50 protein-coding genes and 1 pseudogene (1 of these 51 cut by a window edge) are annotated in these 56,527 nt (G+C 73.2%); 26 read left to right on the forward strand and 25 right to left on the reverse strand.

Annotated features, from left to right (window positions below; translation table 11 throughout):
* The coding region (locus ABD811_RS42970) for a DUF8129 domain-containing protein (protein ID WP_344959413.1) at positions 1-472 on the forward strand (472 nt) is incomplete at its 5' end.
* Between the two features lie 64 nt (positions 473-536).
* Here ABD811_RS42970 and ABD811_RS42975 read toward each other — a convergent pair.
* Complete coding sequence (locus tag ABD811_RS42975; protein WP_344959415.1) at positions 537-1,787, reverse strand: MFS transporter; 1,251 nt, start codon at positions 1,785-1,787, stop codon at positions 537-539.
* A 10-nt stretch (positions 1,788-1,797) separates the two neighbouring features.
* Positions 1,798-2,322 (reverse strand): MarR family winged helix-turn-helix transcriptional regulator, encoded by a 525-nt coding sequence (locus ABD811_RS42980; RefSeq protein WP_344959417.1) that lies wholly within the window; start codon positions 2,320-2,322, stop codon positions 1,798-1,800.
* Positions 2,323-2,444: 122 nt separating this feature from the next.
* On the opposite strand from ABD811_RS42980, the gene xseA reads away from it, so the two are divergent.
* Together xseA and ABD811_RS42990 are read left to right on the forward strand one after the other, a co-directional pair.
* Entirely contained in the window at positions 2,445-3,653 is a 1,209-nt protein-coding gene (gene xseA / locus ABD811_RS42985) for an exodeoxyribonuclease VII large subunit (RefSeq protein ID WP_344959419.1), read from the forward strand.
* Between the two features lie 9 nt (positions 3,654-3,662).
* Entirely contained in the window at positions 3,663-3,917 is a 255-nt protein-coding gene (locus tag ABD811_RS42990; protein ID WP_344959421.1) for an exodeoxyribonuclease VII small subunit, read from the forward strand.
* A 25-nt stretch (positions 3,918-3,942) separates the two neighbouring features.
* On the opposite strand, the gene ABD811_RS42995 is transcribed toward ABD811_RS42990, so the two are convergent.
* Positions 3,943-4,725 carry a DUF4245 domain-containing protein gene (locus ABD811_RS42995; protein WP_344959423.1) on the reverse strand — a complete coding sequence of 261 codons (783 nt, stop codon included), beginning with the start codon at positions 4,723-4,725 and terminating at the stop codon, positions 3,943-3,945.
* A gap of 20 nt (positions 4,726-4,745) precedes the next feature.
* On the reverse strand, positions 4,746-5,438 hold the full coding sequence (locus ABD811_RS43000) for a TetR/AcrR family transcriptional regulator (protein ID WP_344959425.1): 693 nt from the start codon (positions 5,436-5,438) through the stop codon (positions 4,746-4,748).
* A 180-nt stretch (positions 5,439-5,618) separates the two neighbouring features.
* Between ABD811_RS43000 and glpX the strand changes: the two genes are divergently transcribed.
* Complete coding sequence (gene glpX / locus ABD811_RS43005; protein ID WP_344959427.1) at positions 5,619-6,653, forward strand: class II fructose-bisphosphatase; 1,035 nt, start codon at positions 5,619-5,621, stop codon at positions 6,651-6,653.
* A gap of 68 nt (positions 6,654-6,721) precedes the next feature.
* Here the strand turns inward: glpX and ABD811_RS43010 are convergent, their stop codons facing one another.
* Complete coding sequence (locus ABD811_RS43010) at positions 6,722-7,330, reverse strand: DUF1707 SHOCT-like domain-containing protein (RefSeq protein ID WP_344959429.1); 609 nt, start codon at positions 7,328-7,330, stop codon at positions 6,722-6,724.
* A 154-nt stretch (positions 7,331-7,484) separates the two neighbouring features.
* On the opposite strand from ABD811_RS43010, the gene ABD811_RS43015 reads away from it, so the two are divergent.
* The 3 genes from ABD811_RS43015 to ABD811_RS43025 all read left to right on the forward strand — a co-directional run bounded on the left by ABD811_RS43015 (position 7,485) and on the right by ABD811_RS43025 (position 10,602).
* Positions 7,485-8,444: an ABC transporter ATP-binding protein gene (locus tag ABD811_RS43015; protein ID WP_344959431.1), complete on the forward strand. Its 960-nt coding sequence runs from the start codon at positions 7,485-7,487 to the stop codon at positions 8,442-8,444.
* Positions 8,441-9,253 carry an ABC transporter permease gene (locus ABD811_RS43020; RefSeq protein WP_344959433.1) on the forward strand — a complete coding sequence of 271 codons (813 nt, stop codon included), beginning with the start codon at positions 8,441-8,443 and terminating at the stop codon, positions 9,251-9,253. Before ABD811_RS43015 ends, ABD811_RS43020 begins: the two co-directional genes overlap by 4 nt.
* A 119-nt stretch (positions 9,254-9,372) precedes the next feature.
* Positions 9,373-10,602: an MFS transporter gene (locus ABD811_RS43025; RefSeq protein ID WP_344959436.1), complete on the forward strand. Its 1,230-nt coding sequence runs from the start codon at positions 9,373-9,375 to the stop codon at positions 10,600-10,602.
* Between the two features lie 54 nt (positions 10,603-10,656).
* Here ABD811_RS43025 and ABD811_RS43030 read toward each other — a convergent pair whose 3' ends face one another.
* Together ABD811_RS43030 and pdxR are read right to left on the reverse strand one after the other, a co-directional pair.
* Entirely contained in the window at positions 10,657-10,887 is a 231-nt protein-coding gene (locus ABD811_RS43030) for a hypothetical protein (protein ID WP_344959438.1), read from the reverse strand.
* Positions 10,888-10,916: 29 nt separating this feature from the next.
* The gene (pdxR, locus tag ABD811_RS43035) at positions 10,917-12,443 is read right to left on the reverse strand and encodes a MocR-like pyridoxine biosynthesis transcription factor PdxR (RefSeq protein WP_344959440.1); all 1,527 of its coding nucleotides are present in this window, start codon (positions 12,441-12,443) and stop codon (positions 10,917-10,919) included.
* 175 nt (positions 12,444-12,618) lie between these two features.
* Here pdxR and ABD811_RS43040 point away from each other — a divergent pair, with 175 nt between their 5' ends.
* From ABD811_RS43040 to ABD811_RS43050, 3 genes are all read left to right on the forward strand, one after another.
* On the forward strand, positions 12,619-14,259 hold the full coding sequence (locus ABD811_RS43040) for a fumarate hydratase (protein ID WP_344959442.1): 1,641 nt from the start codon (positions 12,619-12,621) through the stop codon (positions 14,257-14,259).
* Between the two features lie 95 nt (positions 14,260-14,354).
* Positions 14,355-15,644: a serine/threonine-protein kinase gene (locus ABD811_RS43045; protein ID WP_344959444.1), complete on the forward strand. Its 1,290-nt coding sequence runs from the start codon at positions 14,355-14,357 to the stop codon at positions 15,642-15,644.
* 132 nt (positions 15,645-15,776) lie between these two features.
* Positions 15,777-17,189 carry a class II fumarate hydratase gene (locus ABD811_RS43050; RefSeq protein ID WP_344959446.1) on the forward strand — a complete coding sequence of 471 codons (1,413 nt, stop codon included), beginning with the start codon at positions 15,777-15,779 and terminating at the stop codon, positions 17,187-17,189.
* A gap of 33 nt (positions 17,190-17,222) precedes the next feature.
* Here the strand turns inward: ABD811_RS43050 and ABD811_RS43055 are convergent, their stop codons facing one another.
* The 4 genes from ABD811_RS43055 to ABD811_RS43070 form a co-directional block, all read right to left on the reverse strand.
* Positions 17,223-17,987, reverse strand: coding sequence for an aggregation-promoting factor C-terminal-like domain-containing protein (locus ABD811_RS43055; RefSeq protein WP_425549520.1), 765 nt, complete (start codon positions 17,985-17,987; stop codon positions 17,223-17,225).
* Between the two features lie 632 nt (positions 17,988-18,619).
* Positions 18,620-19,978 (reverse strand): RNA 5'-3' helicase PhoH2, encoded by a 1,359-nt coding sequence (gene phoH2, locus ABD811_RS43060; protein ID WP_344959450.1) that lies wholly within the window; start codon positions 19,976-19,978, stop codon positions 18,620-18,622.
* Between the two features lie 132 nt (positions 19,979-20,110).
* The gene (locus ABD811_RS43065; protein WP_425549519.1) at positions 20,111-20,992 is read right to left on the reverse strand and encodes an isoprenyl transferase; all 882 of its coding nucleotides are present in this window, start codon (positions 20,990-20,992) and stop codon (positions 20,111-20,113) included.
* A gap of 170 nt (positions 20,993-21,162) precedes the next feature.
* Positions 21,163-21,684, reverse strand: a complete 522-nt coding sequence (locus tag ABD811_RS43070; RefSeq protein WP_344959452.1) for a hypothetical protein — start codon at positions 21,682-21,684, stop codon at positions 21,163-21,165.
* 116 nt (positions 21,685-21,800) lie between these two features.
* Between ABD811_RS43070 and ABD811_RS43075 the strand changes: the two genes are divergently transcribed.
* Complete coding sequence (locus tag ABD811_RS43075; RefSeq protein WP_344959454.1) at positions 21,801-23,342, forward strand: MFS transporter; 1,542 nt, start codon at positions 21,801-21,803, stop codon at positions 23,340-23,342.
* A complete protein-coding gene (locus tag ABD811_RS43080; RefSeq protein WP_344959456.1) occupies positions 23,323-24,018 on the forward strand; it encodes an acyl-CoA-like ligand-binding transcription factor in 696 nt (231 codons plus the stop codon). Before ABD811_RS43075 ends, ABD811_RS43080 begins: the two co-directional genes overlap by 20 nt.
* A gap of 58 nt (positions 24,019-24,076) precedes the next feature.
* On the opposite strand, the gene ABD811_RS43085 is transcribed toward ABD811_RS43080, so the two are convergent.
* From ABD811_RS43085 to ABD811_RS43095, 3 genes are all read right to left on the reverse strand, one after another.
* Positions 24,077-25,258, reverse strand: coding sequence for a C40 family peptidase (locus ABD811_RS43085; RefSeq protein WP_344959458.1), 1,182 nt, complete (start codon positions 25,256-25,258; stop codon positions 24,077-24,079).
* Positions 25,259-25,503: 245 nt separating this feature from the next.
* Positions 25,504-27,489, reverse strand: a complete 1,986-nt coding sequence (locus tag ABD811_RS43090) for a thioredoxin domain-containing protein (protein ID WP_344959460.1) — start codon at positions 27,487-27,489, stop codon at positions 25,504-25,506.
* A gap of 31 nt (positions 27,490-27,520) precedes the next feature.
* Entirely contained in the window at positions 27,521-28,480 is a 960-nt protein-coding gene (locus ABD811_RS43095; RefSeq protein ID WP_344959462.1) for a ribonuclease Z, read from the reverse strand.
* Between the two features lie 89 nt (positions 28,481-28,569).
* Between ABD811_RS43095 and ABD811_RS43100 the strand changes: the two genes are divergently transcribed.
* Positions 28,570-29,046 carry a pyridoxamine 5'-phosphate oxidase family protein gene (locus ABD811_RS43100; RefSeq protein ID WP_344959464.1) on the forward strand — a complete coding sequence of 159 codons (477 nt, stop codon included), beginning with the start codon at positions 28,570-28,572 and terminating at the stop codon, positions 29,044-29,046.
* A gap of 60 nt (positions 29,047-29,106) precedes the next feature.
* Here ABD811_RS43100 and ABD811_RS43105 read toward each other — a convergent pair whose 3' ends face one another.
* Together ABD811_RS43105 and mca are read right to left on the reverse strand one after the other, a co-directional pair.
* Entirely contained in the window at positions 29,107-29,382 is a 276-nt protein-coding gene (locus ABD811_RS43105; RefSeq protein WP_344959569.1) for a hypothetical protein, read from the reverse strand.
* On the reverse strand, positions 29,382-30,236 hold the full coding sequence (gene mca, locus ABD811_RS43110; RefSeq protein WP_344959571.1) for a mycothiol conjugate amidase Mca: 855 nt from the start codon (positions 30,234-30,236) through the stop codon (positions 29,382-29,384). Before mca ends, ABD811_RS43105 begins: the two co-directional genes overlap by 1 nt.
* Before the next feature lie 225 nt (positions 30,237-30,461).
* Between mca and ABD811_RS43115 the strand changes: the two genes are divergently transcribed.
* Both ABD811_RS43115 and greA read left to right on the forward strand, forming a co-directional pair.
* On the forward strand, positions 30,462-30,854 hold the full coding sequence (locus ABD811_RS43115) for a DUF4307 domain-containing protein (RefSeq protein ID WP_344959466.1): 393 nt from the start codon (positions 30,462-30,464) through the stop codon (positions 30,852-30,854).
* A 179-nt stretch (positions 30,855-31,033) separates the two neighbouring features.
* The gene (gene greA, locus ABD811_RS43120; protein WP_344959468.1) at positions 31,034-31,534 is read left to right on the forward strand and encodes a transcription elongation factor GreA; all 501 of its coding nucleotides are present in this window, start codon (positions 31,034-31,036) and stop codon (positions 31,532-31,534) included.
* Positions 31,535-31,895: 361 nt separating this feature from the next.
* On the opposite strand, the pseudogene ABD811_RS43125 reads toward greA, so the two are convergent.
* Positions 31,896-32,369, reverse strand: a pseudogene (locus ABD811_RS43125) (Lrp/AsnC family transcriptional regulator); the annotation flags it as partial.
* A gap of 122 nt (positions 32,370-32,491) precedes the next feature.
* Between ABD811_RS43125 and hppD the strand changes: the two are divergent.
* From hppD to ABD811_RS43145, 4 genes are all read left to right on the forward strand, one after another.
* A complete protein-coding gene (hppD, locus tag ABD811_RS43130; protein ID WP_344959470.1) occupies positions 32,492-33,583 on the forward strand; it encodes a 4-hydroxyphenylpyruvate dioxygenase in 1,092 nt (363 codons plus the stop codon).
* Between the two features lie 139 nt (positions 33,584-33,722).
* Positions 33,723-34,433, forward strand: coding sequence for an RDD family protein (locus tag ABD811_RS43135; RefSeq protein ID WP_344959472.1), 711 nt, complete (start codon positions 33,723-33,725; stop codon positions 34,431-34,433).
* Positions 34,434-34,502: 69 nt separating this feature from the next.
* Positions 34,503-36,110 carry a M1 family metallopeptidase gene (locus ABD811_RS43140; protein WP_344959474.1) on the forward strand — a complete coding sequence of 536 codons (1,608 nt, stop codon included), beginning with the start codon at positions 34,503-34,505 and terminating at the stop codon, positions 36,108-36,110.
* A 127-nt stretch (positions 36,111-36,237) separates the two neighbouring features.
* The gene (locus tag ABD811_RS43145; protein WP_344959476.1) at positions 36,238-37,662 is read left to right on the forward strand and encodes a M1 family metallopeptidase; all 1,425 of its coding nucleotides are present in this window, start codon (positions 36,238-36,240) and stop codon (positions 37,660-37,662) included.
* Between the two features lie 79 nt (positions 37,663-37,741).
* On the opposite strand, the gene ABD811_RS43150 is transcribed toward ABD811_RS43145, so the two are convergent.
* Together ABD811_RS43150 and ABD811_RS43155 are read right to left on the reverse strand one after the other, a co-directional pair.
* Entirely contained in the window at positions 37,742-38,221 is a 480-nt protein-coding gene (locus ABD811_RS43150; RefSeq protein WP_344959478.1) for a nuclear transport factor 2 family protein, read from the reverse strand.
* Entirely contained in the window at positions 38,218-39,222 is a 1,005-nt protein-coding gene (locus ABD811_RS43155; protein WP_344959480.1) for an aldo/keto reductase, read from the reverse strand. The genes ABD811_RS43150 and ABD811_RS43155 overlap by 4 nt, the downstream gene beginning before the upstream one ends.
* A gap of 61 nt (positions 39,223-39,283) precedes the next feature.
* Between ABD811_RS43155 and ABD811_RS43160 the strand changes: the two genes are divergently transcribed.
* Both ABD811_RS43160 and ABD811_RS43165 read left to right on the forward strand, forming a co-directional pair.
* Positions 39,284-40,162 (forward strand): LysR substrate-binding domain-containing protein, encoded by an 879-nt coding sequence (locus ABD811_RS43160; RefSeq protein ID WP_344959482.1) that lies wholly within the window; start codon positions 39,284-39,286, stop codon positions 40,160-40,162.
* Positions 40,163-40,275: 113 nt separating this feature from the next.
* A complete protein-coding gene (locus tag ABD811_RS43165; protein WP_344959484.1) occupies positions 40,276-41,700 on the forward strand; it encodes a M1 family metallopeptidase in 1,425 nt (474 codons plus the stop codon).
* 64 nt (positions 41,701-41,764) lie between these two features.
* Here ABD811_RS43165 and ilvA read toward each other — a convergent pair whose 3' ends face one another.
* From ilvA to ABD811_RS43180, 3 genes are all read right to left on the reverse strand, one after another.
* Positions 41,765-42,988, reverse strand: a complete 1,224-nt coding sequence (ilvA, locus tag ABD811_RS43170) for a threonine ammonia-lyase (RefSeq protein WP_344959486.1) — start codon at positions 42,986-42,988, stop codon at positions 41,765-41,767.
* 76 nt (positions 42,989-43,064) lie between these two features.
* Positions 43,065-44,009 carry an ROK family protein gene (locus ABD811_RS43175; protein ID WP_344959488.1) on the reverse strand — a complete coding sequence of 315 codons (945 nt, stop codon included), beginning with the start codon at positions 44,007-44,009 and terminating at the stop codon, positions 43,065-43,067.
* A complete protein-coding gene (locus ABD811_RS43180; RefSeq protein ID WP_344959490.1) occupies positions 44,002-45,165 on the reverse strand; it encodes an FIST signal transduction protein in 1,164 nt (387 codons plus the stop codon). The genes ABD811_RS43175 and ABD811_RS43180 overlap by 8 nt, the downstream gene beginning before the upstream one ends.
* A 162-nt stretch (positions 45,166-45,327) precedes the next feature.
* On the opposite strand from ABD811_RS43180, the gene ABD811_RS43185 reads away from it, so the two are divergent.
* The 3 genes from ABD811_RS43185 (at position 45,328) to ABD811_RS43195 (ending at position 49,462) form a co-directional block, all read left to right on the forward strand.
* Positions 45,328-46,782, forward strand: a complete 1,455-nt coding sequence (locus ABD811_RS43185) for a sigma 54-interacting transcriptional regulator (RefSeq protein ID WP_344959492.1) — start codon at positions 45,328-45,330, stop codon at positions 46,780-46,782.
* 45 nt (positions 46,783-46,827) lie between these two features.
* Positions 46,828-48,810, forward strand: coding sequence for a vWA domain-containing protein (locus ABD811_RS43190; protein WP_344959494.1), 1,983 nt, complete (start codon positions 46,828-46,830; stop codon positions 48,808-48,810).
* Between the two features lie 106 nt (positions 48,811-48,916).
* Complete coding sequence (locus tag ABD811_RS43195; RefSeq protein WP_344959496.1) at positions 48,917-49,462, forward strand: hypothetical protein; 546 nt, start codon at positions 48,917-48,919, stop codon at positions 49,460-49,462.
* Between the two features lie 90 nt (positions 49,463-49,552).
* Here the strand turns inward: ABD811_RS43195 and ABD811_RS43200 are convergent, their stop codons facing one another.
* Together ABD811_RS43200 and ABD811_RS43205 are read right to left on the reverse strand one after the other, a co-directional pair.
* Positions 49,553-50,680 carry an alpha/beta fold hydrolase gene (locus tag ABD811_RS43200; RefSeq protein ID WP_344959498.1) on the reverse strand — a complete coding sequence of 376 codons (1,128 nt, stop codon included), beginning with the start codon at positions 50,678-50,680 and terminating at the stop codon, positions 49,553-49,555.
* Between the two features lie 123 nt (positions 50,681-50,803).
* Complete coding sequence (locus ABD811_RS43205) at positions 50,804-51,952, reverse strand: cystathionine gamma-synthase (protein ID WP_344959500.1); 1,149 nt, start codon at positions 51,950-51,952, stop codon at positions 50,804-50,806.
* 234 nt (positions 51,953-52,186) lie between these two features.
* On the opposite strand from ABD811_RS43205, the gene ABD811_RS43210 reads away from it, so the two are divergent.
* Positions 52,187-54,343: an MMPL family transporter gene (locus ABD811_RS43210; RefSeq protein ID WP_344959502.1), complete on the forward strand. Its 2,157-nt coding sequence runs from the start codon at positions 52,187-52,189 to the stop codon at positions 54,341-54,343.
* A 276-nt stretch (positions 54,344-54,619) separates the two neighbouring features.
* On the opposite strand, the gene ABD811_RS43215 is transcribed toward ABD811_RS43210, so the two are convergent.
* Positions 54,620-55,990 (reverse strand): cystathionine beta-synthase, encoded by a 1,371-nt coding sequence (locus tag ABD811_RS43215; RefSeq protein ID WP_344959504.1) that lies wholly within the window; start codon positions 55,988-55,990, stop codon positions 54,620-54,622.
* A 173-nt stretch (positions 55,991-56,163) separates the two neighbouring features.
* Between ABD811_RS43215 and ABD811_RS43220 the strand changes: the two genes are divergently transcribed.
* Positions 56,164-56,527 carry the 5' end (the start) of an SGNH/GDSL hydrolase family protein gene (locus tag ABD811_RS43220; RefSeq protein ID WP_344959506.1) on the forward strand. 674 nt of this gene lie beyond the right edge of the window, so only the first 364 of its 1,038 coding nucleotides appear in the window; its start codon is at positions 56,164-56,166; the stop codon falls past the right edge of the window.

Genomic DNA, 56,527 nt, shown 5'->3' on the forward strand with positions numbered 1-56,527 from the left:
GCCGAAGCCGGCGGCCGGCACCGCGGGCGGCGAGATCTCCGTGGGCAAGCCCGCGGCCGCCAAGCCCGAGCCGAAGCCCGAGGCCGCCGAGCCCGAGCCGAAGCCCGAGGCCGAGGTGACGCCGACACCCGAGGCCGGGGTCACGCCGGCGCCCGCGCCCGCACCCGAACCGGTACCCCGCGCTGAGCGTGAGCCGGAACCCGAGGCCGCTCCCGAGCCGAAGGACGAGGCGGTGTTCGAGCCGCGGCCGGAGTCGAAGCCCGCGGCGCCGGCCGAGGCCGAGAAGGTCGCCGAGGACCTGCCGGTGCCCAACTACGACGAGGCGACGCTGCCGCAGCTGCGCGCCCGGCTGCGCGGCCTGACGGTCGACCAGGTGAAGCTGCTGCGCGAGTACGAGAGCAAGCACGCGGCCCGCGCCGACGTCCTGCGCATGTACGAGCGCCGGATCGCCAAGCTCAACGGCCTCCACTGACCGACGGCGGCACGGGAACGGCCCCCGGGACGGCGTCCCGGGGGCCGTTCCGCGTCCAGGGGGTCTAGGCGCGGCTGGGCAGCGGGGCGTCGTGGACGGCGTGGTCGATGTCCACACGCTCCAGGTCGCGCAGGTGGTGGCGGCGCAGGACGAGGATCAGCACGGCGACCAGGCAGCTGGCCGCGCCGACGTAGTACGGCACGTCCGAGTTGATCTCTTCGCCGAGCCGTCCGGCGGCGTACGGGGCGATGGCGCCGCCGAGCCAGCGGACGAAGTTGTAGCCCGCCGAGGCGACCGGACGGGGCGCGTCGGAGACCTCCATGGCGGCCTCGGTGAAGGCGGTGTTGTTCAGCCCGATGGGGATGCCCGACAGGATCGTGGAGACGATGATCCCGGTCTGGCCCGACAGCGCCAGGCCGAGCTGGCACAGCACCAGCAGCCCCAGCGCCAGGTGCATCACCCGGACCGTTCCAATACGGCGCTGCAGGAACGGCGCGCCGAACACCGAGGCCAGCGCGACCAGCACGCCCCAGCCGAAGAACACCAGGCCGATGCCGTGCGCGTCCATGCCCAGGACGAACGGGGTGAAGGCCAGAACGGTGAAGAACGCGTAGTTGTAGAACAGCGCGGTGAACGCGGTGGTCGACAGGCCGCCGTGGGCGAGCACGCGGATCGGGTCCGACAGCCGGGTCCGCCGCTTCGGCGGGGGCGTCGGCCCCAGCAGCGCGGCGATCAGCAGGAAGCCCACGGCCATCAGGGCGGCGGTGCCGAAGAACGGGTAGCGCCAGCTCATGTCGCCGAGCAGCGCGCCCAGCAGGGGCCCCATCGAGATGCCGAGGCCGAGCGCCGCCTCGTACAGGATGATCGCGGACTCGGCGCCGCCGCTGGCCGCGCCGACGATCACCGCCAGGGCGGTGGCCACGAACAGCGCGTTGCCCAGCCCCCAGCCGGCGCGGAAGCCGATCAGCTGGCCCACCGTGTCGGACGTGCCCGCCAGCGAGGCGAACACGATCACCAGCGCGAGCCCGGCCAGCAGCGTGCGGCGGCCGCCGATGCGGCTGGACACCCAGCCGGTGACCAGCATCGCCACCGCCGTGATCAGGAAGTAGCTGGTGAACAGCAGGGAGACCTGGCTGGGCGTGGCGTCCAGGCCCTTGGCGATGGCGGGCAGGATGGGGTCGACCAGGCCGATGCCCATGAAGGCGACGACGGCGGCGAAGGCGGTGGCCCAGACCGCCAGCGGCTGGCGCAGGATGCCGCCGCGCCGCGCCGCCTGCTCGGGGGCGGACGGGGCGCCGGGGGGCGTCGCGTGCATGAAGGTCCTTTCAGGAGACGGTGAGGAGCCGTTCCAGGGCGGGCAGCGCCGCGGCCACGGCCGCACGGTCCTCGTCGCTGAGGGCGGCGAACCGCCCGGCCAGGAACGCCAGGCGGCGTTCGCGCCCGGCGCGCAGCCGGTCGGTGCCCGTCTCGGTGAGCCGGGCGGTGACGACGCGCGCGTCGGCGGCGTCCCGGCCCCGCGCGACCAGCCCGTCGCGTTCCAGCCGGTTGATCTGGGCGGTCATGGTCGGCAGCCGGACGCCGTGCTCGGCGGCGAGCTCGGTCATCCGGCGCGGCCCGGCCTCCAGCGAGCCCAGCACGGACAGCTGCTGGGCGGTGATGGGCTGGTCGGCGGACACCCGGCGCAGCAGCAGGACGACGTCGCGCATGCGCCGGTTGAACTGCTCGGCGAGCGCGCGGTCGGCGTCCGACGGCTGATGCGGCTGGGACGGCTGCCGGTTCGCCGGCGCCTGCCCGGCCGGGGACGCCGCGGACGTCGGCGCAGGGCGGGACATGGGGTCGGACGCTGTCACGGATGGTCACCTCACGGACAATTACTTAGACAGTCTAACTTAGTTTGGCTAACTATTCGCGTGAGCCCGGTCACACCAGCGTGCCGGACCGCGGCCCGGCACGGGCGGCATAGGCTGCCTGCATGGCGATGGAGACCTCGGCGGAGTCGCCGGTGCCGGTCCGCACCGTCCTGCAGGCGGTGGGCGGCTGGATCGGGCGCCTGGGCCGCATCTGGGTCGAGGGGCAGATCACCGACCTGAACGCCCGCGGCGGCACGGTCTACCTGACGCTGCGCGACCCCGTGGCCAACATGTCGGTGCGGGTCGTGGGGCCGCGCGCGGTGTTCGAGGCGGCCGGTCCCGCGGTGGCCGACGGCGCCCGGGTGGTGCTGCACGCCAAGCCCGACTTCTGGATCAACCGGGGGACGTTCTCGCTGGCCGCCCTGGAGGTGCGGCCGGTCGGCGTCGGCGAGCTGCTGGCCCGGCTGGAACGGCTCAAGCGGGTGCTGGCGTCCGAGGGGCTGTTCCGGCCCGAGCGCAAGCGGCCGCTGCCGTTCCTGCCCGGCAAGGTCGGCCTGATCTGCGGGCGCGACTCCGACGCCGAGCACGACGTGCTGCGCAACGGCCGGCGGCGCTGGCCCGCCGTGGCGTTCCAGGTCGAGAACGTCGCCGTGCAGGGCTCCTACGCGGTCGGCGAGGTGATGGAGGCGCTGCGCAGGCTGGACGCCGACCCCGAGATCGACGTGATCGTCATCGCCCGCGGCGGCGGGTCCATGGAGGACCTGCTGCCGTTCTCCGACGAGGCGCTGGTGCGGGCGGTGTCGGCCTGCCGCACCCCCGTGGTCAGCGCCATCGGGCACGAGCAGGACACCCCGCTGCTGGACCTGGTGGCCGACGTGCGGGCGTCCACGCCCACCGACGCGGCCAAGAAGGTCGTCCCGGACGTGCGCGAGCAGCTGCAGTACGTGCGGCAGCTGCGCGACCGCGGCCGCCGCTGCCTGGCCGGGGCCGTGGAGCGGGAGCTGGCGTGGCTGAAGGCGATGCGGTCGCGGCCGGCGCTGGCCGACCCGGTCCGCGAGATCGAACGGCAGGACGAGCAGGTGCGCGCGCTGCGCGACCGGGCCCGCCGCTGCCTGACCGCCGCCCTGGACCGGGCCGGCGACGAGCTGACGCACACCCGCGCGCGGCTGGTCGCCCTCTCCCCCGCCGCCACGCTCAAGCGCGGGTACGCGATCGTGCAGCGCGAGGACGACTCGGTGGTGCGGGAGGCCGGGGCGGTCGAGACCGGTGAGCGGCTGCTGGTGCGGCTGGCCGACGGCCGCATCGCGGTCACCGTCACCGGCGGCGACTAAGGTTGAACGGTGACCGAGGAGAATCCTGAGCAGCACGGCCCCGGTGAGCAGCGGCTGTCCTACGAGCAGGCCCGCGACCAGCTGGCGGAGGTCGTCCGGCGGCTGGAGACGGGCGGGCTCACGCTGGAGGAGTCGCTCGGCCTGTGGGAGCGCGGCGAGAAGCTCGCCGGGATCTGCGAGGAGTGGCTCGAAGGCGCCCGCGCGCGCCTGGCCGCGGCCATGAGCGAGCCCGCGGAAGGTGACGGCCAGGCCGCCCCCTTCTGAGGCCGCCACGAGGTCGTCTTGTTCCTCAGGACGGGTTCGCCGGTGAGGCCGTGGGCACCGGGACGCCGCCGGTCTGCTTGGGCTGCGGCTTGAGGGACGCGGCCAGCACCGCCAGCTCCTCGTAGGAGGCCGTACCGGTCACCACCAGGCTCACCCCGTCGGGCAGGGTGCGCGCCAGGGAGTTGGCCTTCTTGTCCTTGCGGTGGTACTTGGTCCAGGTGACGCCGTTCACCTGCTGGGTGCCGATCGGCTTCTTGTTGTTGGTCATCCGGGGGACGTACTCGGACGCCTTCTCGTTGCTCTGCTCCAGCGCCGCGTACTCGTCGCTGGGGGTGACGAACCCCAGATGCCACGCCACCGGTCCCTTGCCCTCGCCCAGGCCGTGCAGCCGCGAGCTGGTGGGACGCCACGTGGGCGGCAGGTTCTCGGGCGCGTGCACGGTGTAGGGGGCGTCGCTGCGCATCGCCCAGAGCTGGCTCTGGTAGTCGACGGTGGGCAGGACCTCCTTGTTGCTGCGCGGCGTGATCACGTAGATCGCCGCGACGAGCAGCAGGCAGGCGCCCATCGCCAGGGTGAACCCGCCCAGCCCGGTGGTCAGCCGCTTGTAGACGGCGGGGCTCACCCGGACCGGCCCCGTGGCCGCGGCCTGGTCGCCGCCCGGCGCCGCGGCCCGCGCCGGCGCCGACTCGTCCGGCGCGGCACCGTCGGAAGCGGCGGCGTCGTTTGGAGCGGTGTCGCCGGGCACGGTGTCGCTCGCGGGGGCGTCGCTCGGCGGGGCGTCGGACGTCGGTGGGGTCTTCTCGCTCACGTTCCCAGGATCCCGCACGGTCAGCCGTGCCCCGTCCGGGGGTTGTGGATCGTGGACACGATGGCCATGACGTCGTCGGCCAGCGCGCGCGAGGCCGCCTCGTCGTCGCTGAGGGAGATCTCCGACACCGCGCCCGCCATCGCCCCGGTCAGCACGACGACCAGCGCCTCGTCCACGCCCCCGTCGGCGGTGTGGAACAGGGCGGCGTTGCGGCGGGCCCACTTGTTGAGCCGCTGGCGCATGACGCGGTCGAAGCCGGGCGGCCCGTCGCCGGAGATGAACAGCCGGGCCACGTCCCGTTCGGCCAGGCAGCCGTCCAGGTAGGCGCCCGCCCCGGCGATGAACAGCCGCATGGGGTCGTTCTCACCGGCCTCGCGCGCCCGGTTCACCGCCTCCCGGGTGCGCTCCTGCTGGCGTCCCTGGAACTCCTCGAACAGCGTGAGGTACAGGTCCGCCTTGCCGTTGAAGTGGTGGTAGAGGCTGCCGACGCTGGCCCCCGCCTTGGCGACGATGTCGGTGACGGCGGCCTGGGCGAAGCCCGCCTCGCAGAACACGTCCCGCGCGGCGGCCAGCAGCGCGCTGCGCGTGGCGGCGCCGCGGTCGGAGGTGCGGGCGGGGGCGTCGCCGCCGGCGTCCGCCCGTGTCCCGGCCGCGTCCGCACCGCCGCCGGCCGCGGCGACCCCGCCGGAGGGGACATCGATCTCGCTGCTCATGAGCCCTGAGATTACGCCCTCCGGGCCGGTGGAGCGCGATCCGCCGATGCCCGGTCCGTCAAAAACGGGCCGTTCGGGGTATTGGATCCCCCATGCGCCTTGTCTGGTCTGGTCCAATTTGTGACCTCGGACGCGGCGCGCCGAGAATCCACGGAGATCACCGACCGAAAGGCCGCCGCCATGTCGCACGAGACCACCGTCCACTCCCCGCTCGTCACCGAGCCCGCGGCGCCGGACCGCAACCTGGCCCTGGAGCTGGTCCGGGTGACCGAGGCCGCCGCCATGGCCGCCGCCCGCTGGGTGGGCCGCGGCGACAAGAACGGCGCCGACGGCGCGGCCGTCAACGCCATGCGCCAGCTGATCAACACCGTGGCGATGCAGGGCGTGGTGGTGATCGGCGAGGGTGAGAAGGACAACGCCCCGATGCTGTTCAACGGCGAGCACGTGGGCGACGGCAGCGGCGCCGAGTGCGACGTGGCCGTGGACCCGATCGACGGCACCCGGCTGACCGCGATGGGCATGAGCAACGCGATCGCGGTGCTGGCGGTGGCGCCGCGCGGGTCGATGTACGACCCGTCGGCCGTGTTCTACATGGAGAAGCTGGCGACCGGCCCGGAGGCCGCCGACGCGGTGGACATCGAACGCCCGATCGCCGACAACATCGCCGCCGTCGCCCGCGCCAAGGGCTCCTCGCCGCACGACGTGACCGTGGTGATCCTGGACCGGCCGCGGCACGAGGACATCGTCCGGCAGGTCCGCGCCACCGGCGCCCGGATCAAGTTCATCACCGACGGGGACGTGGCCGGCGCGATCATGGCGGCGCGCGAGGGCACCGGCGTGGACCTGCTGCTGGGCATCGGCGGCACCCCGGAGGGGATCATCGCGGCCTGCGCGATCAAGGCGCTGGGCGGGGTGCTGCAGGGCCGGTTGTGGCCGCGCAACGACGAGGAGCGCGACAAGGCGCTGGCCGCCGGGCACGACCTGGACCGGGTGCTGACCACCGACGACCTGGTGACCTCCGACGACGTGTTCTTCGCCGCCACCGGCATCACCGACGGCGAGCTGGTGGACGGCGTGCGCTACCGCAAGGGCACCGCGGTCACGCACTCGCTGGTGATGCGCTCGCGCAGCGGCACCATCCGCTCGATCACCAGCGAGCACAAGCTGAACAAGCTGCGGGCCTACAGCGCGATCAACTTCGACACCGCGCAGTAGCGGCGCCGGCGGCCGGAGCCGCGGCCTCGCGCCGCGGCTCGGCGGCGGGCCAGCGGCGTGGCGGGGGCTCAGCGGCGGCGGTTCAGGCGGTCGCGGACGCGGTCGCGCAGGGTGCGCTTCGGGGTGCGGGCCCGCACCGAGCCGAAGATCATCGTGCCGCCGATCTCGACCGTGGGACCCTCGTCGTAGGGGCGGGTGCGCACGTCGCGGGTGCTGAGGACGGTGCGCCCGGTGACGTCCACGCGGACGCCGTCGGGCACCAGCAGGCGGATGCGGCCGCCCAGCACCATGGCGTCCAGCACCACGTGCCGCCGCTGCAGCACGGCCTGCCGCAGGTCGAGTTCGACGGTGCCGAACAGCGCCAGCAGCGGCAGCCGGACCGGCACCACCCACCGGCCCTCCCGCCGCATCCGGCCGAACATGGCGGACACGGGACGGTCGTCGACGAGGATCGGCTGGGTCTCCTGGGGGCCGAGATCGGCGGTGAGGCCGGTCAGGTCGCCGAGGGTGCGGGCGGCGTAGACGCGTTCGGTGCGCTCGGCGTGCTCGTCGATGGTGAGCCGCCCGTCGGCCAGGGCCTCCCGCAGCACGGCCGCCACGCGTTCCCGGTCGGCGTCGGAGGCGCGCAGTTCCCGCACGCTCGGTTCGCTCGGGGGCCGTCGGCTGGGGGTCTCCACGCTTAGAGGGTAGCCGCCGCCCGTCCCGGTCCCGCCGAACCCGCCGAACCCGCGGGGGCACGGAAGCGGGGTCGGAAGCGGCGTTGGAAAAGGTCGTCCACGGCCCGGAAAAATCTGTGGGGAATTGCCCGATCCGTCACCTACAGTGACGCTCATGGCCGTACAGCGTGGTGCGCAGACCTCCGTCCGGGGACCGGCCGACGGGAGCGCGGCCGCGATCAGCCTGCGCGGGGTGGTCAAGCGCTTCGGCGACTTCACCGCCGTGGACGGCCTCGACCTGGAGGTGGCGCCCGGCACGTGCCTGGGCCTGCTCGGCCCGAACGGCGCGGGCAAGTCGACCACGATGAAGCTGCTCACCGCCCAGGCGATCGCCGACGAGGGCACGATCCACGTGCTGGGGCTGCCGGTGCCGGGCGAGTCCAAACGGGTGCGGGCGGCGATGGGCGTCGTCCCGCAGCAGGACAACCTGGACGAGGAGCTGACTGCCAGGGAGAACCTGGAGGTGTTCGCACACCTGTACCGGGTGCCGCGGCGCCGGCGGCGGGCGGCGGTGGACGACGCGCTGGCCCTGGCGCACCTGACCGGCCGGGCGCACACCAAGGTCGACGACCTGTCGGGCGGGATGCGGCGGCGGCTGCTGATCGCGCGCGGGCTGGTGCACCGTCCCGCGCTGGTGCTGCTGGACGAGCCGACCGTGGGCCTGGACCCGCAGGTGCGCGCCGACCTGTGGGGGCTGATCGACGGGCTGCGCTCGCACGGCACGACGGTGCTGATGTCCACGCACTACATCGAGGAGGCCGAGCGGCTGGCCGACGACTGCGCGCTGATGTCGCGCGGCCGGGTGGTGGCGCGGGGCGCGCCCGCCGAGCTGATCGCCGAGCACGCCGGGCGGCAGGTCGTCGAGCACTTCGGCCCGCCGGAGCGGCTGGCGGAGGTCGAGCGGCTGGCGCGCGCGGCGGGGCTGGCGACCCGGCGCACCGGCCCGTCGGTGTCGGTGCTGAAGGCCGAGGCGATGCCGCCGTCGCTGGCCGAGGAGCTGGGGCCGGACGGCGTCCGCCGCGCCGCCACCCTGGAGGACGTGTTCGTGGTGCTCACCGGGGAGAAGGTCGAATGACCACCGATCACGCGACGGGGCAGGTCGCGCCGCCGCGCCCGCTGCGCAGGTTCGAGCTGGCGCCGGTGGGCGGGATCTGGCGGCACGAGCTGGCGCTGTTCCGCCGCTACTGGAAGTCGCAGACGTTCGCCGCGACCGTCGAGCCGACGTTCTACCTGCTGGCGTTCGGCTACGGGTTCGGGTCGCTGGTCGCGGTGGTGTCCGGCATGCGCTACCTGGACTTCATGGCGACCGGCGTGGTGGGCATCGCCGCGTTGTTCACGGCCGTGTTCCCCGGGATGTTCAACGGCTACATCCGGCGGGTGTTCCAGCACACCTACGACGCGATCCTGGCCACGCCGGTGGACGTGCACGAGCTGGTCACCGGCGAGGCGCTGTGGATCGCGGCCAAGGGGTCGGTGTACTCGTGCACGCCGCTGGTGGTGGCGCTGTTCTTCGGGCTGGACCCGTCGCCGGGCATGCTGCTGGTGCCGTTCCTGGTGTTCTGGCTGTCGCTGGGGTTCGCGCTGTTCGGCATGTGGACGTCCACGATCGTGCCGTCCATCAACTCGTTCGACTACGTGATCACGGGTGTGATCACGCCGCTGTTCCTGGTGGCGGGCACCTTCTTCCCGGTGGACGCGCTGCCGCGGTGGGCGCAGTACGTGGCGTGGGCCAACCCGCTGTACCACTGCGTGGAGCTGGTGCGGCACGCGGTGTTCGGGCTGCGTCCGCTGGTCGACCTGGGGCATCTGGCCCTGCTGGTGGTGTTCTCCGCGCTGATGTGGCTGCTGGCCGTGCGCGGCATGCGCCGCCGCCTCATCGACTGAGATCGCCCCGGCAAGGGGACCGGCCAGGGGATTCGCGCGCCGGGGGCGCTGCGGTACGCTGCCGCCCTGACGCGAAACTTTCTCATCTTCGGCCCCGGTGGCGGAGAGGCGGGCGCCGCATGACCGTGCGGATCACCGGGCGGGACCGGCGGGCGCGGCTGGCCGCCTACGCCGCGTTCGCCGTGCAGGGCCTGTGCTTCGCCTCGCTGGTGACGCAGGTGCCGCGGATCCAGAAGGCGCACCAGCTCAGCGACGCCACGCTGTCGCTGGTGCTGCTGACGGTGCCGCTGGTCGCCGGGCTGGGCAGCGTGCTGGCGGGCGCGGCGTTCGCGCGCGTCGGCAGCGGGCCGGTGCTGCGGGTGGCGCAGCCGGGGGTGTGCGCGGCGATCGTGCTGATCGGGACGACCGGCGACGCCGACGTGCCGCTGTACGCGGCGGTCGCGCTGTTCGGGTTGTTCGTCGGGGCGGTGGACGCGGCGATGAACGCCCAGGGCATCGCGGTCGAGCGGCGCTACGGCATGAGCCTGATCACCGGCTGCTACGCGGTGTGGAGCGTCGCGGGCATCCTCGGCGGCCTGTGGGCCTCGCTGTCCAACCGGATCGATCTGTCGCTGCCGGTCTGCTTCACCGCGGCCGCGGCGCTGGGGCTGGCCGGGACGCTGGGCACCGGGCACCTGCTGTACGGCAGGCGCGAGGAGGGCGACGGGCCGAGCGCCGAGGAGCTGAAGGCGGCCGGGCGACGCGTCCCGTGGCGGCCGATCCTGGTGGTGGGCACGGCGATGGCCGTGGCGTACCTCGCCGACGCGGCCCTGTCCAACTACGGCGCCAAGTACCTGGACGACGAGTTGTCCGGCAGCGACTGGGTGGCCCCGCTGGGCTACGTGGCCTACCAGATCGCGATGGTGGTCAGCCGCGCCGTGGCCGACTTCGGCGTGCGGCGCTCGGGAGCGGTGCGGGTGGTGCGCGTGGGCGGGGCGATCGGCCTGGCGGGGATGGCGGGCGTGGTGGCCGCGCCCAACGCCGCCGTCGCCATCGCCGCGTTCGCCGTGGCGGGGCTGGGCCTCAGCGTGATCGCGCCGGTGTCGTACTCGGCCGCGGGCAAGGTGGACCCCACCGGGCTGGGCGTGGCCGTGGCACGGGTCAACGTCTTCAACTACGTGGGGTTCGTGCTGGGCGCCGCCGTCGTGGGGGCGATCGCGCCCATCGACCCCGACCACGGGTTGCGGCTGGCGTTCGTCGTGCCGACGGTGCTGGTGCTGCTGGTGTTCGTCACCGCCAGGGGCTTCGACCCGGTGGTGGACGGGAAGGCTCGGCCGGGCGCTCCGGCGATGGAGCGCCCGGCCGTCTGACCCGGGAGCCTGACGCCGTCGGCCGGACCTCCCGGAACGGGGCGTTAGTCAGGCTCAGGCATCTTCCAGGGCGACGACGGCGCGTTCCCCCGCGGCCTGCGCCTCCTCGGGGGACATGTCCTGCTGCGCACGGGCGAGGGCGACCTCGGCCGCGTCCACGGCGGCCCGGGCGGTGACCGCGTGCTCCTGAGCCCGGTCGAGGTCGCCGAGCCCGACACAGTCGAACGCCACCTGCGCGTCGTGAACGGCCATCTTCAGTTGTCGCGCGGCCTCGTCCAGACTCATCCATACCTCCTTCTGCGGGGAGCCTCTTCCTACCCTCCTGCACCCTCCGTAATCGCCCTACCCAGCAGTTCGGCGGCGCGCGCCAGGCGGGCCTCCGGCAGCCGGGCGTAGCCGAGCACCAGCGCGGGCGGGGCCTGCCCGGCGCGCGCGGCCGACCACATCGGCGCCGCCCCCGCCACCGCCACCCCGGCGCGGGCGGCGGACGCGACGACGGCCTCCTCGTCACATCCCCTGGGCAGCTCCAGGTAAAGGTGAATCCCGGCGGAGATTCCCCGCACCGCCGCGTTGGGCGCGTGGGCGCGCAGCGCCTTCACCAGGGCGTCGCGACGGGAGCGGTACTGCCGTCGCATGACCCGCAGGTGCCGGTCGTATCCGCCGTCGGCGATGAAACGTGCCAACGCGTACTGCTCCAGCACGGGATTCCCGAGGTCGGTCTGGGCGCGGTAGGCGCGCAGCCGTTCGGCCAGGTGCGGCGGCGCCACGGCCCAGCCCAGCCGCATGGCCGGGGCCAGGGACTTGCTCACCGACCCGAACAGCACGACGTGTTCGGGGGCGATGCCCTGCATGCACCCGACGGGATCGCGGTCGTAACGGAACTCGGCGTCGTAGTCGTCCTCCAGGATGAGGCCCCCCGTCCTGCGCGCCCACGCGATGAGGGCGGCGCGGCGGTGCGGGGCCAGCACCACACCGGTGGGGTACTGGTGCGCGGGCGTCACCAGCACCGCGCGCGCTTGGGTACGGACGAGCGCGTCAACGTCCAGGCCGTCACGGTCCACCGGGACGCGCACCAGCCGTATCCCGGTCGCCTCCAGCATCGGCAGCTGCCGCACGCTCGTGGGGTCCTCGACGGCCAGGACGCGGTGCCCCTCCTCGGCCAGCAGCCGCACCGTGGCCGCCAGGCCCTGCGCCACCCCGTTCATCACCAGCACCTGCTCCGGCCCGGCGTGCGCGGCGCGGACGCGGCCCAGGTATCCGGCCAGTTCGGCGCGCAGCGCGGGCACGCCCGCGGGGTCGGGGTAGACCAGCTCGTCGTTCGGCACGTCGCGCAGCACCGCGCGCATCGTCGCCAGCCAGCGCGCCCTGGGGAAGGCGGCGAGGTCGGGGATGCCGGGCCACAGGTCGTAGGCGAAATCGCCGCCCGCGTCCCGCGGCTCGGCGGCGGGCTCGTGCGCCGCCTCGGACGTCCCGGCGCGGGGGGACGGCGCGTCGACGGCGGGCGCCCTGCGCACGGTGGCCTTCGTCTGCGGGGCGGGTGCGGTGGGCGCGTCGTCCCAGGGTGCGAGGCGGGGCGGCGGGGTCTCGTCGGGGCGGGCCAGGGGCGCGACCCGCGTGCCGTCCCCGCGTCGCGCCAGGAGGAAGCCCTCGGCGACGAGTTGCTCGTAGGCGGCGACCACCACACCGCGGGAGACGTCGAGGTCCCGGGAAAGGTCGCGGCTGGACGGCAGCCGCGTCCCTGGGGCCAGCCGCCCGGAGCGGATCGCCGCGCGGAATCCGGCGGCGATCTGTGTGGCCAGCCGTCCGGCGGACCGGTCGAGGGGAAGATGCAGATCCGTCACATGAGGTTCAGCGTTTCCAACGCCGTATCCCGTCACCCGTGGACCACGAGGTCCGTGCCCCAGCGCCGCCCCGCGCACGCGGCGGTCGTACGCTGTAGGGCGGCCCCACCGGATGCCCGGGCCGCGCCCCTGCCGGGTGCGCGCCCGTGAGCAAGACAGCGCGCGAGGTTCATCGATGCCCGAGTTCTCCTACACCGACCTGCTGCCGACCGGCCCGGACGACACCGAGTACCGGCTGCTGACGTCCGAGGGCGTGTCGACGTTCGAGGCGGGCGGGCGGAGGTTCCTGCAGGTCGAGCCGGAGGCGCTGCGGCTGCTCACCGAGACCGCCATGCGCGACGTCGCGCACCTGCTGCGGCCCGCCCACCTGGCGCAGCTGCGAAAGATCCTGGACGACCCCGAGGCCAGCCCCAACGACCGGTTCGTGGCGCTGGACCTGCTGAAGAACGCCGGCATCGCCTCCGGCGGCGTGCTGCCGATGTGCCAGGACACCGGCACCGCGATCGTCATGGGCAAGCGGGGCCAGCACGTGCTCACCGACGGCCGCGACGAGGAGCACATCTCGCGCGGCGTGTACGACGCCTACACCCGGCTGAACCTGCGCTACTCCCAGATGGCGCCGCTGACCATGTGGGAGGAGAAGAACACCGGCAGCAACCTGCCCGCGCAGGTCGAGCTGTACGCCACGTCCGGCGACGCCTACAAGTTCCTGTTCATGGCCAAGGGCGGCGGCAGCGCCAACAAGTCGTTCCTGTACCAGGAGACCAAGGCCGTCCTGAACCCGAAGCGGATGATGTCCTTCCTGGAGGAGAAGATCCGCTCGCTGGGCACGGCGGCCTGCCCGCCGTACCACCTGGCGATCGTGGTGGGCGGCACGTCCGCCGAGTACGCGCTCAAGACCGCCAAGTACGCCTCCGCGCACTACCTGGACGCCCTGCCCACCGAGGGCTCCCCGCTCGGCCACGGCTTCCGCGACCTGGAGCTGGAGCAGCAGGTGTTCGAGCTGACCCAGCGGCTCGGCATCGGCGCGCAGTTCGGCGGCAAGTACTTCTGCCACGACGTGCGCGTGGTGCGGCTGCCCCGGCACGGCGCGTCGTGCCCGGTGGCGATCGCCGTGTCGTGCAGCGCCGACCGGCAGGCCCTCGGCAAGATCACCGCGGAGGGCGTGTTCCTGGAGCGGCTGGAGACCGACCCGGCCCGCTACCTGCCCGACACCACCGACGACGAGCTCGACGGCGAGGTGGTGCGCATCGACCTGAACCGGCCGATGGACGAGATCCGCGCCGAGCTCACCCGCTACCCGGTCAAGACCCGGCTGTCGCTGACCGGGCCGCTGGTGGTGGCCCGCGACATCGCGCACGCCAAGATCAAGGAGCGGCTGGACGCGGGCGAGCCGATGCCGGCGTACCTGCGCGACCACGCCGTCTACTACGCGGGCCCGGCCAAGACGCCCGAGGGGTACGCCTCCGGCTCGTTCGGCCCGACCACCGCCGGTCGCATGGACTCCTACGTCGAGCAGTTCCAGGCGGCGGGCGGGTCGATGGTCATGCTGGCCAAGGGCAACCGGTCGCAGCAGGTCACCGACGCGTGCAAGAAGCACGGCGGCTTCTACCTGGGCTCCATCGGCGGCCCGGCCGCGCGGCTGGCGCAGGACTGCATCAAGAAGGTGGAGGTCCTGGAGTACCCGGAGCTGGGCATGGAGGCCGTCTGGAAGATCGAGGTGGTCGACTTCCCGGCGTTCATCGTGGTGGACGACAAGGGCAACGACTTCTTCGCCGACACCACCGGCCCGCTGCTGACGATCGGGCGGCGGTAGCGGCGCGGGACACCGGCGGGCACATCACCCGACACCCCAACAAACTGCCCCAGACCGCCGGGTGACGGAGGGGCCCCTCCGGTATCTTGTCCGCCATGTCCCGGTCAGAGCGCCTCGTTCTCGCGACGCGCTACCGGCTGGTCTCGCGCATGGGCCAAGGCGCCAACGGCACGGTCTGGAAGGGCCACGACGACCTCCTCGACCGCGCTGTGGCGATCAAGGAACTGCGGGTGCCGGAGGACCTGTCCGAGGACGACCGCGTCGTCTTCTACCGGCGCACCCTGCGCGAGGCGCGGGCCCCGGCCCAGCTGCGCACCCCGTCGATCGTCGAGGTCTACGACGTGGTGATCGAGCAGGGCCGGCCGTGGATCGTGATGGAGCTGGTCGAGGCGCCCAGCCTGGAGCAGATCATCCGGGAGTCCGGCCCGCTGCCGCCCGAGCGGGTCGGCTCCATCGCCCGCCAGCTGCTGGACGCGCTGGCGGCCGCGCACCGCGCCGGGATCGTGCACCGCGACCTCAAGCCCGGCAACGTGCTGCTGGACGGCGACCGGGTGGTGCTCACCGACTTCGGGCTGTGCTCTCCGGCCGGGTCGGCGAGCCTGACCGGGTCGGGCCACTTCATGGGGTCGCCCGCGTACGTGGCGCCGGAGGTGGCCGCCGGCGAGCAGGCCACCCCGCGTTCGGACCTGTGGTCGCTGGGCGCCACGCTGTTCGCCGCGCTGGAGGGCCGCCCGCCCTTCGAGCGCGACAACGTGATGGCCACCCTCAGCGCGCTGGCCAACGAGCCCGCGCCCGTCCCGCGCAACGCCGGGCCCCTGGCGCCCGTGGTGAGCGGCCTGCTGGAGAAGAACCCCGCCCGGCGGCTCAGCCACGCCCGCGCGGCCGACCGGCTGGAACGGGCGCTGGCCGGGCCGCGCTCGGGCCGCCGCCCGCCGACCCCGCGGCTGCGGGTGATGGCGGCGATCGCGCTGGCCGGGGCGACGGTGGCGTCCTGCGGCATCGGCGCCACCGCGCTGGTCATCGGCATGTCCCGGGAGAGCTCCGGCCCGTCCCCCACCGAGCCCGCCACGGCCGCCGCGCGTCCCCGGGCGGGCGGCGGCGACGCCGACGCGGCCCCGCCCGGCACCGCGTCCGCCACGCTGGTCGTGCGGGCCCGCACCGACCACTGCAAGGTCTTCGTCTCGGTGCCCGGCCCCAGCATCGAGGTGCTCACCGACGAGACGCTGCCGCGCGGGGACGCCCGCCAGTACGACCGGCCCCGTCTCAACGCCGTGATCCACGACGCGTCCGCGTGCGACGTGTGGGTCAACGGGCAGCGCAAGCCGCTCGGCGAGTCGGGCCGGCGGCAGACCTACACCGTCACCAAGGACACCCCCGGAAGCTGACCGCTCGCCGCGCCCCGGGCGCCGGGCCGCGCGTCGGCACGGAATGCGGCAGGCCCCGCCGGGAATGCACAGGGCCGTCTTCGAAGCTGCTGAGAGAGCAGGGTTGAGATCCGAAGCCGGAGGTGGCCTTCCATGAGCGAGCACGCGCAGTTCCGGATCGAGCACGACTCCATGGGCGAGGTGCGCGTCCCCGCCGACGCCAAGTGGCGGGCGCAGACACAGCGCGCGGTGGAGAACTTCCCGATCTCCGGGCGGACGCTGGAACCCGCGCACATCGCAGCGCTCGGTCACGTCAAGGCGGCCGCGGCGACCGTCAACGCCGAGCTGGGCGTGCTGGACAAGGACCTGGCCGAGGCGATCCGCGAGGCCGCCCTGGAGGTCGCCGACGGCCGCTGGAACGACCAGTTCCCCGTCGACGTGTTCCAGACCGGGTCCGGGACGTCGTCCAACATGAACGCCAACGAGGTCATCGCGACGCTGGCGCAGGAACGGCTGGGCCGCCCCGTGCACCCCAACGACCACGTCAACGCCTCCCAGTCGTCCAACGACGTGTTCCCCTCCTCCATCCACATCGCGGCCACGGGCGCGGTCGTCAACGAGCTGATCCCGGCGCTGCGGCACCTGGAGGCGGCGCTCGGCCGCAAGGCCGCCGAGTTCGCCACCGTCGTCAAGGCGGGCCGCACCCACCTGATGGACGCCACCCCCGTCACGCTCGGCCAGGAGTTCGGCGGCTACGCGGCGCAGGTCCGGCACGGGGTGGAGCGGCTGGAGGCCGTGCTGCCGCGGCTGGCCGAGCTGCCGCTGGGCGGCACCGCCGTCGGCACCGGCATCAACACCCCCGAGGGCTTCGCGCCGCGCGTCATCGCCGAGATCGCCCGCGTCACCGGGCTGCCGCTGACCGAGGCGCGCGACCACTTCGAGGCGCAGGGCGCCCGGGACGGCCTGGTGGAGGCCAGCGGGGCGCTGCGCACCGTCGCGGTCGGCCTCACCAAGATCGCCAACGATCTGCGCTGGATGGGCTCGGGACCGCGCGCCGGGCTGGCCGAGATCCGGCTGCCCGACCTGCAGCCCGGCTCCTCGATCATGCCGGGCAAGGTCAACCCGGTGATCCCCGAGGCGGTGACCCAGGTGGCCGCCCAGGTGATCGGCAACGACGCGGCCGTCGCGTTCGGCGGCGCGTCCGGCAGCTTCGAGCTGAACGTCATGCTGCCGATGCTGGCCCGCAACCTGCTGGAGTCGATCACCCTGCTGGCCCGCGCGTCACGGCTGCTGGCCGACCGCTGCGTCGACGGCATCGAGGCGAACGTCGAGCGGCTGCGCGAGTACGCCGAGTCGTCCCCGTCGATCGTCACGCCGCTCAACCGCTACATCGGCTACGAGGAGGCCGCCAAGGTCGCCAAGCAGGCCCTGGCCGAGCGCAGGACCATCCGCGAGGTGGTGCTGGAACGCGGCTACGTCGACGACGGCAGGCTCACCCTGGAGCAGCTCGACGCGGCCCTGGACGTGCTGTCCATGACCAACGCCGAGCCGCCCGGACGCTCCTGACCGCGACCTGCGTCCGTCGGGGACGGAGGGCCGTCAGTACCAGCCCGTGCTCTGCGAGTGCTGCCACGCCCCGCACGGGCTGCCGTACCGGCCCTTGATGTAGCCGAGACCCCAGCGGATCTGCGTCTTGGCGTTGGTGCGCCAGTCGGCGCCCTCGCTGGCCATCTTGGAGCCGGGCAGTGCCTGCGGGATGCCGTACGCGCCGGAGGTGGGGTTGGAGGCGCGGTAGTTCCAGTGGCTTTCCTTGTTCCACAGGTTCACCAGGCAGCCGAACTGGGTGCTGGGGTTGAACCCGTAGTTGTCCATGATGGCCTTGGCGTACGCCTGCGCCTCGCCCGCGGGCATCGGGTTGCCCGCCGTCGGCGCGCCGCCCGACCCGCCTTCGTCCTTGTCCTCGGGCTTCTTGGTCGGGATCGGGGTGCCCTTGGGCAGCAGCGCGGGCCGCTTGACGGTCTCCTTGCGCGCGTTGCGGGAGGCGCGTTCCACCGCCTGCTTGTGGCGCGCGGCGGCCAGGGCCTCCAGGTCCACGGGCGGCTGCTTGGGGGCGTCCGCCAGCGGGGACGGCTGCACGACGGTCTTGTCTCCCTCGCCGCCGGTGAAGGCGAACGCGGCGACCGCGCCACCGCCGACCAGCACCAGCGCGCCGGCCGCCACCGCGGCGACCTTCAGTCCCGTGCGCCCGCCGCCCGGCCGGCCCGGCTCACCGGGAGCCTTGGCCGCCTTGGGGGCCTTGGGCGCCTTTGAGGCCCTGCGCGCCCTGGCGGGCTTGCGGGAACGCGGCGCGGGCCCCTGGGGCATGCCCGGGCCGACCTCGATCTCGTCGCGCGGGGCGTCGGGGGCGCCGTAGGGCGCCTGCGCCGGGTCGCCCGCGGAAACGGCCTGCAACGTGGCGGTGTCCCCGCCGGGCTCGCCGAGACCGTCGCCCGCACGCGCGGACGCCCCGGCGACGCGCACGTCGCTCTCATGGGGGCTCTGCCGCGGAAGCTGGTGGGGAGCCGCCTGGAAGGGCGTCTGCGGCTCCGGCTGTGGGGACTGTCGATCGTCTCGCCTAGGGGACCCGGGGCGGTCTCCGTACAAGGCGGTCCTTCCGACGGTCGCACGCGCATGGTCACGCGCACGAACTGCTTCCACCCCCGGCCCACTCGGGGGGTGCTTACGGGGAGACACAATGCCCGACGGAAAGGGAGGCTCCGCAACAAGAACGAGACGAATGCTGCGGATGAGACTTTTGTCAACCCACCGGTAACGTCCCCAAAACGGGGATGAGACCTGCGATTCCGCAAGACGCCGTACGGTCTTGTGACCTTCCTCACATGTACACGCAGCGGCGTTTAACGATCACAATGCGCACCCGGATTGGCCCCGGAAAGCACCGCGCCCCGGCGGTCCGCACGGGACCACCGGGGCGCGGCGCGCGACCCGCTCGACCGTCAGGCGCCCACGTCGCCCAGCATGTCGGTCACCAGCTCGGCGATCGGCGACCGTTCCGAGCGCGTCAGCGTGACGTGCGCGAACAACGGGTGCCCCTTGAGCCGCTCCACCACGGCGGCCACCCCGTCGTGCCGCCCCACCCGCAGGTTGTCGCGCTGCGCGACGTCATGGGTGAGCACCACGCGCGAGCCCGCGCCGATGCGCGACAGCACGGTCAGCAGCACCCCGCGCTCCAGCGACTGCGCCTCGTCCACGATCACGAAGGCGTCGTGCAGGGACCGGCCGCGGATGTGGGTGAGCGGCAGCACCTCCAGCATGCCGCGGTCGAGGACCTCCTCGATGACCTCCGGCGTGGTCACCGCCGACAGCGTGTCGTAGACGGCCTGCGCCCAGGGCGACATCTTCTCGTTCTCGGTGCCGGGCAGGTAGCCGAGCTCCTGGCCGCCGACGGCGTACAGCGGGCGGAACACCACGACCTTGCGGTGGCGGCGGCGCTCCAGCACGGCCTCCAGGCCCGCGCACAGCGCCAGGGCGGACTTGCCGGTGCCGGCCCGGCCGCCCAGCGACACGATGCCCACGTCCTCGTCCATCAGCAGGTCGAGCGCCACCCGCTGTTCGGCGGAGCGGCCGCGCAGGCCGAACACCTCGCGGTCGCCGCGCACCAGCCGGACCGACTTGTCGGGCTGCACCCGGGCCAGCGCCGAGCCGCGCTCCGACAGCAGCCGCAGGCCCGTGTGGCACGGCAGGTCGCGCGCCTCCTCCAGGTCGGCCGTGCCGGTGTCGTACAGCTCCTCGATCAGGTCGGCGGGCACCTCCAGCTCGCGCATCCCGGTCCAGCCGGACTCCACGACCGCCAGCTCGGCCCGGTACTCCTCGGCCGCCAGCCCCACCGCCGACGCCTTGACCCGCATCGGCAGGTCCTTGGACACCAGCACCACGTCGCGGCCCTCCCGGGCCAGCCAGGCCGCCACCGACAGGATGCGGGTGTCGTTGTCGCCCAGCCGGAACCCGTCCGGGAGCACGGTGGGGTCGGAGTGGTTGAGTTCGACCCGGACCGTTCCACCCAGCTCCCCGACCGGCACCGGGTCGTCCAGCCGCCCGTGCGCGACCCGCAGGTCGTCCAGGGTCCGCAGGGCCTGCCGGGCGAAGTAGCCCAGCTCCGGGTGGTGGCGCTTGGCCTCGAGCTCGGAGATGACGACGATGGGGAGTACGACCTCGTGCTCGGCGAACCGGGTCATCGCCCCCGGGTCGGCGAGCAGGACGCTGGTGTCGAGGACGTACGTGCGCCGAACCGAGCCGTCGGTCCCGGGCCCGGAGGAGCCCCCGGAGAGGGGCCGGCGCGTGGAGGTTGTGGCCACTCGATCTCCCTGTGCAGAGGGGATTTGCCGGTGGCGCCGCAGTCCGCCCCCGTCGCGTCCGGGACCGGCGCGGTCTCCGGGACGTCCGGGGCGGTGATCGGCGGGAACGGCGGGCGCTCCCGCGAGTGATCCTCAGGAACCGAAGCGCCGGTGCCGCGCGGCGTAGGAGCGCAGCGCCCGCAGGAAGTCGACCTTGCGGAAGTCCGGCCAGTGGACCTCGCAGAAATAGAACTCCGAGTGGGCGCTCTGCCACAGCATGAACCCCGACAGGCGCTGCTCCCCGGAGGTGCGGATGAGCAGGTCCGGGTCGGGCTGGCCGCGCGTGTAGAGATGCTCCGCGATGTGCTCGACGTCGAGGACCTCGGCGAGCTCCTCGATGCTGGTGCCTTTGCCCGCCTGCTCAAGCAGCAGTGAGCGCACCGCATCAGCGATCTCACGCCTACCTCCATACCCAACCGCGACGTTCACAATCAGGCCGGGGGCGCCGGATGTGGCCTCATAGGCGTCTTTCAGGACACGCGCCGTCTTGTCGGGCAGCAGGTCCAGCGCGCCGACCGGCTTGACGTGCCAGCCGTCGGCGGCGAGTTTCTGCACGGTGTTCTCGATGATCTCCAGCAGCGGATCGAGCTCGGCGGCGGGCCGCGACAGGTTGTCGGTGGACAGCAGCCACAGCGTGACCACCTCGACCCCGGCCTCGGTGCACCAGTGCAGCAGTTCGGAGATCTTGTCGGCTCCGGCGCGGTGGCCGGTGTTGACGTCGGTCAGGCCCATGGAGCGGGCCCAGCGGCGGTTGCCGTCCAGGATCACCCCGACGTGGCGGGGGATGTTGTCGGTGGGCAGCGACGCCTCGACGCGCCGCTCGTACATGCGGTAGACGGCGTCGCGGATCGCCGCGTACGGGCCGCTGCGGCGGACGGCCGAGGTCACGCGTGCGCGGTGTCCGTCCTCCTTGGCAGCGTCACGGCTCACGTCGGATTCCGCTCCGCGACGCGTCCCACCCCACCGAACCCCCATGTGGGCTTCCCTTCGAGCAGCCGTCTCCTGTGAGAACGAGGCTCAATTATGGCTCGCGAGCAAGGGTTGTCCTACCGTCTTGGACGTTTGCGGCCTCGTGCGAGGTTTCAGCATATTTCGCGCCGAACGGCAGGAAATCCCTCGGGAGGGCGACGCGCGGACCGGGGCGGCTACGCCTGGGGTCCGGCCGCGCGGGCGCGCTCGACGTGCTCCAGGGCGGCGCGCAGTTCGGCGAGCCACTCGTCGGTGTTCTTGCCGACCAGCCGGACGCACCAGGCCAGCGCGTCGCTGCGGCTGCGCGCCACGCCCGCCTCGACCAGGGTGTCCAGGACGCGTCGTTCGGGCTGGCGCAGCCGGGTCATCACCGGCACCGACAGCGTGGTGAACATCTCGCGGACGCCCCCGCAGACCACCCCCCAGGACACGCGCTGCCCGAAGCGGTGCTCGGCCTCGCGCGCGATGGCCATGCGGCGCTCCCGGGTGTCCTCGCGGAAGCGCTGGATGTGCCCGGCCAGCATGGCGGCGCGCTCGGTCTCGGAGACGCCGCGCGCGGCCGCGGGCTCGGGCAGGCGGCCGACCACGCTGATCTCCTCGCGGTCGAGGACGACCTCGACCGGCCCCTCGAACCAGCCCTCGGGCAGGCGGCCGGTGAACCAGCCCCGGACCTTCTCCACCGCCTCGCTCGTAGTCATGTAATCAAAATTACAGCTCCGTCGACGCCCCCGGCCAGCCGCCCCAACGATTGACACTCGCCATCTTTTGAGAGTTACTGTCACTTCATAGTGGATCTCATACGGAGGTGACTCTCATGGCAGGGGCGGACCCGCGGCGCTGGTGGGCCCTGGGCGCGCTGGCGCTGGCGCTGCTGGCACTGGGCTTCGACCTGACGATCCTGAACGTGGCGCTGGCCACCATGTCGCGGGAGCTGGACGCCGGGACCAGCGAGCTGCAGTGGATCGTCGACTCCTACGTCCTGGTGTTCGCGGCGCTGCTGCTGCCCGCCGGGCTGCTGGGCGACCGGTTCGGCCGCAAGCGGATGCTGCTGGTGGGCCTGGCGGTGTTCGGCGCCGCCTCCGTCGGCGGGGCGCTGGCCGGCACCCCCGGCTGGGTGGTCGCGGCACGCGTCGCCATGGGCGTCGGCGCCGCGGTGCTGATGCCGCTGTCCATGTCGATCCTGCCGACGATCTTCCCGCCGGAGGAGCGCACCCGGGCGATCGCGGTGTGGACCGGCTCGATGGCGCTCGGCCTGCCGCTCGGCCCGCTGCTGGGCGGCTGGCTGCTGGAACACTTCTGGTGGGGATCGATCTTCGTGATCAACGTTCCGGTGGTCGTCGTCGCGATGGGGGCCATCGCGCTGCTCGTCCCCGAGTCGCGCGACCCGGCCCGGCCCTCGCTGGACGTCCCGGGCGCGCTGCTGTCGATCACCGGCCTGGCGGCCCTGGTGTACGGGGTGATCGAGGGGCCGGTGGCGGGGTGGAGCGACCCCGGGGTGGTGGGCGCGCTGGCCGCCGGGGTGGTGCTGCTGGCGAACCTCGTCGTCTGGGAGAGCCGGGCCCGGCAGCCGATGATGAACCTGGCGCTGTTCCGCGACCGGCGGTTCGTCTGGTCGGCGGCGGTCACCACGGCCGCCAACCTGATGATGGCCGGGATCCTGTTCGTGCTGCCCCAGTATCTGCAGGTGGTGCTGGGCAACGACGCGTTCGGCACCGGGCTGCGGCTGATCCCGATGCTGCTCGGCCTGCTGGTCGGCGCGGTCCTCACCGACCGGCTGGCCGCCCGCACGGGGCACAAGCCGATCATCGTCTCGGGGATGGCGGTGCTCGGGGCCGGGTTCGGCCTGGGCGCGCTGACCGACCCCGGCGGCGGCTACTCCTACACCGCCCTGTGGCTGACCGTGCTCGGGGTGGGCCTCGGCCTGACCATGGTGCCCGCCATGGACCTGGTCATCTCGCTGCTGCCCGGCGGCGAGGTCGGCCGCGACTCGGGGCTGGTGCAGACGCTGCGGCAGACCGGCTCCGCGCTGGGCATCGCGCTGCTCGGCAGCCTGCTGTCGCAGCTGTACCGGGACCGCGTCGAGACGGCCGGGCTCCCGGAGGCGGCGGCCGACGCGGTGCGCGACTCGGTCGGCGGGGCGGCGGCGGTGGCCCAGCGGCTCGGCGACGACGCGCTGCTCGCCTCGGCCCGCGAGGCGTTCGTGCACGGCATGAACGGACTGCTGGCCGCCTGCGCGGGCCTCACGGCGGTCATGGCGGTGCTGGCGCTGGCGTTCCTGCCGGGACGGCGGGCCGGGCGGGATGCGGCCGCGTCCGGCGATGGCCGACAATCGACCCATGCGCACGCAGCCGACTGACCAGCGCCACTTCGAACAGGCCGGGGACCGCCCCGCCGGCCGGGCGGTGGACCGGCTGGAACGCTACCTGCGCGGGCTGCCGCTGCGCGAGCGCAAGAAGCTGCGGACCCGCAGGGCGATCCAGGACCACGCCCTGCGGCTGTTCGCCGAGCAGGGCTACGACGCCACCACGGTCGAGCAGATCGCCGCGGCCGCCGAGGTGTCCCCCAGCACGTTCTTCCGCTACTTCCCGTCCAAGGAGGACGTGGTCGTCAACGACGAGTACGACCCGGTCCTGGTGGAGCTGTTCCGCGCCCAGCCGCCGGAGCTCACCGTGCTGGAGGCGCTGCGGGCCAGCCTGCGCGAGGTCTTCCGGCACATGTGGGACGAGGACGTGAACGCGATCGGCACGCGGATGCGGCTGATGACGGAGGTGCCGGCGCTGCGCGCCCGGACGCTGGAGTCGATCCGCGAGGGCACGCTCGGGGTCGTCGCCCAGATCGTCGCCGAACGCACCGGGCGGCCGGTCCGGGACCCGGACGTGCAGGCGTTCTCCTGGGCGGTGATCGGCGTGTTGATCGGCGCCATGTACGCCTGGATCGACGGCGGCGCCGAGGAGGACCTGGGCGAGCTGGTCGACCGCAACCTGGCGTTCCTGGCGGCGGGCTGCTCGATCGACGCCCCGCCCGCGGGCTGACCGAGGCCGACAGGCGGGATCGGCGGGCGGGGGCAGCAGGCGGAATCGGCGGGCGGGATCAGTAGGCGATGCTCGAGGCGCGCCGCGGGTTGACGCGCACCGCGCCCTTGAAGTTGCGGAAGTAGACGTCCTGCACCTGCACCACGGTGCCGCGGCGCGGCGCGGCGATCATCTTGCCGTCGCCGATGTAGAGCGCGATGTGCGAGATGTAGCCGGGCGCGGTCGGGTCGTTGGCCCAGATCAGCATGTCGCCCGGCTGGGCCTTCTCGAACGGGATCACCCAGCCGGCGCGGGCCTGGTCGGCGGCCACGCGCGGCAGGCGGACCCCGGCGCGGGCGAAGGCGTACTGCATCAGCCCCGAGCAGTCGTAGCCGCCCTCGGCCTCCGACTCGCCGCCCCACACGTACGGCCAGCCCAGCCGCGTCCGCGCCGCCTCGATCACCGTGCGCACCTGCCGGGCGGTCATCACCTGGCCGTTGGCCGCGGGCAGCCTCTCGGCGCTCGGGTAGTCGATCTCGGGGTCGACCTCGACGGCCTTGGCCTGCTTCGGCAGCACCTTGGCGCGCAGGTGCCTGATCAGCTCGGCCCGGTCGACCTTGGGGGCGGAGATCAGCAGGGCGTTTCCGGACGGCACCCCCAGCGCCCGTGCCGTGTCGCGCGAGACGACGGCGTCGACGTCGGCGATGCCCATGGTGGCGTACGCGCCGACCCGCACCTCGCTCTGCCGGTCCTTGCCGCCGATGGGGACTCGGCTGCCGAGTTGCAGCCCGCCGTCGCTGCCCATGGTGAACGAGACCGCCACGTCGCCCGCGGCGATGTTGCGCCACAGCGCGTCGGACTGGGCGGTGGGCTTGGGCGTGTAGTTGCGGAAGGTGGACGGGTCGACGCCCAGCAGCCCCACCCGCTTGCCCGCGACCATGGCCTGGACGGCGTCGACGACCTCGACGCCCTTCACGCCCTTGATCTTGCGGATCTTCTCGACGGTGCCGGCGGGCAGCGTGCCGGGCGCGGCCACCAGCACGTGCGGGGTGAGCCGCTTGCCGAGCGGAGCCACCGCCGCGGGGGAGAGCACGGAGGTGCCGGACGCGGCGACGAACCGGCCGGCGATCTGCGTCTGCGGCTGCGGCCCGGGGGACGCGGACGAGCCGTGGGCCAGCAGCACCGCGACGTCGGCGGCCAGTGTGGTCGCCGCCGTCACGCCGATGATCATCGGTAGCATCCGGCGGCTCGGCTCGCGCACCCCACCACTCCCTCGTCCCTCGTCCCGACCGGCCCCACGACCGTGGCCCTGGTGACTATGACCGATTTCGCGGCTTACGTCCAGGTACATACCGTAACCAGCGCCACTTCCGGCGATCCGCCCGCGAAGCGGCATATCCGCCCCAGCTACTCATTGGTAACACCCGGCCGAGACGAGATCAATGTCACGGTGCCACAAAATGGATCTTTCTTCCAAAGGAGCCGGGCATCTGTCCACACCCGGACTTAGGAATGCAGCTCCCGGGTCAGGTCGGCCGGCGTCGTCACCGGCAGGCGGCAGGCGAAGTGGCGGCACACGTACGCGGCGGGCGCGCCGTCCACCGGCCCGCGTCCCTCCAGCAGCGGCACCCGCGCCGGGGCGCCGGGCGTCCCCACGCTGACCACCGCGCCCGGCGCGGGCGACATCAGCGCCGTGCGGTGCAGCAGGCGCGTGCGCTCGTCCTCCGGCTCCCCCACGATCGCGATCTCCACCGGCCCCGCCGCGTACGCCTCGGCCACGGCCAGCCCCCAGCCGGCGAACCGGGCGTGCTTGGCCGCCAGAAGGGTGGCCGGCGCCAGCGCCGCCGCGGCCGCCTCCCGGTGCCGTGACGAACCGGTCAGCGCCGCGTACGACAGCAGCGCCCCGGCGGCGGCGAACTGGCCGGACGGGGTGGCGTTGTCGGTGGGGTCCTGGGGCCGCCGGAACAGCCGCTCGGCGTCGTCGGCGGTGTCGTAGAAGCCGCCGTCGCCGTCGCCGAACCGCTCCAGCACCGCGTCCAGCAGCATCCCCGCCAGCCGCACGTGCGCGGCGTCGCCGGTGACGCCGTGCAGGGCCAGCAGCCCCTCGGCCATGTCGGCGTAGTCCTCCAGCACGCCCGCGTTGGCCCCGGCCGCCCCCGCCCGCGACGTGCGGGTCAGGCGGCCGTCGCGCAGGTGCACGCTCTCGACCAGCCGCACGATCTCCGTCGCCGCCGTCACCAGGTCGGGCCGCTCGAACAGCGCCCCGCACTCGGCCAGCGCGGCGACCGCCAGCCCGTTCCAGGCCGCCACGACCTTGTCGTCGCGGGCCGGGGGCACGCGCCGCCCGCGCGCCTCCAGCAGGGCGGCGCGGACACGTGCGTGGCGTTCCAGGTCGTCGGGGTCCCTCAGCAGCCGCAGCACCGAGGTGCCGTGCTCGAACGAGCCGCCCTCGGTGACGTCGAAGATCTCGGCCGCGTACGCGCCGTCCTCGTCCCCGAGCACCTCGCGCAGCTGCGCGGGCGTCCACACGTAGTACTTGCCCTCCACGCCCTCGCTGTCGGCGTCCAGGGCCGAGGCCAGCCCGCCCTCGGCGGTGCGCAGGTCGCGCAGCATCCAGTCGCAGGTCTCCACGGCGATCCTGCGGGCGAACGGACTGCCGGTCAGCCGCCACCAGTGCGCGTACACGCGCGCCAGCAGCGCGTTGTCGTACAGCATCTTCTCGAAGTGCGGCACGACCCAGGAGTCGTCCACCGAGTAGCGCGCGAAGCCGCCGCCGAGCTGGTCGTACATGCCGCCGCGCGCCATCGCCTCCAGCGTGTGCCCGGCCATGGCCAGGGCCTGCTCGTCCCCGGTGCGGGCGTGGTGGCGCAGCAGGAACTCCAGCGCCATCGACGGCGGGAACTTGGGCGCGCCGCCGAACCCGCCGCGCGCCGCGTCATAGGCCCCGGCCAGCGCGCGCACCGCGTCGGCCAGCTGCTCGGCGCCGGGCGGCTCGGCCCGCGCCGCCAGCGGGCCGCGCGAGGCCAGGGCGTCGACGACCTGCCGCCCCTGCCCGACCACCTCGTCGCGCTTGTCCGTCCACGCCCTGTGGACGGCCTGCAGCAGCGCCTGGAAGTGCTGACGCGGGAAGTAGGTGCCGCAGTAGAACGGGTGCCCGTCGGGCGTCATGAACACCGTCATCGGCCAGCCGCCCTGGCCGGTCATGGCCTGGGTCGCCTCCATGTAGACGGCGTCGACGTCGGGCCGTTCCTCCCGGTCGACCTTGATGTTGACGAACATCTCGTTCATCATCCGCGCGGTCGTCTCGTCCTCGAACGACTCGTGCGCCATGACGTGACACCAGTGGCACGCGGCATAGCCCACCGAGAGCAGCACCGGCACCTCGCGGCGCCTGGCCTCGGCGAACGCCTCCTCGTCCCACTCCCGCCAGTCCACGGGGTTGTCGGCGTGCTGCAGCAGGTACGGGCTGGTCGCGTCCTTGAGGCGGTTCATGTCACCGATCCTGCCCGATCCGCCGGTTCCCTCACCCGTCCGTCCGGCGCCCGCCCGCGGGCGTCCGGCGGCGACGGGGAAGGGGGATGCGGTCGAGGTCGTGGGCGATGACGATGTCGCCGGTGAAGCCCGCCGCGGCGGCCTGCTCGGCGAAGCGCGGCTCGTCGTCGGCGCGGTAGCGCTCGGAGAAGTGGGTGAGCACCAGGCGCCGCACCCCGCCGCGGGCGGCGACCCGGCCCGCCTGCCCGGCGGTCAGGTGGCCGTACTCGGCCGCCAGCGCGGCGTCCTCATCGAGGAACGTCGACTCGATGATCAGCAGGTCGACGCCGTCGGCCAGCCGGTAGGCGGCGTCGCAGAGCCGGGTGTCCATGACGAACGCGACCTTCTGGCCGGGGCGCCGCACGCTGCACTGCTCCAGCGTGACGGTGCGGCCGTCGCGGGTGGTGACCCGTCCCTCCTCCTGCAGGCGCCGTACGAGCGGGCCGCGCACGCCCCGGGCGGCCAGCTCGGCGGGCAGCATCGTCACCCCGTCGGGCTCCTCCAGGCGGTAGCCGTACGCCTCCACGGGGTGCGACAGGCGCCGCGCGGTGAGGGTGAACGGGCCGGTGGCGATCTCGGCGTGGTCGCCGGAGATCGGCCGCTCCTGGATCACGGTCGTGTCGACGAACGCCGTGGCGTGCCGCAGCCGTTCCCAGTAGACGGCGCCGGCGGCGGGGAAGGCGGCGTGCACGGGGTGCCGCACGCCGTCGCGGGCGATCCGCTGGACGATCCCGGGCACGCCCAGGCAGTGGTCGCCGTGGAAGTGGGTGACGCAGATCCACGTCACGTCGTGCGCCGAGACGCCCGCGAGCGTCATCTGCCGCTGCGTGCCCTCCCCCGGGTCGAACAGCAGGCCGTGCCCGTCCCAGCGCAGCAGATAGCCGTTGTGGTTGCGGAACCTGGTGGGCACCGCGCTGGCGGAGCCGAGGACGACGAGATCACGCGCGGACATGCCCCCATGATGGTCCCCGCCCCACCCTGGTAAGCGAGTGGTTATTCTGACGGCGACGTCGGTGACGTGATCGGACCCGAGGAGCGCCGGTGGCCGGAAACAAGCGCGAGCAGATCAGGATGACGCCGGAGGAGGTCGCCGACTTCCTGGCCGCCTCGTTCAAGGTGCAGGTCGCCACGGTCGGCCCGCAGGGCGAACCGCACCTGGTGACGATGTTCTACACGCTGCTCGACGGCAAGATCGCCTTCACCACGTACCAGCGCTCGCAGAAGGTGCTGAACCTGCGCCGCGACCCCACCATGACATGCCTGGTGGAGGACGGCACCGAGTACCACGAGCTGCGCGGCGCCGCGCTGTACGGCAAGGGCCGCGTCATCGAGGACCCGGACGTCCGGCTGCGGGTCGGCGCGGTGGTCGGCGCCCGCATCGCCGGGCTGCCCGTGCCCGACCCCGGGCGGCCCCTGGACGCCGACTTCGCCGCGGGCCTGGAGAAGTCGCTGGCCAAGCGCGTCGTGATCGTGATGGAGCCGGACCGGATCGTCAGCTGGGACCACCGCAAGGCCTGACCGCGGGCCGCACGCCCCAGGAGACCCGCGCGCGGGCATGGTCACCTGGGGCGGGCCTGGTCAGTCCTTACGGGGAGCGTCCGCGGCCTTCTCGGCCTTGCCGGCCTTGTCGGCCTTGTCACCGGACTTGGCCTGCTGAGCGCGCTCCCACTCCTGCTGCTTGAGGTCGGCCTCGCGCGGAGCCTGGATGTTGCGCATCCGCTTGTTCATCGAACGCAGCAGCAGGAACGTGGCCACCGCCATGGCGACGAAAAAGCCGAACCCCAGCAGGCCGGGGGTGACCGTGTCGTCGTTGAGCGGAATGGCCTGGTCGAGCGGTACGGCCAGCGGAAGCATCACACAGACACCTTCTCCCGGATGCCGGCGAACAGGTCGTCCTCCGGCAGTTCGGTGTCCACCAGGGACCTGGCCAAATGGTAGTCCTCGGTCGGCCATGCCTCGCGCTGGAGGTCCAGCGGGCAGGCGAACCAGGAGCCGTTGGGGTCGATCTGGGTGGCGTGCGCCAGCAGCGCCTTGTCGCGGATCTCGAAGTAGTCGGCGCACGGCACGCGGGTCGTGACCTCCCACAGCTGCGGCCGGTCGTCGAAACCTTTGATCCAGTCGCCGTAGGGGGACTCCAGCCCGGCGTCCAGCATCGCCTCGTGCAGGGTGAGGATCCGCTCCCGGGTGAAGGTCATGTGGTAGTAGAGCTTGAGCGGCTGCCACGGCTCCCCCGTCCCCGGGTACCGGTCGGGGTCGCCCGCGGCCTCGAACGCCTCCACCGACACCTCGTGCGTCTTGACGTGGTCGGGGTGCGGGTAGCCGCCCTTCTCGTCGTAGGTGAGGATCACGTGCGGACGGAACTCGCGCACGGCCCGCACCAGCGGCTCGGCGGCCTTCTCCAGCGGCTCCAGCGCGAAGCAGCCCTCCGGAAGCGGGGGCGGCGGGTCGCCCTCGGGGAAGCCGGAGTCGACGAACCCCAGCCAGCGCTGGTCGACGCCCAGGATCTCGCGGGCGCGGGCCATCTCCTCCTGCCGCACCCGGGCGATGTCCGCGCGGACCTCCGGACGCTCCATGGCCGGGTTGAGGATGTCGCCGCGCTCGCCGCCGGTGCACGTCACCACCAGCACGTCCACGCCCTCGGCGACGTAACGGGCCATCGTGGCGGCCCCCTTGCTCGACTCGTCGTCGGGGTGGGCGTGCACGGCCATCAGCCGCAGCCGGCCGCCGCCCGGGCCGGATCCGTCCGGTCGTGGGCCGGCCTGCGCGCCGTTCGGCGAGCCGGTCGGCGCGGTACCGTCGATGAGCTCGGACACCTGGGGTTCTCCCTCTCAGCAGCATGTCTGGGCGTTACGAGGGCCCCGGTACGGAGCACCCGCCGCGACAGAAGAGAATTGTTCCTGACAACGTCCACGGATCGCACGGAGATTCCCGCCATGGCCACCAGCGCGCCCCCCGCCTCCACCGCCTCCGAGCGGCCGCGCCGCGGCGGCCGGCTGGGGTACGTCCTCATCGGCCTGCTGGCCGCGGTGATGGCCGTGGGCTGGGCCGTGGTCATGGCGAACGTGGGCCAGACACCGGGAATAGCGGCGCAGACCATCACCTTTTCCATAGTGAACGATTCATCTGTGCAGATCCGGTATCAGGTGGCCAAGCCGAAGGACTCGGAGGTCCGCTGCGTGGTGGACGCCTTCGACACCGACTTCGCCGTGGTGGCGCACAAGGAGATCACCGTTCCGCCCGGGACGTCGGAGCTCAAGCGCAGCGACACCCTGCAGACCTCCCGGCGGGCCACCGGCGCCCGGATCAAGGACTGCCGCGAGATCTGAATCGCCGGCAGCAGGCCACGACTCGTGACCTTGGTATTGGCAGATTACCTACGCCGTCCGCAGGGAACCTTTACCGCACACATCGCATAGGCTAGAGGTTTCACCTGGCCGCATTTCATGTCGATGTGGCGCTCTCCCCCGGGCGAGCGAGGATCGCAACATGTGGATGAGGAGTACCCGTGACCGAGACCCGCGCTGACAACGTCACCTGGCTCACCCAGGAGGCGTACGACCGGCTCAAGGCCGAGCTGGACCATCTGTCGGGCCCCGGCCGCATCGAGATCGCGCAGAGGATCGAGGCGGCGCGGGAGGAGGGCGACCTGCGCGAGAACGGCGGCTACCACGCGGCCAAGGAGGAGCAGGGCAAGATCGAGGCGCGGATCCTGCAGCTCCAGGGCATCCTGGAGAACGCCCGCGTCGGCGAGGCCCCGCGCACCGAGGGCGTCGTCGGTCCCGGCATGACCGTCACCGTGGCGTTCGAGGGCGATGACGAGGAGGTCACCTTCCTGCTGGCCTCCCGCGAGGAGAGCGGTGCCCCCATCGACGTGTACTCGCCCAAGTCGCCGCTCGGCGCGGCCATCAACGGCAAGAAGGTCGGCGAGAAGGCCACCTACACGCTGCCCAACGGCCGCAGCATGACCGTCGAGATCCTCGGCGCCACCGCCTACCAGGGCTCCTGACCCCTCGGCCACAGCCGATCCGGCCCGCCGCCCGCCAGGGGCGGCGGGCCGTCGCCTTTCCGGGCCGTGGTTCCGGCCACCCCTCATTCCGGGCCGGCCGGTGTTCCGTGCCGCTCATCTCCGGGCCGACCGTTCACCGGGCCCGGCCCTCGCGGCGACCGTCCGCGGACGCGCGATCCGGCGGCCGTCATGCCGGGCGACCGTGTCACCAGCCCCGGTTCCGCGGCTGCCGTCCGTCGGCGGGCGGTCCGGCGGGCCGGGGCGGCGCGGCGCGGGCCGTCCGCGGCTCGGCGGTGCTCGATTCGGCGGCTCGGGATTCGGCTGTCGCGCGGGACTCGGCGGCGGCGCGGGACTCGGCGGCGCGGGCGGCCTGGCGGACGAGCGGGAGGGTGCGGTAGGGCACCTGCGTGGCCAGGGAGATCACGGTCGAGGCGCGCTCCACCCCGCTGACGTCGACGACCAGGTCGATGACGCGCTGCAGGTCCTGGTTGCTGCGGGCGACGAGGCGGCAGAGCATGTCGCCCGGCCCGGTGATCGTGTGCGCCTCGATCACCTCGGGGATCGCGGCGAGCCGCTCGGCCACCGGGTCGTGCCCGCCGGGCTGGCGGATCTGCAGGGTGACGAACGCCGTCACGCCGTAGCCGAGCGCGGCCGGGTCGACGTCGGGGCCGTAGCCGCGGACGACCCCGCGCCGGGCCAGGCGGTCCAGCCGCGCCTGCACGGTGCCGCGCGCCACGCCCAGGCGGCGGGACGCCTCCAGCACCCCGATGCGCGGCTCGGCGGCCAGCAGTTCGATCAACCGTCCGTCCAGGCCGTCGACGGGTTCGGCGGGCACCGTGTCCTCCTCATGGTCATCCTGTACAGGCCGACCGGGCGTTCCCCTACAGCGCTGTGCAGATTGCCCAGTGATCTGGACCACTCTTGCGCACTCTGCAGGCGTCTGTCGAGATTGACGGCATGGACGATTTTCCGGTGAAGGGCATGGACGCCGTCGTGTTCGCCGTCGGCAACGCCAAGCAGACGGCGCACTACTACTCCACCGCGTTCGGCATGCGCCGGGTCGCCTACCGCGGGCCGGAGAACGGCAGCCGCGACGAGGCGGTGCACGTGCTGGAATCGGGTTCGGCGCGGTTCGTGTTCCGCGGGCCGGTGCGGGCGGGCACCGACCTCGGACGGCACGTCGCCGAGCACGGTGACGGGGTGGTCGACCTGGCCATCGAGGTCCCCGACGTCGAGGCGGCCTACCGGCACGCGCTCGCCAAGGGCGCCACGGGCCTGACCGAGCCGCACGTCCTGGAGGACGACTACGGCAAGGTCGTGATCGCCGCGATCGCCACCTACGGCGAGACGCGGCACTCCCTGGTCGACCGCTCCAACTACTCGGGCCCCTACCTGCCCGGCTTCGTCCCCGCCGACCCGATCGTCGAGCCGCCGGCCAGGCGGTACTTCCAGGCGATCGACCACTGCGTGGGCAACGTCGAGCGCATGGACGAGTGGGCCGACTTCTACCACCGGGTCATGGGCTTCACCGACATGGCCGAGTTCATCGGCGACGACATCGCCACCGAGTACTCGGCGCTGATGTCCAAGGTCGTGGCGGACGGCACCCGCAAGGTGAAGTTCCCGCTCAACGAGCCCGCCGAGAGCCGGCGCAAGTCGCAGATCGAGGAGTACCTGGAGTTCTACGGCGGCCCCGGCGTGCAGCACATCGCGCTGGCGACCAACGACATCCTGGCCGCGGTGGACCAGATGAAGGCCGCCGGGGTGGAGTTCCTCGACACCCCCGACTCCTACTACGAGGACCCCGAGCTGCGCGCGCGCATCGGCTCGGTGCGGGTCCCGGTCGAGGAGCTGCAGAAGCGCCGCATCCTGGTGGACCGCGACGAGGACGGCTACCTGCTGCAGATCTTCACCAAGCCGGTGCAGGACCGTCCCACGGTGTTCTTCGAGCTCATCGAGCGGCACGGCTCCCTGGGCTTCGGCAAGGGCAACTTCAAGGCCCTGTTCGAGGCGATCGAACGCGAGCAGGCCCGCCGCGGCAACCTGTGAGCCGGACCGCCCCGGCCCGTGCCGGCCGCCCGCCGGGCGGCTGACACGGCGGCAACGGGCGATCAGCGGTCGGTAAACATTCGCCGGTCCCGGGCGTGGTGAGGTCCGGGCGGCGGTGGCGCGAGCCCACCTTGACGGCATGACGCAACCGCCGCACGACCCCACGCCCGGGGAACGGCCGGAGGACGAGCCGTGGCGCGCGCCCGGCGAGTCCGGCGCCCAGCCACCACCGTCCCGGCAGCCCCGGCCCGACCGGCAGCCCGGCGAACAGCCGCCCCCGTATCCCGGCCCCTACGGCGGTCAGGGCCCGCACGGCGGTGTCCCCCAGTACGGCATGCCCCCGTCCTACGGCGGCTACGGCCCGGCCGGGCCCGCCGCCGAGCTGGCCCGCCGCTGGGCGCGGCTCGGCGCGGCCGTCGTCGACTCCCTTCTGCTCAGCGTCGTGATGCTGCCGATCCTGCTGCCGCTGGTGGACTGGCGGCAGATGACCGGCCCGTCCCCGAACGCCCCGATGGTCGACCGCGGGCAGCTGGCCGCGAACGTGGCCTACCTCGTGCTCGCCTTCCTCTACTACTGGCTGATGCACCTGCGGTTCGGGCAGACGCTCGGCAAGATGCTGCTGAGGATCCGGGTGGTGCGGGCCGACACCGGTGGCGCGATCAACGTCGGCCAGGCCGCGGGGCGGTCGGCGTTCTACAGCGTCCTGGGCGGCCTGTGCGGCTGCATCGGCATCGTCGACGTGGCGTGGATCCTGTGGGACGAGCGCAGGCAGGCTCTGCACGACAAGGTCGCCGGGACGGTCGTGGTCAAGGCGCGTCCCGGCACGCCCAACCCCTACGCCCGGCGCTGACGCCCCCGCCGGTAGATCTTTTTACTGCGGATTTGCCCAGTCTGCCCGGCGGCGGGCAGGCTGGGCACCGTGCCTACCGCCGGAAATCCGCTCAGGCCTGCCCGCCCCCGTGGCTCCCGGACCGCCTCGCGCGGTGTCGCGGGCCTGACCGCGCTGGCGCTCGCCGGCACGCTGGCGGCCTGCCAGTTGCCCAACGGCGACCGTGACACGGGCCTGCCGGCCGAGCCCTCGCAGGGGGCGGCCGCCCGCCCCGGGCAGGACACCATCGGCGACCCCTACGTGCCCGGTGACGGCAACGCCGGGTACGACGTCCAGCACTACGGCCTCAAGCTGGCCATCACGCCGGGCGGCGCCGAGGAGCTGGACGGCACCGCCGAGATCACCGCCACCGCCACGCAGCGGCTGCCCTCGTTCAATCTGGACCTGACCGGCCTGCGGGTGTCGCAGGTGACGGTGGACGGCGCGGCGGCGCGGCAGCGGCAGGACGGCGAGGAGCTGACCGTCTCCCCGGCCAAGCCGGTGGAGAAGGGCGCCCGGTTCACCGTGGCGGTGCGCTACTCCGGGACGCCGCGCCCGGTGAACGACCCGATCCTGGGCCGCTACGGGTGGATCCGCACCCCCGACGGGGTGTTCGTGGCCTGCCAGCCGAGCGGCGCGCACACCTGGTTCCCCAGCAACGACCATCCCAGCGACAAGGCCACGTTCGACTTCGAGATCACCGTCCCGGACGGGCTGACCGCCATCGCCAACGGCGAGCCGGCCACCCCGCTGAACGACGCCGGGGGCGGCGCCCCCGAAGCCCCCGAAGCCCCCGGAGCGCCCGATGCCCCCGGCGCCCCTGGCGACCCCGGCGCGCCCGGCGGCCCCGGCGCGGAGCAGAGCCCGGCGGTCACGCCGATCTCCGCGCGGCGGTCGTCGACGACGAAGTGGCGGGTGAAGGAGCCGATGGCCACGTACCTGGCCACGGTCACCGTGGGCCGGTTCGGGGTCACGACGAGCCGCACGCCCGGCGGGGTGACCAACATCTCCGCCGTCGACCCGACGGTGCCGGGCGCCGACCTGGACGTCTTCCACGCCAAGAACGCCCAGATCACCGACGAGCTGGCGCGGCGGTTCGGCCCGTACCCGTTCTCCTCCACCGGCGGCATCGTGGACAACGCCCAGGTCGGGTTCGCGCTGGAGACGCAGACCCGTCCGGTGTACGGGGCGTACGGCATCGACGACACGCTGCTGGCGCACGAGCTGGCGCACCAGTGGTTCGGCGACAGCGTCAGCGTGACGCGCTGGAAGGACATCTGGCTGAACGAGGGCTTCGCGACCTACGCGGAGTGGATGTGGGCCGAGAAGGCGGGCGGGCAGTCCGTCCAGGCCCGGTTCGACGAGCTGTACGCCGACCGCGGCAACCGTGAGCTGTGGGACGTGCCGCCGGGCAACCCCGGCCGCTCGCAGATGTTCGCCCGTTCGGTGTACGACCGGGGCGGCATGACCCTGCACGCGCTGCGCACGAAGGTCGGCGACGCCAAGTTCTTCCAGATCCTGCAGACCTGGACCAGGGAGCGGCGGCACTCCTCGGGCACCACCGAGCAGTTCATCGAGGTGGCCGAACGGGTGTCGGGGCAGAAGCTCGGCTCGCTGTTCGACGACTGGCTGTACAAGCGGGGCCGTCCCGGCCGCTGACCACCCGCCGCGTCCGCGGACCGGCCGGGGCGTGATCGTCAAACGGTGACCAACCGGCGGCAAGCAGTGGGGAACCTCCGGCGCGTCCGCGCGGCGCCGTGCCGTCCCGCCGCGCACAGTGGCGTCGATGAACGAGGCTTGGGTGCGCGCGACCGCGGCGGCGACCGTGGCCGTCCTGCTGGTGACCTCGGGCGGCGGGGACGCGTCCGCCGTTCCCGAGGAGGATCCCGCCGACTACGGCACGATCGGCGGCCCGGGCATCGGCGACCCGTATTTCCCCAACGCGGGCAACGGCGGCTACGACGTCCAGCACTACGACGTCGACCTCGGCTACCCCGGAACGAAGGGCGATATCGACGCCACCGTCACCGTCAACGCCCGGGCGGCCCAGTCGCTGTCGGCGTTCAGCCTGGACTACCGCGGCCCGGCCATCTCCTCGGTCACGGTCGAAGGCAGACCCGCCCGGCACCAGCGCGACGGCCAGGAACTGACGATCACTCCGGCCAGGTCGATCTCCTCGGGGCAGGTGTTCACCACGGTGGTGCGTTACGCCGGACGTCCCGGTCCGATGCCGGACGGCCCCCTCGGCACGTACGGGTGGATACCGACCCGGGACGGCGCGGTCGTGCTGTCCCAGCCGGACGGCGCGCCGACCTGGCTGCCGGTCAACGACCATCCCAGCGACAAGGCGACCTACTCGTTCCGGATCACCGTGCCCAAGGGCCTGCGCGCGGTCGCCAACGGCAGACCCGGCCGCGTCGTCCGCCGGGGCGGCAGGACCACCTACGAGTGGGCCGAGGACTCCCCCATGGCCAGCTACCTGGCGACGGTGGCGATCGGGCGGTTCCGGATGCGGCACGGCAAGGCGGGCCGCATCCCGGTGATCACGGCCGTCGACCCGAGGTTCCGCAGGTCGGCGGACCGCGTGCACCGCACCACGATCAAGGCGGTGCGCTGGGCGGAGAAGATGTTCGGCCCCTACCCGTTCGCCACCGCGGGCGGCGTCGTGGACGACCCGGAGCTGGACTACGCGCTGGAGACCCAGGAGCGCCCGGTCTACGCCGGGTTCGTGCCGAGCGACGAGTTCATCGTCCACGAGCTGGCGCACCAGTGGTTCGGCAACAGCGTCAGCCTGCGCAACTGGCGGGACATCTGGCTGAACGAGGGCTTCGCCACCTACGCCGAGTGGCTGTGGCGGGAACGGGGCGGACGGGGCGGGCGCCACCGCAACACCGCCGAGAAGGTGTTCCGGCGGTACTACCGGCTGCCCGGCGACTCCTCGGTCTTCCGCCCGCCGCCCGGCGTTCCCGGCCGCAACGACATGTTCGGGTTCTCGGTCTACACGCGGGGCGCGATGTGCCTGCACGCGCTGCGCAGGCGGGTCGGCGACCGGGCGTTCTTCGCGATCCTGCGCGAGTGGGCGCGCACCCACCGCGACGGCAGCGCCGCCACGCCCGAGTTCGTCCGGCTGTCCGAGCGGATCTCCGGCCGCGACCTGGACGGCCTGTTCCGCACCTGGCTGTACGGCAAGGGCAAGCCTCGCCGCTGGTGACCCCGCCGCCGCTGGAGCCGCCTCCGGGCCGCCGGTGCCCCGCCGCCCGTGAACCCTGTCGCGGCGGTTGCGCGCGACCTCAGGCGTACTGCAGGTCGGCGGTACGGATCTTGCCGCCGGACACGGTGAAGTCGTAGTGCGCCCGCCAGCCCTGTGACCCGGACGGCGCCCAGTGCACCAGCAGCTTCTGCCCGTCGTCCCGCCGTTCGGCGATCGACAGGACCCGCAGGCTGCCGCCGATCACCTCGTCGCGCGCCCAGGCGCGGATGGCGTCGCGGCCACTGATCGTCCGGGACACGTCGACCACCGCGCCGTCGCCGGCGAACGCATTCACCAGCGCGTCCAGGTCCCGGCGGTTGACCGCGTCCACGTACGCCCGCGCGGCGGCATCGACCCCGTCGACCGAGGCCGGGGCCGAGGCCGGCGGCCGCCCTGCCGACGACGCCCCCGCAGATGTCGTGGGCGCGGCGGCCGAAGGGTCCTCGTCTCCCCCGCATCCGGCGAGCGTCAGCGTGGTGACCAGCGCGAACGCCGCCGCGGTAATCCGCCGGCCGGTCATCGGCCGCCGTTCTGCAGCAGGGTGCCGCCGGCCGGTGTGGCCCGTGCCAGCGCGGCGTCCAGTTGCGCGAGCGTGTCGGCGTGCAGGTCGATGTGGGCGGCCTGCAGGTTCTCCTCGATGTGCGCGGGTGTGCGGCTGCCGGGGATCGGCACCACGTCCTGCCCCTGGTGCAGCAGCCACGCCAGCGCCAGCTGCCCGGGGGTGATGCCGAGGTCGGCGGCGATGCCGCGCACGGCCACGTAGGCGTCGTTGTTGGCGGCGAGGTTGGCGTCGCCGAACCGGGGGTTGTTGCGGCGGAAGTCGCCGTCGCCGACCCGCTGGACGGTGCCGGTCAGGAACCCGGCGCCGAGCGGGCTCCACGCCACCACCCCCACCCCGAGCTCGCGTGCGGCCGCCAGCAGGTCGGGGTCCGCCGGCCGCCACATCGACCACTCGGTCTGCACTGCCTGCACGGGATGCACCGCGTGGGCCCGCCGCAGCTGCTCGGCCGTGACGTTGGACAGCCCCAGGTACCGGACGAGCCCGTCGTCCACCAGTTCGGCGACCGCGCCGACGGTGTCCTCGATCGGCACCTTCGGGTCGGGGAAGTGCGGGTAGTACAGGTCGATCACGTCGACGTCCAGGTTGCGCAGGCTGGCCTCGGCGTACCCGCGCACGTACCGGGGCTCGGCGTTGACGGCCAGCTCGCCGAACTCGAACCCCACGGGGAACCGGTGCGGCTCGGCGCCGTCGGGGACGCGGAACCCGAACTTGGTGGCCACCACGACCTCGTCGCGGCGGCCCTTGATCGCCTTGCCCACGAGCCGCTCGTTGTGGCCGTCCTCGCCGTAGCCGTCGCTGGTGTCGACGAACGTGGCGCCGCCGTCGAGCGCGTGGCGCAGCGCGGCCAGCGCCCGGTCCTCGTCGACCTCGCCGTACATGCCGGGCGACAGCACCATCGCGCCGTATCCGATCGCGGGCACCCGCAGGCGTCCCAGCCCGCGCGAAGGAAGCTCGTTCATGCCTCCACGCTGCCGTCCGGACGGTCCGAACGTCCAAGACATAGCGGTATAACCAGAAGTAATGGATGCCCATCTCCGGGAGCTGCGCTACTTCGCGGCCATCGCCGACGAGCTGAACTTCACCCGCGCCGCCGCCCGGCTGTTCGTCTCGCAGCCGGCGCTGTCCAAGCAGATCCGGGCCCTGGAGCGGCGGCTGGGCTTCGAGCTGTTCGAACGGCGCGGCCGCGAGATCGCGCTGACGCCGCAGGGCGCGGCGCTGCTGCCGGCCGTCCGCGACGTCCTGGGCACCTGGGACCGCGCCTACGCCGAGACCCGCGCGCTCGACCGCCCCCGCACCCTGGTCGTCGGCATGCAGACGGCCGTCGGCCGCGATCCGCAGCGCCACGCCCTGCGCCGGTTCCGCGAGCTGGCGCCCGACTGGACGGTCTCGCTGCGGCTGGTCGGCTGGGACGATCCCACCGCCGGGCTGGCCGACGCCTCCAGCGACGTGGCGTTCGTGTGGCTGCCGGTGCCCGCCGCCGGCGTCCGCACCCACACCCTGGTCGGCGAACGCCGCCACGTGGCGCTGCCCGACGACCATCCGCTGGCCGCCCGCGCCGAGATCGACTTCGCCGACCTGCTGGACGAGCCGTTCATCGCGCTGCCCGCCACGGCCGGTCCGCTGCGCGACTTCTGGCTGGCGCTCGACGCGCGCGGGGGCCGTCCGCCGCGGATCGGCGCCGAGGCCACCGCCCCGGACGAGGTGTTCGAGGCGGTGTCGTCCGGCCTGGGCGTCGTCCTGCTCGCCGAGGGCAACACCCGCCTCTACCAGCGGCCCGGCGTGGTCTGCCGGCCCGTGCGCGGCCTGGCGCCCGCCGAGCTGGCCGTGGCCTGGCGCGCCGACGACACCCGCGAGATCACCCGCCTGTTCGTCGCCGCCCTGCGCGGCGCCGCCGGCTGACGGCTCCCGCAAGGGTGGGCGACCCCAACGAATTCGATACCAAATCGAGCTTGTACTGCACAGATGCCGCTGACAGCTTGAGGGGCGTTGTCTGATGAGCTGAGGACGAGTCGATGAGCAGATCTCCCCGAGCGGTGGCCGCGGTGGCGCTCGGCGTCGCCGCGAGCCTGATGGTGACGGCCGCGCCCGCGGGCGCGGCCCCCGTGCGGTACACGCCCGGCGCGCCGGGCGCGGGCGACCCCTACTTCCCCGACATGGGCAACGGCGGCTACGACGCCGCCCACTACGACGTCGCGCTGACCTACGACCCGGCGTCCAAGGGCATCTCGGCGGTCACCACGATCAAGGCGCGGGCCACCCAGCACCTGTCGCGGTTCAACCTCGACTTCCAGGGACCGCTGAAGATCTCGGCGCTGACGGTGAACGGCAAGAAGGCCGCCTACAAGCGCACCGGCGCCCAGGAACTGGAGATCACCCCGGCCAAGGGCCTGCGCAAGGGCAACGGCTTCACCGTCAGCGTGGCGTACTCGGGCGTCCCCGAGGGCGTGGACGACCCGGCGCTGGGCCGCTCCGGCTGGATCCCGACCGACGACGGCGCGGTCATGCTCAACCAGCCGATCGGCGCCGCGACCGTCTACCCGGTCAACGACGCCCCGTCCGACAAGGCCACCTACACCTTCACGCTGACCGCGCCGAAGGACCTGACCACGCTCGCCAACGGCGACCCGGCGGGCCGCTGGACCAGGGGCGCCCAGACCACCACCCGCTGGGTGATGAACAAGCCCATGGCCAGCGAACTCAGCATGATCGCGATCGGGAAGTACGACGTGGTCACCGGCCGGACCGCGCGGGGCGTGCCCAACATCACCGCCACCGACGCCCGCCTCGGCATCTCCGCCCGGTTGGCCAAGGACTTCCACGACCAGACCGCCGAGTTCCAGGAGTGGCTGGCCGGCAACTACGGCCGCTACCCGTTCTCCTCCACCGGCGGCATCGTGGTCAAGGCCGGGGTCGGGTACGCGCTGGAGACCCAGGGCCGCCCGGTGTACGACCTGGGCCGGCGGCCGGGCACCATCCCGCGGCCGGACCTGACCGTCCACGAACTGGCCCACCAGTGGTTCGGCGACAGCGTGACGCCCGAGCGGTGGGCCGACATCTGGCTCAACGAGGGCTTCGCCACCTACTCCGAGTGGCTGTACTTCGAGAAGTACACCGGCAAGACCGCGCAGCAGAGCTTCGACGAGGTGTACGCCACGCCCGCCGACGACGACCTGTGGAAGCCGGTCACGGCCGACCCCGGCCGCGACAACATCTTCCACTCCACGGTCTACGACCGGGGCGCGATGACCCTGCACATGCTCCGCAAGACCATCGGCGACCAGGCGTTCTTCAAGCTCGTCAAGCTGTGGCCGACGGTCAACAAGGACGGCAACGTCTCCACCCGGGACTTCATCGCGTTCGCGGAGAAGGTCTCCGGCAGGCAGCTCGACGACCTGTTCGACAAGTGGGTCTACACCTCCGGCAAGCCCGCCCTGTGAGATGACCCCGACGACGCCGTGAGACTGCCGAGCCGGGCCCGGGGCGCGCCGCCCCGGGCCCGGCTCACGTCTGGACGAGGGTGTACCCCTTCTCCCGCAGCCGGGTCAGCACCTCCTCGCAGTGGTCGGCGCCGCGCGTCTCCAGGTGCATGAGCACCTCGGCCTCCTCGACGTGCAGGCGGGCCGCGACCCGTTCGTGCATGACGTCCAGCACGTTGACGCCCAGCTCGGCCAGCTCGCCGAGCAGCGTGACCAGGGCGCCGGGACGGTCGTTGAGACGGCACCGCACGACCAGGTAGCGGCCCGCCCCGGCCAGGCCGTGCCGCAGCACCTTCGACAGCAGCAGCGGGTCGATGTTGCCGCCCGACAGCAGCACCGCCACCGGGGTCCGCACGGCGTAGGAGTGCTCCAGCAGCGCCGCCACGCCCGCCGCGCCCGCCGGTTCCACCACCTGCTTGGCGCGTTCGAGGCACAGCAGCAGCGCCTGGGAGATCGACTCCTCGGTGACGGTGACGACCGCGTCCAGCAGCTCGGTCACCAGGTCGTAGGTGAGGTCGCCGGGGCGGCCGACGGAGATGCCGTCGGCCATGGTGGGCTGCACCTCCACCCGGACGGGCCGTCCCGCCGCCAGCGACGCGGGGAACGCCGCCGCCCGCTTGGCCTGCGCGCCGACGACCTTGATGTCCGGGCCGCCGCTCTCCTCGACCGCGCCCTTGAGCGCCACGGCCACGCCCGACATCAGCCCGCCCCCGCCGACCGCGCCGACGACGGTGCGCACGTCCGGGAGCTGGTCGAGGATCTCCAGTCCGATCGTGCCCTGCCCGGCCACCACGTCCGGGTGGTCGAAGGGGTGGATGAGCACCGCGCCGTGCTCCTCGGCGTGGCGCTGCGCGGCGACCAGGCAGTCGTCCACGGTCGGTCCGGGGAACACCACGTCGGCGCCGTACCCGCGGGTCGCGGCGACCTTGGGCAGCGGCGCGCCCTCCGGCATGAACACCGTGGCCTTGGCGCCGAGCATGCTGGCCGCCAGCGCCACGCCCTGGGCGTGGTTGCCCGCGCTGGCCGCGACGACCCCGCGGGCCCGCTCGGCGTCGCTGAGCCGGGCGATCCGCACGTACGCGCCGCGGATCTTGAACGAGCCGGTGCGCTGCAGGTTCTCGCACTTGAGGTAGACCGGGCCGCCGATCAGCTCGGACAGCACCCGGGAGTGGACGAGCGGCGTCGGCGCGATCACCTCGCGCAGCAGCTCACGCGCCGCGCGGACGTCGTCGACGGAGACGAGGGCCATGTCCTTGATCCTCCCACGCGGACCGTGCCGCGCGCCGCCGCCGGCGGCCGCCGGTGGGGCCCGGCCCTGCGGAGGGTCAGCCAGCCGTCCAGTAGCGGTCGCCGGCGAGCACGAGGGCGGCGGCGCCGATCAGGCCGGAGGACTGGCCGAGTGCGGTCGGGACGACCCGCAGGCGCCGCGCGAAGTCCATGCGGGCGTGGACGTCCAGCGCCTCGCGCACCGCGTCGAACAGCGGCGCGCCGACCTGCGACACCCCGCCGCCGATCACCGCCGTGTCCAGGTCGCACAGGTGGGTGGCGGACGCCAGCGCGACACCCACCGCGCGGCCCGCGCGCCGCACGGCCTCCCGGGCGAGACGATGCCCGGCGAGGGCGTCGGCGGCCAGGTCGGCGCCGGTGGCGTCGGGGTCGTCCGGGCGCCAGCCCTCGCCCCGGGCCCAGCGGAGCAGGGACGGTCCGCTGGCCACGGCCTCCAGGCAGCCGCGTCCCCCGCACGGGCACGGCGGGCCGCCGGGCTCGACGACGATGTGCCCGACGTGCCCGGCGTTGCCGGACGCCCCGTCCGCCAGGCGGCCGCCGAGCACCAGCCCGCCGCCGACGCCGGTGGACACCACCATGCCCAGGACGTTGCCGTGGCCGCGTCCGGCGCCCCGCCAGTGCTCGCCGACGGCGACGCACACCGCGTCGTTGTGCACCCGCACCGGCAGGCCCGGGTAGCGCTCGCTGAGCCGCCGCCGCAGCGGAAACCCGCGCCAGGCCGGGATGTTCAGCGGCGACACCTCGGCGTCCGGCCAGGTCATCGGTCCGCTGCAGCCCACGCCGACCCCGGCCGGGGACGGGCGGCCCGCGTCGGCGTGCACCTCGTCCAGAAGGTCCGTCAGCGCCTTCCACAGCACCTCGGGGGTCTCCTGGGCGAGCGTGGGCGTCCTGCCCTCCGCGACGATCCGGCCGTCGCCGTCCACCACCGCCGCGGCGATCTTCGTGCCGCCGATGTCGACGGCCAGGACCACCGGCTCAGTCATCGGCCTCGGCCGGGCCGAAGGCCAGGATGGACGCGGTGAACCCGTGCACGTGGTTGCGCCCGGCGACGGGGCCGATCTCCCCGGCGGCGAAGAAACCGCCGACGCCCGCGGGCCCGAACGCGCGGGTCAGCATCTTGGCGTCGTGGTCGGAGTCGGGGAACATGGCCCGGCCGCGCCCGTTGCAGGAGAACAGCAGCGCCCCCTCCACCGGGGTCAGGTCAAAGCGCTCCAGCAGGTCGGCCAGGTCCTGGTCGGCGGCTCCGGCGTCGCGCACCTGGAACCGCACGGTGCGGCCGACCTCCACCACGTCGCCGATGGCGATGGCGCCGCTGTCGGTGTCGGCGCCCACCACCCCGCGCACCAGGAAGTCGCCGTACTCGTGCACGTCGGCGTACTCATCCATGGCCAGGCCGATCAGCAGGCCGCGCCCGGCCAGCTCCTGCTCCTCCTCGGGCAGGCCCAGCACGATCTGCTCCAGCTTGTCCAGCGCCGGGGTGCCCGCCAGCTCGTACACCAGGTTGTCGTCGGCCCGGGTGACCACCATGTCGGGGCCGATCGGCCGGGCGCCCTGGCTGACCACGGTGGCCGCGGCCACCGGCCCGCCGAGCACCAGCCCGACCGCGCCCGAGTCGTGCACCTCGCCGTTGAGGAACAGCCGGGTGGCGCCGCGTCCGCCGCCGTCGGCCATGCCGCCGACCAGCGGCAGGCCGGGCAGCGCCTCCGCCGAACGCTCCACGAAGGCGTCCACCGGGAAGGTGTACGGGTCGGTCAGCAGCATGCCCACCACGTCGTCGTCGCGGGTCTCGGGCATGCCGACCACGACGAGCCGGTCCTCGGCCTTGAGGGTCTCCAGCCGGAACGGCTCCAGCCGCGCCCCGGGCAGCTCGGCCGCCCACGCGCTGGCCGCCCTCTCGTCCTCCACCCCGCGGCCGCCGCCGATCACCCCGGAGGCGCTGCAGCCCACGACGACGCGGGCGCCCGCCCCGCGCATCGCCCGGCGCGCCGCCTCCTCCACCTCGCTCGGGTCCGGCCCGGACACGAACAGGCACAAAAGGTCCGGGCTGCCGTCCAGCGGCGCGATCGCCTGCTCGACCGCCGACTCGGCGGCGGCCGACAGGTCGGGGCCCAGGGCCAGTCCGTCACCGAATCGCGTCATCGGCGCCCCCTCCCTCGTCCGCGGCGTCCCGCGTTCCCATACCGTGGGGGTTCCCGCACCGTCGTGCGTTCACCATTTCCAGTCTCCCCCGTGCCCGCCCGCGGACCCAAACCCCGCCTCCGGGGGTGCGACCGCCCGCGTCCGCGACGTAGTGTCGATCGCGTGCGTCCATCCACACCTCCAGAGACCACGCGGGGCGGGCTGCGCGAGAGCGGCCATGTCCACCGGTCGGTGAAGGCCGAGATCCGTCACAACCTGCTCGCCCGCCTGAAAGCGGGCGAACCACGCTTCCCGGGCATCGTCGGGTTCGACGACACCGTGCTGCCGCATGTGGAGCGGGCCCTGCTCGCCGGGCACGACATGGTGCTGCTGGGCGAGCGCGGCCAGGGCAAGACGCGGCTGATCCGGACCATCGCGGGCCTGCTGGACGAGTGGACCCCGATCGTCGCCGGTTGTGAGATCAACGACCACCCGTACGCGCCGGTCTGCGTGCGCTGCCGCCGCCTGGCCGACGACCTGGGCGACGACCTGCCGGTCACCTGGAAGCACCGCGACGAGCGGTACGGTGAGAAGCTGGCCACCCCCGACACCGGCGTCGGCGACCTGATCGGCGACGTCGACCCGATCAAGGTGGCCGAGGGCCGCACGCTGGGCGACCCCGAGACCGTCCACTTCGGCCTGGTGCCGCGCACCAACCGGGGCGTCTTCTGCATCAACGAGCTGCCCGACCTGGCCGAGCGCATCCAGGTGTCGCTGCTGAACGTGCTGGAGGAGCGCGACGTGCAGGTCCGCGGCTACGCGCTGCGGCTGCCGCTGGACGTGCTGCTGGTGGCCAGCGCCAACCCCGAGGACTACACCAACCGCGGCCGCATCATCACGCCGCTGAAGGACCGGTTCGGCGCCGAGATCCGCACCCACTACCCGCTGGAGCTGGACGACGAGCTGGACCTCATCCGCCAGGAGGCCGAGTTCGACTTCTTCGCCGGCGACGGCTCCCCGCTGACCAAGGCGGCGGCCGACCTGCCCGCCGAGGTCCCGGCCCACCTGCTGGAGATCGTGGCCCGGTTCACCCGCCTGGTGCGCGAGTCGACCGCGGTGGACGCCCGTTCCGGGGTGTCGGCGCGGTTCGCGCTGGCGGGCGCGGAGACCGTGGCCGCCGGGGCGGTGCGCCGCGCCGCGCTGACCGGCGAGGAGCACGCCGTGGCCCGGGTCTGCGACCTGCCCGCCGTCGTCCCGTCGCTGATGGGCAAGGTGGAGTTCGAGGTCAGCGAGGAGGGCCGCGAGCAGGAGGTGCTGGAGCACCTGCTGCGCCGGGCGATCGCCGAGACCTACCGCCGCACCCTCGGCGGGGCCGACCTGTCCGGACTGCTGGACAAGTTCGACTCCGGCGAGAGCGTGGAGTCCGGCGAGCTGGTGCCCGCCACCGAGCTGCTGCGCCGCATCGGCCACGTCCCCGGCCTGGCCAAGATCATGGAACGGCTGGACATGACCGGGGAGTCGCCGGGGCAGGCCGCGGCGGCGCTGGAGTTCGCCCTGGAGGGGCTGTTCCTGACCCGCCGGCTCTCCAAGGACACCGCGGCCGGACGCGGCGACGGCACCGCCACGTACCGCACATGACCTTCCCGAGTCGCACATGACCGTCCCCAAGAGCCTGGGGGTTCGATGAGCCGTTACCGGTACGGGGCCTATGAGGGCGGGCCCGACCCGCTGGCCCCGCCGTACGACGTGCGGGCCGCGCTGGACGCGATGGGCGACTCGGTGCTGGAGGGGACCCGCCCCGAGGAGGCGCTGCGCGAGCTGCTGCGCCGGGGCCTGCCCGGCGCGCAGGGCCGCCGCGGGCTGGACGACCTGCTGCGCGAGGTGCGGCGCCGCCGCCGCGAGCTGCGCGACCGCGGCCGCCTGGACGGGACGCTGGAACAGGTGCGCTCACTGCTGGACACCGCGATCGGGCAGGAGCGGGCCGAGCTGTTCCCCGACCCGAGCGACGAGGCCCGGCTGCGCGAGGCCGAACTGGACGCGCTGCCGTCCGACGCGTCCCAGGCGGTGCGGCGCCTGGCCGACTACGACTGGCGGTCCGACGCGGCCCGCGCCACCTACGAGCAGATCAAGGACCTGCTGCGGCGCGAGGTGCTGGACGCCCGCTTCCAGGGCATGAAGCAGGCCCTCAGCAGCCAGGACCCCCAGGCGATGCGGCGCGTCAAGGACATGATGGCCGCGCTGAACGACATGCTCGACAAGGACGCCCGCGGCGAGCACACCCAGGCCGACTTCGACCGGTTCATGCAGGAGTACGGGGACTTCTTTCCCGAGAACCCGGAGAATCTGGAGGAACTGGTCGACTCCCTGGCCCGCCGCGCGGCCGCCATGGAGCGCCTGCTGGACTCGCTGACGCCCGAGCAGCGCGCCGAGCTGGCCGGGCTGATGGACCAGGTCATGCAGGACGCGGGCCTGGCCATGGAGATGACCCGGCTGACCGACGCGCTGCGCGCCCGCCGTCCCGACCTGGCCTGGGGCGGGCAGGAGCAGATGACCGGGCAGGACCCGCTCGGCATGGGCGACGCCACCACCGCGCTCGCCGAGCTGGCCGACCTGGCCGACCTGGAGGCCGCGCTCGCCCAGGACTACCCGGGCGCGCGCCTGGACGACATCGACGAGGAGGCGGTGCGCCGCGCGCTGGGCCGCCAGGCCGTCGACGACCTGGCGCAGCTGCGCCGCATCGAGGCCGAGCTGGAGCGCCAGGGCTACCTGCAGCGCCGCCGCGGCGGCCTGGAACTGACGCCCAAGGCCGTGCGGCGGCTCGGCGAGACGGCGCTGCGCCGGGTGTTCGCCCAGCTCACCTCCGGCCGGCAGGGCGACCACGACCAGCGCGACGCCGGGCAGGCCGGGGAGCTGACCGGCTCCAGCCGGGCCTGGCGGTTCGGCGACGAGCAGCCCCTCGACGTCGTCCGCACGGTGAGCAACGCGATCCGCCGCAACGCCATGGAGGGCCCCGGCGCGGGCGGCGGCGTGCGGCTGAACAGCGTCAAACTGGACGTCGACGACTTCGAGGTGCAGGAGACCGAACGCCGCACCGCCGCGGCCGTGTGCCTGCTGGTCGACCTGTCGTACTCGATGGTGCTGCGCGGCACCTGGGCGGCGGCCAAGCAGACCACCCTGGCCCTGCACACCCTGGTGACCAGCAAGTACCCGCAGGACGCCATCCAGATCATCGGGTTCTCCAACTACGCCCGGGTACTGCATCCCACCGAGATGGCCGGGCTGGACTGGGACATGGTGCAGGGCACCAACCTGCACCACGCGCTGATGATCGCGGGCCGGCACCTGGACCGGCACCCCGACTTCGAGCCGATCGTGCTGGTGGTCACCGACGGGGAGCCCACCGCCCACCTGCGCCCCGACGGCCGGTCCCTGTTCGACTACCCGCCGTCCCCCGAGACCCTCGTGCTGACGCTGGCCGAGGTCGACAAGATGACCCGGCGCGGCGCCTGCCTCAACGTGTTCATGCTGGCCGAGGACCGCCGCCTGGTGTCGTTCGTGGAGGAGGTGGCCCGGCGAAACGGCGGCCGGGTGTTCGCGCCCGACGCCGAACGGCTCGGCGAGTACGTCGTCAGCGACTACCTCCGGGTGCGCCGCGGCCGCCGCTGAAGGGCGTAATCGTTTGGGGGGCGACCCCCAAACCCCCGTCAAGCGATCGGGCAATCCTCGCTCCTCCGGCGCTCCGCCGCGGTCGCCGAGCGTTAGGGTCGGTTCTATGTCGACCACCGACCGGCTGCTGCTCTTCCTGCACATCGGGTTCGCGATCTTCACGCTGGGGCCGCTGACGGCCGCCACCATGGCCAGCCCGCGCTACATCCGCAAGGGCAACGTGGTGGTGCTGCGCTACCTCACCCGGGTCACGCGGATCTACGGGCTGGGCACCCTGGGGATCTTCCTCTTCGGGCTGTTCCTGGCCAAGGGCCGGTTCAACCAGATGTGGCTGTCGGCGTCCATGACCCTGTTCGTGGTGGCGCTGGCCCTGCTGGTGCTCGTCGAACGCGACCAGCGCAAGGCGGCGCACGCGCTGGAGCTCGCGGCGGCGGAGGCGGCGCGTCCCGTCGAGGCGGCGCAGCCGGGACCGGCGCCCGCCGGAAAGGAGCCCGCCGCGGCCGAGGGCGAGCAGGAACCCGCCCGGCCGGCGGCCGCCGCCGCGACGTTCGAGGACGTCGCGCAGGTGGAGCGCGGCCGCATCGCCGCGATCTCCGGCGTGGTGGCCGTGATCTGGCTGGTGATCCTCGTCCTGATGATCTGGTACTCCTAGCGCGTTGAGCCCCGCCGGGCTCGGCGGGGCTCAACGGCTACGGCCTCAGGTCAGCGGCTACTGCCTCGGGTCAGCGGCTACCGCCTCGGGTCAGCGGGTGCGGGCCTTGAGGAAGGACAGGATCCGGGGGTAGACGCTCGGGTTGTCCATCAGCGCGGGCCCGTGCATGCTGCCCGGCACCGTGGTGACCGTGGCGGGCACGCCGGCGCGGTTGAGCGCCCCGGCCAGGCCGGTGCTCTGCGTGCGCGGGACGAACTCGGTGGTGCCGTGCATGAGCAGCATCGGGGCGTCGCCCGCCGAGGCGTGGGTGGCCGAGCTGGCGTCGTCGACCTTCGTCCAGCAGGTGGCGTTCTCGGGGCCGGGACGGCAGCCCAGCAGCGTGACCACGGCACGGCGCAGCTTGCGCTGGCCGGGGGTGGCGGTCAGCTCGGCGCCGACCTGGTAGGCCAGGTACGGGGTGTTGACCGGCGACAGCGCGACCACCCCGCGGACGCGCTGGGCGCCCTGGCCGTAGGCGCCGAGCTGGGTGGCCAGCAGCCCGCCGGCCGACGAGCCGATCACCACGATCCGGTCCGGGTCGACGTTCCAGCGCTTGGCGTTGCGCTTGACGTAGTCGAGCGCGGCCTCGGCGTCGTCGCGCTGGGCGGGCCAGGCGGCGGTGCCCGCCAGCCGGTAGTTGGCGGCGAAGACCGCGAAGCCCTCGTTGGTGAGGCGGCGCGCGAAGTACTTCCAGCCGCTCTTGTCACCGCTGAGCCAGTAACCGCCGTGCAGCACCAGCACGCCCGGACGCGGCTTCTCGGCCTGCCGGGCGCCCTGCCCGCGCGCGGCCGATGACGAGGTCGGCGACGGACGCCAGTACGCGTCGAGGCGCTGGCGCGGCGCGGACCCGTAGGCGTAGGTGACCATGCGCGGCGGCCTGGGCGTCACCATCACCGCCCGGGCCGACGTCACCGAGTCGGTGTCGGTGTCCGGAGCGGACGCGCCCGGCGAACCGGGGGCCTGCGACGGCGTCGACGAGCCCGCCGGACCGGACGGCTCCGACGACGCGTCCGGCTCCGGCGCCGAGGGCGTCGACGACGGCGAGACGGTCGCCTCGGCCGTCGCCGAACCGCCGGGCGGCGGGGTCGGCGCGGTGGCCTGGGCGGCCCCGCCCGGCACGGCGACGGCCGCGATGCAGGTGGCGGCGAACGCCGCTCCGCTCACCAATACCTTGCGCACCCCGGACCCTTTCCTGAAGAGATCTTGGTGCGCACATCATATAGAGCGTCCCCGGTCCGCGCCGGGCCAACGCCGTCGCCGATGACTCCGCCGACGATGTCGCCGATGATCTCGCCGATGACGTCAGCCGAGCGCGCGGCGCAGGTCGGCCAGCAGGTCGCCGGCGTCCTCGATGCCGACCGACAGCCGCACCAGGTCGGCCGGGACCTCCAGCGGCGACCCGGCGACCGACGCGTGGGTCATCCGCGCCGGATGCTCGATCAGCGACTCCACCCCGCCCAGCGACTCGCCGAGGGTGAACAGCTTCGTCCGCTCGCACACCCGGACGGCGGCCTCCTCCGTCTCCATCCGGAAGGACACCATCCCGCCGAAGCCGCGCATCTGCTTGGCCGCGGTCTCGTGGCCCGGGTGGTCGGGCAGCCCCGGGTAGAGCACCTGCTTCACGGCCGGGTGCGCGGTGAGCATGTCGACCACAGCGGCGGCGTTGGCGCAGTGCCGGTCCATCCGCACCGCCAGCGTCTTGACGCCGCGCAGGGTCAGCCAGGCGTCGAACGGCCCGGCCACCGCGCCCATGGCGTTCTGGTGGAACGCCAGGCGCTCCCCCAGGTCGGCGTCGGCCGCCACCAGCGCGCCGCCGACCACGTCGGAGTGGCCGCCCAGGTACTTGGTGGTCGAGTGGACGACCACGTCGGCGCCCAGCGCCAGCGGCCGCTGCAGGTAGGGCGAGGCGAAGGTGTTGTCGACCACCAGCAGGGCGCCCGCCTCGTGCGCGACGGCGGCCAGCGCGGCGATGTCGGCCACGCCGAGCAGCGGGTTGGTCGGCGTCTCCACCCAGATGATCTTCGTTTCGGGACGGACGGCGGCGCGCACCGCGGCCACGTCGCCGAGCGGCACCGGATCGTACGCCAGCCCCCAGCGCTCGAACACCTTGGCGAACAGCCGGTACGTGCCGCCGTAGGCGTCACCGGGGATGACGACGTGGTCGCCCGGCGCGCACACCGTGCGCAGGAGGGCGTCCTCGGCGGCCAGCCCGGAGGCGAACGCCAGCCCCCGCGCTCCCCCCTCCAGTTCGGCCAGGCATACCTCCAGTGCGGTACGCGTCGGATTGGCCGAACGGGAGTACTCGTAGCCGCCGCGCAGCCCCCCGATGCCGTCCTGCTTGTACGTCGAGACCTGGTAGATCGGGGGCACGACCGCCCCCGTGGCCGGGTCGGGCTCCTGCCCGGCGTGGATGGCCAGCGTCTCGAACCCCTGGTGAACCTCGTCGTCCATGAGCACGAGGCTATCCGCCCCTCGCCACTCCTTCGGGAGGAGGTGGTCCCCCGTAGGTATCAGCCCCGATTTCGGCTCCCGGGTTGACCACTTTCGCCGGGCCGATCCCTACCGTTGAACCGTATCCAGAGATGACTGACTGATCCCGCTCCGGCGACCCCGCACGCCGGGCGGCCCCGAGTTCGCGAGCCCCGGGCTCGCGGCGTACCGCTCTCCCCCATTGAAGGAAACCGCATGTTCGCACGCCTGGCCCGCGTGGTGGTCAGACACCCCTGGCTGACGCTCCTGACATGGGCGGTGGCCTGGGTCGCCATCGTCTTCCTGTCACCCTCGCTGAAGACCGAGTCCGACCAGAGCGAGTTCCTGCCGTCCTCCTACGAGGCCGTGCAGGCCGCCGAACTGGCGCAGAAGTCCTTCCCGCAGCAGGCCGACGCCACCACGCTGATCGTGGTGAAGCGGTCCGACGGCGGGCAGCTCACCGCGGCCGACACCGCGAAGATCGGGCAGGCCGCGCAGGCGCTGACCGCCAAGAAGTACCCGACGGTGCAGGCGTTCGCGACCGGCCCGCAGACGGTGGCGCCCAACAAGAAGATCCAGCTCATCAGCGTCCCCATGAAGGGGACGACCCCGGACGAGGCGACCAAGCAGGGCGACGCGGTCAAGGACATCCGCAAGGACCTGCCGGGCGTGCTGGGGTCCGGGCTGACCGCCAACGTCGGCGGTGACGTCGCCACGTTCACCGACAACGAGGACTCCTTCAACACCTCGTTCATCCTGGTGACCGTCGGCACCTTCGTGCTGATCATCGGGCTGATCCTGGTGATCTTCCGGGCGCCCATCGCGGCGATCCTGCCGATCATCGTGATCATGCTGACCGAGGCCATGGCCGCCGGCCTGATCGGGACGGCGTCCAGGCTGCTGGACTTCACCGGCGACGACAGCCTGCAGATCATCATGACGATCGTGCTGTTCGGCATCGGCGCCGACTACTACCTGTTCGTACTGTTCCGCTACCGGGAGCGGCTGCGCGCCGGCGACGACAAGAAGACCGCGATGATCGTGGCGATGGAGCGGGTCGGCGAGGTCATCACCTCGGCCGCGGCCGCCATCGCGGTGACCTTCCTGGTGCTGATGCTGGCCTCGTTCGGCATCTTCTCCGCGTGGGGCCCGTCGCTGGCCATCGGCGTGCTGGTCATGGGCATCACGTCGCTGACGGTGTTCCCGGCGATCGTGTCGCTGCTGGGCCCGGCGGTCTTCTGGCCGTCCAAGTCGTGGAAGCAGCAGCCGAAGGCGCGGGTCTCCTCCGGTCTCGGCCGGATGGTCGGGCGGCGCCCGGCGCTGGTGGCGCTGGTCTCCGGCGCGCTGCTGGTCGTCCTGGCGGTCGGGGCGGTCGGTTTCAAGGCCGACTACGACTTCCAGTCCAGCTTCCCGGAGAACACCGAGTCCGCGGAGGCCATGAAGGACATGCAGAGCGCCTTCCCGGCCGGTCTGACCAAGCCCGTCCAGGTCTACCTGCAGTCCGAGAACGGGCAGCCGATCCCCAAGACCGCCATCGAGTCGTTCCGGCAGCAGGCCGGGTCGCTGCCGGGGGTGGGCGGCGTGCAGCCCGCCCAGCCCGCACCGGGCGGCCGGGTCGTCCAGGTGGACCTGCTGCTCAAGAAGAACCCCGTATCCAACGACTCGATCAACCTGGTCAAGGACGACCTGCGGCCCGCGGCCCACAAGATCACCCCGCCGGGCACGAAGATGCTCGTCGGCGGCGAGACCGCCATCTACGGCGACATCAACAAGGTCGTCAACCGCGACCTGTCGGTCATCCTGCCGGTGGCGGGGGTGCTGATCGCGCTGATCCTGCTGCTCCTGCTGCGCTCGGTGGTCGCCCCGCTGTACCTGGTGCCGGCGGTGCTGCTCGGCTTCGCCGCCACCATGGGCGCCGCGGTGTACGTCTTCCAGGGCCTGATGGGCGAGGCCGGCGAGGTCTTCCACCTGCCGATCATGCTGTACCTGTTCGTGCTGGCCATCGGGACGGACTACAACATCCTGATGACCGCGCGGCTGCGCGAGGAGGCCAAGGAGGGGCACGAGCCGCGGCGCGCCGCCGCCCTGGCGGTGGAGCACGGCGGCCCCACGGTCGCCGCGGCGGGCCTGATCCTGGCCGGCACCTTCTCGGTGATGCTGCTGGCCGAGGTCTCGATGCTGCAGCAGATGGGCTTCTCGATCGCCATCGGCATCGCCCTGTCGGCCTTCGTGATGTCGATCTTCCTGGTGCCGGGCGTCACCGCGCTGCTCGGCCACCGGGCCTGGTGGCCCGGGCACGGCGACCGGCCCGCCTCGTCCGGCAAGGCCGGCCCGCTGGAGGAGGAGTACGCCGGCACGGGGGCCCGCACCTAGCGGGTCCCGCCCCGGCGGCCCGCCCCTCGGCGGGCCGCCTCCGACCGGGGGCACCGCCCCCGTGACCGATAGAGACGTTGGGCCGCGGAACGCCGGCCGATCAAGCCGCCCACACCGCCGGCGGCCCGCGGCCCAACACCCGGGGAAGAAACCGAAGCGCCGGAGCCCCCTTTGCGCAGGGGCCCCGGCGCTTCGCCGCGTCCAAGGGCGGCTACTCGCCCCGGCCACGCAACCCGGCCGCGTGACCCGGCTGCGCGGGCCGGCGCTCGATCCCGGCTACCCGCCGGCGAGGAAGGCGAGCAGGTCCTGGCGGGTGAGCAGGCCCTTGGGCTTGCCGTCGACGAGCACGACCAGCGCGCCCGCCTTCTCCAAGACCTCCACGGCCTTGCTCACCGGCTCGCCGGAGCCGATCGTCGGCAGCGGCGCCGACATGTGCGTCCCGATGGTGTCGCCCAGCGAGCCGCGGTCGCGCACCAGCAGGTCCAGCAGGTCCCGCTCGGCGACCGAGCCGACCACCTCGGCCGCCATGACCGGCGGCTCCTCCTTCATCACCGGGAGCTGCGACACCTCGTACTCGCGCATGATCGCGATGGCGGTCTCCACGCTCTCGTGCGGGTGGACGTGCACGAACTCCGGCAGCTGCCCGCTCTTGCGGGTGAGCACCTCGCCGACCCGGGCCTCCTCGGTGGACGGGGTGAGGAAGCCGTAGTCGGCCATCCAGTCGTCGTTGAAGATCTTCGACAGGTAGCCGCGGCCGCCGTCCGGCAGCAGCACCACGATCACCGCGTCCTCGTCGGCGTCCGCGGCGACCCGCAGCGCGGCCGCCACCGCCATCCCGCAGGACCCGCCGACCAGCAGCGCCTCCTCGCGGGCCAGCCGCCGGGTCATGGTGAACGACTCCTTGTCGGAGATCGCGATGACCTGGTCGCAGATCGTCCGGTCGTAGGTCTCCGGCCAGATGTCCTCGCCGACGCCCTCCACCAGGTACGGACGGCCGCTGCCGCCCGAGTACACCGAGCCCTCGGGGTCGGCGCCGATCACCTTGACCCGTCCGCCGGACGCCTCCTTGAGGTAGCGTCCGACGCCGCTGATCGTGCCCCCGGTGCCGATGCCCGCCACGAAGTGGGTGATCCGCCCGTCGGTCTGCTTCCAGATCTCCGGGCCGGTGGTCTCGTAGTGCGAGCGCGGGTTGCCCGGGTTGACGTACTGGTTCGGCTTCCACGCCCCGGGGATCTCGGCGGCCAGCCGGTCGGACACCGAGTAGTACGACTCGGGGTGCTCGGGCGGCACCGCAGTCGGGCAGACCACGACCTCGGCGCCGTACGCGCGCAGCACGTCCAGCTTGTCCTTGGCGACCTTGTCCGGGCACACGAAGACGCAGCGGTAGCCGCGCTCCTGCGCGACGATGGCCAGCCCCACCCCGGTGTTGCCGGAGGTCGGCTCGACGATCGTGCCGCCCGGCCGCAGCAGGCCGGACTCCTCGGCGGCGTCGATCATGCGGACCGCGATGCGGTCCTTGACCGAGCCGCCGGGATTGAAGTACTCCACCTTGGCCAGCACCTGTGGGCGCAGCCCGGCGGTGACTTTGCGCAGCCGGACGAGCGGGGTGTCACCCATCAGCTCGACCAGCGAATCGTGTACCTGCACCGCGACATCCTTGTCGAATCAGTTTGTTACATCCCTGTTCAACCAGCGTGTGCCGCGCCGGGAAGGGATGTGGGTTCGGATAGATTCCAATTCCTGACGGTAGCCCAGTGAGACGGCGGCGGGCACGTTCCGGTGACGGTCCGCGCCCGCCGGTTACGGAGGGTCGACGGACGATGCTGAGAGCGTTGACGGCACGCCGCATCGCGACGGCCGCCGCCTACGGGGGCGGGGGCCTCACCGCCCTCGGGGGCCTGACCTTCGGACTCATCGTCGTCGAGGCCAAGCTCGCCCGCCGGATCATCCAGGCCACGCCGAACGGCGCCCCTCCGGTCGCCGACGGGCTGTACGGGGGCGGCGCCGGGGACGGCGAGGCGTCGGCCGCACCGCTCTCGTTCGTGATGCTGGGCGACTCCACCGCGGCCGGGCTGGGCGTGCACGAGCCCGACGAGACGCCCGCCGCGCTGCTGGCGGCGGGCCTGTCGTCGATCGCGGGACGTCCGGTGCGGCTGACCAACGTGGCGCTGTCCGGGGCCCGTT

This window comes from Actinomadura miaoliensis, from assembly GCF_039536785.1.
GTDB classification, from domain to species: Bacteria; Actinomycetota; Actinomycetes; order Streptosporangiales; family Streptosporangiaceae; genus Spirillospora; species Spirillospora miaoliensis.

Bases quoted from the DNA above. Each gene is read 5' to 3' on its own strand.
- ABD811_RS43045 (WP_344959444.1), top strand. From the start codon at position 14,355: ATGTCCCGGTCAGAGCGCCTCGTTCTCGCGACGCGCTACCGGCTGGTC.
- ilvA (WP_344959486.1), bottom strand. From the start codon at position 42,988: ATGGCCCTCGTCTCCGTCGACGACGTCCGCGCGGCGCGTGAGCTGCTG.
- ABD811_RS43175 (WP_344959488.1), bottom strand. From the start codon at position 44,009: ATGACTGAGCCGGTGGTCCTGGCCGTCGACATCGGCGGCACGAAGATC.
- ABD811_RS43165 (WP_344959484.1), top strand. From the start codon at position 40,276: ATGAGCAGATCTCCCCGAGCGGTGGCCGCGGTGGCGCTCGGCGTCGCC.
- ABD811_RS43105 (WP_344959569.1), bottom strand. From the start codon at position 29,382: ATGCTTCCGCTGGCCGTACCGCTCGACCAGGCCATTCCGCTCAACGAC.
- ABD811_RS43195 (WP_344959496.1), top strand. From the start codon at position 48,917: ATGTCGACCACCGACCGGCTGCTGCTCTTCCTGCACATCGGGTTCGCG.
- ABD811_RS43115 (WP_344959466.1), top strand. From the start codon at position 30,462: ATGGCCACCAGCGCGCCCCCCGCCTCCACCGCCTCCGAGCGGCCGCGC.
- ABD811_RS43015 (WP_344959431.1), top strand. From the start codon at position 7,485: ATGGCCGTACAGCGTGGTGCGCAGACCTCCGTCCGGGGACCGGCCGAC.
- hppD (WP_344959470.1), top strand. From the start codon at position 32,492: ATGGACGATTTTCCGGTGAAGGGCATGGACGCCGTCGTGTTCGCCGTC.
- glpX (WP_344959427.1), top strand. From the start codon at position 5,619: ATGTCGCACGAGACCACCGTCCACTCCCCGCTCGTCACCGAGCCCGCG.
- ABD811_RS43160 (WP_344959482.1), top strand. From the start codon at position 39,284: ATGGATGCCCATCTCCGGGAGCTGCGCTACTTCGCGGCCATCGCCGAC.
- ABD811_RS43025 (WP_344959436.1), top strand. From the start codon at position 9,373: ATGACCGTGCGGATCACCGGGCGGGACCGGCGGGCGCGGCTGGCCGCC.
- ABD811_RS43095 (WP_344959462.1), bottom strand. From the start codon at position 28,480: ATGTCCGCGCGTGATCTCGTCGTCCTCGGCTCCGCCAGCGCGGTGCCC.
- ABD811_RS43190 (WP_344959494.1), top strand. From the start codon at position 46,828: ATGAGCCGTTACCGGTACGGGGCCTATGAGGGCGGGCCCGACCCGCTG.
- ABD811_RS43090 (WP_344959460.1), bottom strand. From the start codon at position 27,489: ATGAACCGCCTCAAGGACGCGACCAGCCCGTACCTGCTGCAGCACGCC.
- ABD811_RS43070 (WP_344959452.1), bottom strand. From the start codon at position 21,684: ATGACTACGAGCGAGGCGGTGGAGAAGGTCCGGGGCTGGTTCACCGGC.
- ABD811_RS43065 (WP_425549519.1), bottom strand. From the start codon at position 20,992: ATGGGGGTTCGGTGGGGTGGGACGCGTCGCGGAGCGGAATCCGACGTG.
- ABD811_RS43030 (WP_344959438.1), bottom strand. From the start codon at position 10,887: ATGAGTCTGGACGAGGCCGCGCGACAACTGAAGATGGCCGTTCACGAC.
- ABD811_RS43040 (WP_344959442.1), top strand. From the start codon at position 12,619: ATGCCCGAGTTCTCCTACACCGACCTGCTGCCGACCGGCCCGGACGAC.
- ABD811_RS43055 (WP_425549520.1), bottom strand. From the start codon at position 17,987: ATGCCCCAGGGGCCCGCGCCGCGTTCCCGCAAGCCCGCCAGGGCGCGC.
- ABD811_RS43075 (WP_344959454.1), top strand. From the start codon at position 21,801: ATGGCAGGGGCGGACCCGCGGCGCTGGTGGGCCCTGGGCGCGCTGGCG.
- ABD811_RS43180 (WP_344959490.1), bottom strand. From the start codon at position 45,165: ATGACGCGATTCGGTGACGGACTGGCCCTGGGCCCCGACCTGTCGGCC.
- ABD811_RS42975 (WP_344959415.1), bottom strand. From the start codon at position 1,787: ATGCACGCGACGCCCCCCGGCGCCCCGTCCGCCCCCGAGCAGGCGGCG.
- ABD811_RS43150 (WP_344959478.1), bottom strand. From the start codon at position 38,221: ATGACCGGCCGGCGGATTACCGCGGCGGCGTTCGCGCTGGTCACCACG.
- ABD811_RS43000 (WP_344959425.1), bottom strand. From the start codon at position 5,438: ATGAGCAGCGAGATCGATGTCCCCTCCGGCGGGGTCGCCGCGGCCGGC.
- ABD811_RS43020 (WP_344959433.1), top strand. From the start codon at position 8,441: ATGACCACCGATCACGCGACGGGGCAGGTCGCGCCGCCGCGCCCGCTG.
- ABD811_RS43050 (WP_344959446.1), top strand. From the start codon at position 15,777: ATGAGCGAGCACGCGCAGTTCCGGATCGAGCACGACTCCATGGGCGAG.
- ABD811_RS43145 (WP_344959476.1), top strand. From the start codon at position 36,238: ATGAACGAGGCTTGGGTGCGCGCGACCGCGGCGGCGACCGTGGCCGTC.
- ABD811_RS43135 (WP_344959472.1), top strand. From the start codon at position 33,723: ATGACGCAACCGCCGCACGACCCCACGCCCGGGGAACGGCCGGAGGAC.
- ABD811_RS43210 (WP_344959502.1), top strand. From the start codon at position 52,187: ATGTTCGCACGCCTGGCCCGCGTGGTGGTCAGACACCCCTGGCTGACG.
- ABD811_RS43205 (WP_344959500.1), bottom strand. From the start codon at position 51,952: ATGGACGACGAGGTTCACCAGGGGTTCGAGACGCTGGCCATCCACGCC.
- mca (WP_344959571.1), bottom strand. From the start codon at position 30,236: ATGGCCGTGCACGCCCACCCCGACGACGAGTCGAGCAAGGGGGCCGCC.
- xseA (WP_344959419.1), top strand. From the start codon at position 2,445: ATGGCGATGGAGACCTCGGCGGAGTCGCCGGTGCCGGTCCGCACCGTC.
- ABD811_RS43080 (WP_344959456.1), top strand. From the start codon at position 23,323: ATGCGCACGCAGCCGACTGACCAGCGCCACTTCGAACAGGCCGGGGAC.
- ABD811_RS43155 (WP_344959480.1), bottom strand. From the start codon at position 39,222: ATGAACGAGCTTCCTTCGCGCGGGCTGGGACGCCTGCGGGTGCCCGCG.